Genomic DNA, 57,671 nt, shown 5'->3' with positions numbered 1-57,671 from the left:
GGTAGTGTTTGTATGGATATGTTAATGGTTAATGTAACCGAAATTGATTGTAAAGAAGGAGATTCAGTTATTATTTTTGGCGAAAACCCAACAGTAACGGAGATTGCAAATGCTTTAAAAACAATTCCGTATGAAATTCTAACCAGTATTTCGCAACGTGTAAAAAGGGTATTTTTCAGATAGTTTGCTGTAACTTTAAAGAAAATTACGTATTTTCGATATCTATTAATTACATATAAAACGAACAATTATGGGATTTTTTTCAGAATTTAAGGAATTTGCGACCAAAGGCAACGTAATTGACTTGGCTGTCGGTGTTATTATTGGAGCTGCTTTTAATAAAATAGTAGGTTCATTAATTGACAATGTAATAACGCCTTTAATATTGAAACCCGCTCTGGATGCTGCACATTTATCTTCTATAGAAGAGCTTACGGCTTTTGGAGGTGTAAAGTATGGTGTTTTTATTGCAGCAGTAATTAACTTTATAATTGTTGCATTTGTTTTATTTCTAATTATTAAAGGAATTAATAGTATTAAAAAGAAAGATGTTCCACCACCACCGCCAGCCGGACCAACACAAGAAGAACTTCTTATTCAAATTAGAGATTTATTAAAAAATAAACAATAAGATATATACCGCTACACTAAGTCTAACTTAACCGCTTCTTAATTGAGGCGGTTTTTTTTATTTTTGTTTAATTTGTAACATTTTGTTATTTTTTGTGAAGCGCCTTGTTTTGACTTTTATTATGTATACTTTTGCATTATAAATTAGATTTAATTCATACTAAAAATATAAAAATGAGAATAGCGGTTGTAGGTGCCACTGGTATGGTTGGCGAAGTAATGCTTAAAGTGTTGGCAGAAAGAAATTTTCCTGTTACAGAATTAATTCCTGTTGCATCTGAAAAATCAATAGGAAAAGAAATTGAATATAAAGGAACTAAATATAAAGTTGTAGGAATGCAAACGGCAGTTGATATGAAAGCTGATATTGCTGTTTTTTCTGCAGGAGGTGATACATCATTAGAATGGGCTCCAAAATTTGCTGCTGCCGGAACAACCGTTATCGACAACTCATCGGCATGGAGAATGGATCCGACTAAAAAATTAATCGTTCCGGAAATCAATGCAGATACTTTGACAAGTGCAGATAAAATTATTGCAAATCCAAACTGCTCTACTATTCAAATGGTTTTGGCATTGGCACCTTTGCATAAAAAATACAACATTAAAAGAATCATTGTTTCTACTTACCAATCAATCACCGGAACGGGTGTAAAAGCAGTTAGACAATTAGAAAATGAATACGCAGGAGTTCAGGGAGAAATGGCATACAAATACCCGATCCATAGAAATGCGATTCCACATTGTGATAGTTTCGAAGAGAACGGATACACTAAAGAAGAAATGAAATTAGTGCGTGAGACTCAAAAAATTCTTGGTGATAATACCATCAGAGTTACGGCTACTGCAGTTCGTGTACCAGTTGTAGGCGGACATAGCGAAGCGGTAAATGTTGAGTTTACAAATGATTTTGATGTAAACGAAGTTCGCGAAATTTTACACAATACTGATGGAGTAGTGGTTCAGGATAATTTGGACACATTTACTTATCCAATGCCATTGTATGCAGAAGGTAAAAATGATGTATTTGTGGGTAGAATTCGTCGTGACGAAAGTCAGGAAAATACTTTAAACATGTGGATTGTTGCTGATAACTTAAGAAAAGGTGCTGCAACAAACACAATTCAAATTGCTGAATATTTAATTCAGGCAGGTTTGGTATAATTCGAGATTAAAGAAAATTGTTATAAAGGAAAGACCGTAATTGCAGCAATGTGATTACGGTTTTTTTATTGAGAAATCCAGTTGCGTTTCTTTGGCAAACCCGTCAGGTTAATTAACGAATAGATATAAAAAAAGCGAGAACCTAAATTCTCGCTTTTTTATTATTTTAATATTGCAGCGTAATATAGTTCCAAATAAAAATTCCAAATTCCATAGATCGAATGTTCTATTGGAATTTGGAATTTAAAATATTGTAATTTATTTTTTAATATTCAGGTGCCAGTTCTAATTCCAGACCTTCTAATTGCTCCGTAATTGGAATCTGACAACCTAAACGGCTATTAGATTTAACATAAAACGCTTCCGAAAGCATGGCTTCTTCCTCATCTCCCATTTCAGGTAATGCAACATCATTTAGAACGTAACACTGGCAAGAAGCACACATGGCCATTCCTCCGCAGGTTCCCTCAACAGGAAGTTCGTATGCCTTGCATAACTCCATTATATTCATTGCCATATCAGTTGGAGCTTGTAACTCGTGTATAACTCCTTCTCGATCTTTAATCTTTATTAATACATCCATTTTTAATGTTGGAATTTTTCTGATTTAGGATTTAATAACGTGAAAAAATCCTTTTTGTTTATTTTAACTGCCTGGTTTTGTACTAAACGCGTATTCTTTTTTGTTTCCTTCTTTTTGGCGCATTTTTACACCCAGAATATAACCGTTTTTTTCTAATAAAGTTACAACAGCTATCACTGAGTAATAATCTCTATCAGCCTGGAAAATTAGCGTTCCTTCATAAGTTGAGTTTACAACACCTTGTTTATCGGTGCTAACAGAAACTTTTCTTGGGTGTGAAAATTCTGCAGAGCTGTAAGTTGCTTTATTGGCAAATTTAGCTTTTCCATCGCAGAAATCATATAAAAAATCGTAATTACCAATTCTTAAAGTTCCTTCTTCTTCATTTGAATTTGTCGAGAACACAATTTTTCCTGAATAGGTAAAATCAGACCATTCTTCTGCTTCGTTCAGATAAGCTTTGTCAACAACGAGTGTTGTTACATTTTGTTGAGCATAACTCGCTGAAACAAAAAACATTAATAAAAGTAGAGCGTAGAAATTCTTCATATATTTCGGTTTAAGGGGTTACGTCACAAATTTAAGTTAAAAATGTAACAATACCTTACTGAAATATCTTAAAACTTTAGATACTTTTTTGATAAAATCGCAAAAACACGCTTTTTTTTGAATGTTTTTTGAGTTTTTCGAAATCAAAATCATTAAAGGTCAAATATTCTTGTTAAATCAGAATTTTCTTAGTGACCCTTAAAATTTTATTTATTACATGATATTTACCACAGTTTCTATTTGTGGAGCATATTTTTTTATAGTGGTTTCAACGCCCGCTTTTAGCGTCATTTGATTTACGCTACAGCTAATGCACGCTCCTTCCAGACGAACTTTAACATGTTTGTCATCGTCTATAGAAATAAGTGTAATGTCTCCTCCGTCAGAATTTAAAAAAGGTCTGATTTCGTCAAGAGCCAATAATACGTTGCTTGTTAATTCTTCTGTTGTCATAATATTTATGTGTCAATTAGAGCGAATTAGATAATTAGATAATGTGTCCAATTAGAAAATTTTAAATCCTCCAAATATCATTATCTAATTATCTAATTTTCTCATTATAATTATTTTTTTACTGCTGAACAACCTGCCATAGTTGTAATTTTAATAGCTTCGGTAGCAGGTAAGCTTTCATTTCTGTTTACCGTTTCCTGTACAACATTACGGGTAATTTCTTCAAAAATAGTTTCAATTACTGATGCTGTTTGTAAAGCCGCCGGACGACCATAATCTCCCGCTTCACGAATTGATTGTACAATTGGCACTTCTCCTAAGAAAGGAACATCTAAATCTTCTGCAAGGTTTTTAGCTCCTTCCTGACCAAAAATATAATATTTATTGTCAGGCAATTCTTCCGGTGTAAAGTAAGCCATATTTTCTATAATTCCCAAAACAGGAACATTAATATTGTCCTGCATAAACATGGCAACTCCTTTTTTAGCATCGGCAAGAGCCACCGCTTGTGGTGTACTTACAACAACTGCTCCTGTAATTGGCAATGACTGCATGATCGAAAGATGAATATCTCCTGTTCCCGGAGGTAAATCGATTAACATGAAATCTAATTCTCCCCAATCTGCATCAAAAATCATTTGGTTTAATGCTTTTGCTGCCATTGGTCCTCTCCAGATTACAGCCTGGCTTGGAGCTGTAAAAAATCCGATAGAAAGTATTTTGATCTCATAACTTTCAATAGGTTTCATTTTAGATTTTCCATCAACCATAATCGAAGTCGGTTTTTCGTTTTCGACATCAAACATAATAGGCATAGATGGCCCGTAAATATCCGCATCAAGAACTCCAACTGAAAATCCCATTTTTGCTAATGTTACCGCTAAATTTGCTGTAACAGTAGATTTTCCAACTCCACCTTTACCAGAGGCAACGGCAATTATATTTTTGATTCCCGGAATGGCACGACCTTTAATTTCGTTTTTCTCGGGAGTTTCTACTTTAATGTTTACTTTAATTTTTGCTTCTGGAGATACCAATTCAAGAATTGTTTTTTTGATATCGTCTTCAGCTCTTTTTTTAATGTGCATTGCCGGAGTATGTAATACTAAATCGACTACAACTTCGTCACCAAAAGTTAATACATTGGCAACAGCTCCACTTTCAACCATATTTTTTCCTTCTCCAGCTACGGTAATTGTTTCCAAAGCTTTAAGAATTTCTTTTCTGTCTAATTTCATTTTATTGTCGTGTTTGTATGGACTGAAATTAATTTAAATACTGTTTTTATTTAAACTCATTTCAGACTGCAAAGATAAATGATTCTGTTCGGATTTTGGCTTTTTTGTATTGGATTTGTTGATATAGAGATTATTCAAACCAATACAATCGAATTTTTTATTTTCGGTTTTGAATTGTAAGAAAAAAGAAGATCATAATTTAAATTATTTTCTACTGGATTATAAAATGTGAATTTTCGTATAATTTTGTAGTTTGCGGTAAAATGCTCTTCAATTTTATTTTGTATCTTTGAGTACCCTAAATTTTTTGATTTTCTACTATTATAAAAGATAGACGGAAGCTTATTTTATGGTATTTTATAGTTTTCGCTGTTTTTTAAATAAGATTTTTTTCTAAAATTTAAAAAGATAAAACAATGCGAAATTCTACCTTCTTATTTTTATTTATCGTAGTGGGGTTTTTATTTTCTTCTTCCGGTTTTGCTAATAATGAAAAACCGAATCTGCCTCATAAATTGCCTTTAATCGGGAATACTTTGCTTCCTAAAAAATCACTTACAAGATTCAATGTTGATAGTGTTTCTATTATGCAATTTTTCAAAACCTATTCTAAGTTAAAAAAATACCAGAAAGATGTTTTAGAACTCTATAAAAAAAGAGAATACAATACAATTTGGTACGATGACAAAAGAGTTAGCGAATTCGGACATTTGCTGTATGAAAAAGTCGATTTATTGAAAGAGCAGGGAATCGAGAAAAAGATGCCTTATAAAGATGAAATCGATGAGATTTTTAATGAAAATGTTACCGATAAACCTTCTCAAATCAATACCGAATTACTATTAACAAGCATGTATGTGTTTTACGCGAGTAATGTTTATTCTGGCGAAGATGCGGCAACCCTGAAAAAAATAGGATGGTACTTGCCAACCAAAAACATTTCGTATTCCAGAATATTAGACTCTCTTATTGTTGATCCTGCGCGACTTAATCAGGACGAACATCTTTTATTTGGTCAATATTATAAACTTCAGGATGTATTGAAAAAATACAGAACTATCGAAAAGAATAACTTATGGAATAAAATTGACATCGATAGTGCCACTTACAAAGAACTTAAACCAATGGATAGCTCAGCAATGGTAGGACAAATCAGGACACGTTTGTTTGTTGTGGGAGATTTAAAACAAGACTCTAAAAGAAATGTTTATGATGAAGAAATGATGGCAGGCATATTAAATTATAAAAAAAGATATGGACTTAAATTAAATTACACATTAACGAGAGAGCATATCGATCAAATGAATGAACCTGTTTCGAATAGAATTCGAACTATTATGCTCAATATGGAACGCTGTCGATGGATACCAACAAAATTGGCCAAAGCAAATGAATATATAATGGTTAATATTCCGTCGTTTAGGCTGTTTTATGTCAAAAATGGCAAATACGAAATAGTGTCTGATGTTTTTGTGGGTACCAGAATGACAGAAACGGTTATTTTTAGCGGAATGATGGACAGAATAGTTTTTAGCCCATATTGGAATGTCCCGCAGAGTATAATAGATAACGAATTAAAACTCAAAATTGCGGGCGATAAAAACTATCTGGAAGAAAATAATATGGAGTGGAATGGAGGTCGCGTGCGACAAAAACCAGGACCTAAAAATTCTTTGGGATTAGTAAAATTTATGTTCCCGAATCCCAATGATATTTATTTGCACGATACGCCTGCGAAGAGTTTGTTTGAATTTGAGAAACGAACCTTTAGTCATGGATGTATAAACGTAAAAGAAGCAAAACCATTAGCATTGGCAATTTTAAAAGACAATCCTGACTGGCCGGTTGAAAAAATAGACAAAGCAATGAGCGGAGAAAAAGAAACGCCTTGTGTTCTTAAAAACAAAATTCCAATTTATATCGGATATTTTACCGCATGGGTAAATGATGAAACCGGCGAAATTAGTTTTTTTGCAGATGTTTACGATAGAGACAAACAACTTGATAAACTATTATATTCTGATGTTGTAATGAAATAGATCAATATTCATTTTTAAGAAGAATAAAAAATACCCGTTAGATTTATAAAATCTAACGGGTATTTAAAAAAAATGGTCTACAAGTTCTTATTCATATTTTAAATACTTTAAAATATCTATTTTAGTTACCTGATACGCTTTTGCCGAAACAATTAATAAGGTCAGAACCAATAATGATATAAACGCAATAGTAAACGGGACTACCGAAACTCCAATTCTGAAAGCAAAATTCTCCAGCCATTTTTGCAATAAAATATAAGCCGGAACGACGCCAATCGCAAAACCAATTAAGCAAAAAATAACATATTGTTTTGATAATTCTTTCAATAAAGCATCTGTTTCTGCACCCAAAGTTTTTCTGATAGCGATTTCCTTCAATCGTCTTTCCATAGAAAAAGAGGCCAAAGCAAACAATCCAAAAATGGCAATAATGATTACAACAAGATTTAAAATAAAAAACAAATCCTTCTGTTTAACTTGTTCCTGATAGGTTTTAGCAAATCCTTTATTGACAAATTCATAATCAAAAGGATAATCAGGATTTACATTTTTCTCCCAATAGGTTTTTAGTTTTGCCAAAGTTTCGGTTAAATTATTTGGAGAAACTTTTAAATAAACATTATTAAAATTATTCCATTGTAAAGTTTTAAGATTGATAAAAACCATAGGAGGAACTTTATCCTGAAGTCCTGTAATATGAAAATCTTTGACAACACCCACGATTTTAAATTTCATATTTTCCTCATCACTGTCTTTTCCCCAGCCAGATGTTATAATCGTATTTATTGGATTTTTAAGATTTAAAGTTTTAACCAATGTTTCATTCATTAGCATATTACTAACAGTATCTGATGCAAACTTCGGTGACAAATCGCGACCCTGAACAATTTTAATCTTCATCATTTCAAGAAAACCAAAATCCATTTCAACATTTCTTGGCTGTACATGAATACCATTGTGCGTAAACCCGGAACTCGAATTGGTACTGTTACCAAAAGTTCCTGCAAAAGTAGAAATTTCCTGAACTCCTGAAATCTTCTTAATTTCTTGTTTCATGGTCAGATATTGACTTGTTCTTTTTATGCGTTCCGGAGTATTAAAAGGAACCCTAATTACCTGATCGCCACTAAAACCAAGATCTTTATTCATCATATAATTTACCTGTGAGTTTACAATGAATGCACCAATGATAAAAAAGGCAGCAATTCCGAATTGAAAAATCAACATCGAATTTCGAATCCAGATTCCGCTTTTACTTCTTGAGAAATTCCCTTTTAAAACCTTTAAAGTTTCAAAATTTGAGATATAAACAGCAGGAAATATACCGGCAAGAACGATTACTAATCCAAATATAAAAATAAGCTGCAGGTAAAATTCACTGCCATTCATAGTCAAAGTTTTCTTTAAAAAGACATTATAATAAGGCAGGGAAAGTTCAACAATGGCCAAAGCGAAGAGTATGCCCAAAATTACAATTATGGCAGTTTCAAAAATAAACTGGGTAACAATCTGGCTTTTTGTAGCGCCTACAATTTTGCGGACTCCAACTTCCTTAGCGCGTTTTATAGCCGAAGCTGTTGCCAGATTAATATAGTTTACTAATGATAAAACCAAAATCAAAATTGAAAGCCCAACCATGATATAAAGCAATTGTAAATTACCTTTTCCTTCAGGAAAATTAATTCCTTGCGAAGATTTTGTTCCGTGTAAACGCGCCGTTTTTAACTGATCGATTATAACAGTTGTTTCGCCATTTTCCTTAACGTATTGTGCTACCGTCTGACCACTTTCTTTGGCATCTTTTACTGTTCTGTTGACAAAATTTACATTTTGCATTTTCTTTACAAGTGCATTAGGATCAGTGCCTTTTTTGGCTTTAATCATAAGGCCATAATTGAAATTTCCCCAGCTTGTTTTATCACCTTCACGCTTAACACCGCCAAAAACGTAATTTGGTTCTATAGAAGATGGTCTAATCAAATGATAAACCGATTTTACAGTATAAACCTTATTGTTATATGACAGTGATTTACCAATTGGGTCCTGATCATTAAAAAGTAATTTTGCAGTTTCCTCAGATATGGCAACGCTGCTGTCTTCTTTAAGTATATTAGTTTTGGCTCCTTTTACAATCGGAAACGGAAAAACATCAAAAAAACCATTGTCAGACATCGTGATTTTTTCAGCCATTATCTTTTTATTCTGATATTTTATTGGAGCATTGTCATACCATGTATTATTAAAGAAACAAACAGATTCAATTTCAGGAATGGTAGCTTTGCAGGTTTCTCCAAAAGGTATTGAATTAGATGCCCATGTATTTCCGGTGCCGCCAATTTTGTTTAGAACCTGATAAGAATTTTCTTTTTCAGGATTCCATTGGTCGTAGGCGTTTTCATTATTCCAATATAAAATGGCAAAAATTACTCCCGCAATCCCAATGCTTAATCCCAAAACATTTAAAAACGAAAACAATTTGTTTTGCCTTAAATGATATATAAATATTTTAAACCAGTTAAAAATCATAGTTTATTATTTTAGAAACGGTTAGTTAGATAATTGACAATACTTTGCAAACAAATCCCACCAGAATTACGATTGCAGTTACAATAAATTTGATCATTTTATATTTATTTAGCGTCCATAAAAACATCAACATTTCTCTGGTTTAGTTTTTCAGAGAATATTACACCATCTTTCATATGAATTGTTTTCTGCGAAAACGAAGCATCATAATCAGAGTGTGTTACCATCAAAATTGTGGCACCTTTAGCATGCAAATCTGTTAAAAGTTCCATTACCTCATTACCATTTTTACTGTCCAGATTTCCTGTAGGTTCATCGGCAAGAATAATTTTCGGATCGTTTACCAAAGCTCTTGCAACCGCAACACGTTGTTGCTGTCCTCCCGAAAGCTGTTGCGGATAATGTTTTAATCGGTGTGAAATATTCAGTTTTTCAGCAATCGCTTCAATTTTTTGTTTTCTGTCAGATGCTTTTACGTTATTGTAAAGCAAAGGCAATTCAATATTGTCATAAACAGAAAGTTCATCGATTAGATTAAAATTCTGGAAAATGAATCCGATATTTTCTTTTCGAACATTAGCTCTTCCTTTTTCTTTTAAACCAACCATTTCCTGGTCTAATAGTTTATAACTTCCGTCAGTAGCACTGTCAAGAAGCCCAATGATATTTAATAAAGTAGATTTTCCACACCCGGAAGGCCCCATGATAGTTAAAAAATCTCCTTTTTTAATTTCTAAAGAAATCCCGCTTAAAGCAGAAGTTTCTACTTCTTCAGTTCTAAAAACTTTGGTTAAATTTTGAATGGTTATCATATTTTTTAAGGTTTTAATGTTATTGTTTTTTGATTGATGATTGAAACGTATTATTAATTGTTAGTTGTGAATTATTAATTATGAACTGTGCCTGTGCCTGAAAACTATTGCTGCGAATTACTAATCGACAATTCTTCAATATCTTTATAATCAGAATACGATGAAGTAATCACAGATTCGCCTTCTTTTAATCCTTCCAGAATTTCATAATACGAAGGATTTTCTCTTCCTAATTTTATATTTCTTCTTTCCGCTTTATTTCCTTTTACAACAAAAATCCATTTTCCGGCGGTTTCCTGATTAAAACTTCCTTTAGGAACAACCAACGTTTTATTTTTCTCCGATAAAATCAACTTCACGCCAAAACTAAGTCCGTCCTGCAAAGTGATGTTTTCTTTTGATGTAAAAGCCAGTTCTACAGTAAAATGCCCGCTTTTTACTTCCGGAATTACTTTAGTAACCAAAACTTCAAGTATTTTTCCTTTAAATTCTACCTGTCCTTTTAAGCCTTCTCTTAATTTTTCCAAATAAAATTCATCTACTTCGGCTATCAGTTTATAACCTTGTTTAGAGTCGATTTTTCCGATGCTTTCTCCCGCCTGAAATGTTTTTCCCAAAACTGGTTCAAATGACGTTAATCGGCCAGATTCCGGAGCAGTAATCAAAAAATTCTTTTTGTTATTTCTCAAAATATCCAGACTCATTTCCATTGTCTGAATAGAACGGTTGATTTGAGAAATTTGCAATTGATTCGATTGTTTTTCTTTTTGAATACTTTGCTGAATCGTTTTTTTGCGTTCTTCCTGAAAACGTAAACTTTCTTTAAAAGTATTCCAGTCATTTTTCGAAATCACATCTTTAGCAAACAATTTCGAGTTCATGTCGTACAATCTTTTGGCGTCATTATAATCGTGTTCGATCAAAACCCAGTCTTTGGTTAAGTTCAGTTCCTGATTTCTAATGTTCAGTTTTCCGGTATTCAAGTTGTTGATTTGCTCGATAATAGCCGTTTCCTGAGTCAGATAATTCAGTTCTGTATTCGGATTATACAAACGAGCCAGCGATTGCCCTTTAGTTACCATGGCACCATTTTCTACAAAAATCTCTTTTACAGAACCACCTTCTGTAACGTTTACAAGCATTACATTCAAAGGTTCTACTTTGGCCTGAAAAACCACAAAATCTTCAAAAAATTCTTTTTCAATTTTTTGAACCGTAAGTTCTTCTGCTTTTACATTTAAACTTCTTTTAGTGCTAAAAGAAAAAAAGACGATCACAGCCAAAACTAAAAAAACAGCAATTGCTATTGTCAGATACCTAAATTTTCTATTTTTACGAGGAATTACCTTGTCCATTTTTTAAATAATTTACTGATAATCAATAGGTAAATATTGTGCCACAAAAAGTATTATTTGTAAAGCATTGATTTTAAAGAGGCTTTAAAAAACAATCAAAAAAAGAGTGTTCGATAATGAACAGTTGACCGTTCAAAATCGGACAAAAAAGACAACATGCGAAAAAAACAAGCCCAAATATTAGTCGTTGACGATCAGGAAGAAATTCTTTTTTCGGCAAAAATGATTCTCAAAAAACATTTTGAAACCATTTTTACAGCGAATAGTCCCAAAAAGATTATTTCTATTTTAAATGAAAATGAAATAAACGTGGTTTTGTTAGACATGAATTACCGAATTGGTTTTGAAGACGGGCGCGAAGGAATTCATTGGCTAAAAGAAATAAAAACACTTTCGCCGCAAACCATTGTGATTTTAATGACTGCTTTTGGTAAAATTGATACCGCAGTTGAAGGTATAAAAATTGGCGCTTTTGATTATGTTTTAAAACCGTGGCACAACGAAAAATTACTCGAAACTATTGATAAGGCTGTCGCCGAAAGCAGAAAGAATACCAAGAAGACAATAATTGAAAAAGCAGAAAAACGTTATTTTACCGGAACTTCCATCAAAATAAAACAAGCTTATTCCATGGCAGAAAAAGTAGCCAGAACAGAGGCTAATGTTTTGATTTTGGGAGAAAACGGAACAGGAAAATATGTTTTTTCGGAGTTTATTCATCAAAATTCAGAACGAAAAAATCAGCCTTTTGTGCATGTAGATTTGGGTTCTTTGAGTGATAATTTATTCGAAAGCGAACTTTTTGGTTATGCCAAAGGCGCATTTACAGATGCCAAAACGGATACACCCGGAAGATTTGAAACCGCGCAAAACGGAACTATTTTTCTGGATGAAATAGGAAATATTCCGTTGCATTTGCAATCAAAACTATTGCATGTTTTACAAACCAAAACCTTCACACGTTTGGGCGAAAGCAAAGCCAGACCGTTGAATGTTCGCATTATTGCAGCAACAAACAGCGATATTAAAGCTGAGGTAAAAAATAAAACCTTTCGAGAAGATTTGTTGTATCGAATTAATACAATGGAAATTCATTTGCCGTCATTGCGTGAGCGAAAAGATGATATTGTACCAATGGCAGATTTTATCTTAGAGCAAATTGCTGAAAAATACAATCAAACCGATTGGCATTTTGAGGATAATGTTGCGCCATATTTAGAAAAATATCCGTGGAAAGGAAATATCCGCGAAATGGAAAATAAGATCGAACGCGCTTTGATTTTGGCCGAAAACAACACGATTTCTGTGCAGGATCTGGATATTCTTGATTTTGAAGAAATTCAGGAAAACGACGAAAATCCGTTGTCAGAAATGGAAAAAACCGCCATCGAAAAAGCATTATTCAAACACCACGGAAATATCAGCAAAACCGCCGAAGAACTAGGTTTATCAAGAGCCGCTTTGTATCGAAGAATTGAGAAATACGATTTAAAAAACACATAATAGTTTTTTGCCACAGATTAAAGGATTGAAATGATTTTTAAAATTTGTTTTTCACGCAGATTTTGCAGATTTAAGCAGATTTTTTATTAGAAATTATTTTTAATCATTTATCTGTGGCAATAAAAAGAAAATTACAGGCTAATAGTTGCTGTTTTAATCTAATTTAATCTGCTTAAATCTGCAAAATCTGCGTGAAACAAAAATCATTTTAATCCTTTAATCTGTGGCAACAAAAAATAAAATATGAAAAATTGGAAGTTTTATAACGCCTTGTTTGTGAGAATCTTATTTGTTATGATTCTCTTTTTCATTTGCATTTTTCTGATTTATAAAATGTTTTATTACAATGCTATTTTGGTTGGACTTTTTGCCGTAGTAATGCTTTTTGAAATGTATTTTTATGTCAAAAATCAATTGCTTTTTTACGACAGAACATTGCTCTCGATGCTTCAAAACGATTTTTCGACCAATTTTCCGGAAGAAAATAAAAACGAAAATTTTAAAAGTATGTATCTTTTATATGAAAGTTTAAAAGTGCAGCAACAGGAACAAACATCAAAAGAAATTGTTTACCAATCGATTTTAAATAATATAGAAACAGGCGTTTTAATTCTCGAAAAAGACAATGAAGAGTGGAATATTTTTTTGATGAACGATTGTTTTTCAGATTTATTCAAAGTTCCAAAAGTGAGTCATTGGAAATACCTTAAAAATTATCTGCCATCGCTTTGCAGCGAAATTGAAAAAACAGAATTTTCAGAACTAAAATCGGCGATTTCGATTAAAATTGAAGAACAGGATGTGCAGACTTTTATTTTGCAAACCTCTCTTACAAAAACCTATAACAAAGAATATTTCATCATTTTATTGGATAGTATTCAGCGTGTAATTGAAAAAAAGGAAAAAGAAGCCTGGATCAATTTGATGAAAATTATTTCGCACGAATTAATGAATTCCTTAACGCCAATTCGTGCGCTTTCGCAGAATTTACTCCAAATTGTAGATCAGGAGAAACTGGAAGAAGATGATTTTGACGACATTAAAAGCAGTATTTCGACCATAATAAACCGAAGCGATCATTTACAGGTTTTTGTAGAAAACTATCGTAAATTGGCCATGCTGCCAACGCCAACAAAAGCAATGACGCCAATAAATGCTCTTTTTGGCGATTGTTTGCGAATCATGAATCCGATTTTAAAAGCAGAAAATATCGAATTGGTAAATGATATCAACAGTTCGCGTTCGATTTTAATTGATAAAAACCAAATGGAACAAGTTATTATCAATTTGATTACGAATAGTATTTATGCATTGAAAGAAAAACAGGAAAAGAAAATGTTTCTGTCAAGTTATACAGAAAACAACCGTTTTTTTATCACAATCTCAGACAACGGAAAAGGAATCGATTCTGAAATTCGGGATAAAGTATTCTTGCCATTTTTCACCACCAGAAAAGACGGCGCCGGAATTGGTTTAACGCTTTCTAAAAACATTATAGAAGCTCATGGCGGCTATTTAAGCTACCAAACAGACGAAGATAAAACTAGTTTTGTTATTTGCCTGATTTGATGATTTCTGCCATCCGTTTTCCTGCAAGGTTTTCAAAACCTTGTAGGTATATTGTCGTAAAGTATTTTTTGTTTAGATTAAAGCTGATTTAAAAGTCAAACCTACAAGGTTTTGGAAACCTTGCAGGAAATCCTAAAATGAGATCATATCACTTATATGGTGAAAATTAATATTCCACTTCGGGAGTCCAAAAATGCTTCTCAAAATCTATAATTTGATTATCGACGACTTCAACGCCTTCGTTTTCCAAAAGCTGCTGCATTAAATTGGTTCCTTGAAAATGATGTTTTCCCGTAAGAAGCCCTTTTCTGTTGACAACGCGGTGTGCAGGAACATCGTCCATATTATGGCAGGCGTTCATGGCCCAGCCGACCATTCGGGCAGAGCGTGCGGTTCCTAAAGCTTTCGCAATAGCGCCATAAGAAGTAACCTTTCCGTACGGAATTTGTCTTGCAATCGCATAAACTTTTTCAAAAAAATTATCCTCAGCCATAAGTTTAAATTATTTACCATTAAGACATTAAGTTTCATTAAGTCGAAACTTGAATTTTATCTAAAAGGTAATTAAGAAAGTGAAGTTACAAAGCGAAACTTAATTTTTCTTAATCTCTTAATGGTTCAATTTTTATAAAACCTAAATTTTTAATCTGTAGTTATCCGAAATAGTAATTCAGAATATTAAAAAGCGTTACAACGGCAATTAAACCTGTAATGCTTCCAATAATAGTATTCATGTTGCGCATTAGATAATCTGTTTTCTTTTCGATTCTGCCAAAGAAAGCAACATAGCTGTAAAGAGCTGCGAAAGACCCTATAACAGATCCTAAAACAAAAGTAAAAATAATGTTGTTTTCAAACACAAAAAGATGGTAGGAAGCCAAAGTAACGCTCACCACAACGTAATAGGGAATCGGAAAAAAATTCAACCCCGAAAGTAACATTCCTAAAAAGAAACGGCTTTTTTTGCTGCTTTTTTTAATCTTCGATTTCTTTTTGGTTTTTGGTTCTTTGGCAAGAAATAAAAAGTAAATCGTTAAAAAAGCAAAAATTACAAAACCAACCTCGCGTAATAAAGTTACAACATCTGGTCGGTTGTCAATTACCTGTGCAAATAAAACCGCAACAAAAACCTGAAAAAATATGACTAAAACAGCACCAATAACAAACCACAAGGCATTCTTTTTTCCTTCTTTCAAATTTATTTTGGCTGCCGTCATGTTAATCAAACCAGGCGGGATAATTCCAATGAAAGCGGCAATAAAACCTGAAAGTAATGGAGTAAGTAAGGCCATTCAGTTGTTTAATGTGTTCGTAAATTTGTTTTCAAAATTAAATTAATCTTTAATTTTGAAGCGAATATACGTAATTGCCTTATTAATTTCTAAATATTGTTTTTCATAAAATGTTTGAAAAGCAGTAACTTCTTCCGGACTTCCTTCATTTTTATACACATTATGATTTGCATATAAAACTTCATGTCCTTCTCCGTGAAGCAATCCCAGCGTATAACCGTGCATAAATTCGCTGTCGGTTTTAAGGTTTACAACACCGTCTTTTTTAAGGATTTTTTTATACAATTTCAAAAATTCAGAATTCGTCATTCTGTGTTTTGTTCTCTTGTATTTAATTTGCGGATCCGGAAAAGTAATCCAGATTTCGTCAACTTCATTATCAGCAAAAATATGATTGATCAATTCGATTTGAGTTCGAACAAAAGCAACATTATGTAGGCCGTTTTCAACAGCGGTTTTTGCACCTCTCCAGAAACGCGCGCCTTTGATGTCAATTCCGATAAAATTTTTGTTTGGATATCTTTCTGCTAAACCAACAGAATATTCTCCTTTTCCACATCCTAATTCTAAAACTAAAGGATTGTCATTTTTAAAGAAATCAGAATTCCATTTTCCTTTTAAAGGCATTAAATCGCCTACAACTTCTTCTCTTGTTGGTTGAAAAACGTTTTCAAATGTTTCGTTTTCCCTGAATCTTTTTAGTTTATTTTTACTTCCCACTTTTACAAAAATTTTCGGCAAAATTAAGGAATATAAACGAATGAAAATAGCCGAATTAACTTTAAAAATTTTTAGCCACGAATTCACGAATTTTTATTTACAGCATGAGCAAATTAAAATTCGTGAATTCGTGGCGAATAAAATATGATTACCCGTAATGCGCTTCCGTAATTGGTTTCAATTTTGGATCGAGTGTTTCATCGTGTTGAGATAAATCCAATCCAATATGTTCGTTTTCTTCTGAAACTCGAAGAGGAATAATGAAATTGGTCACTTTAAACAAGAAATAAGCACCAAAGAAAGTAAATATCGAAACCAAAACTAAAGCCATCATATGATGTGCAAATACGTTCCAGCCACCGTGAAGTAAACTTGCATCTTCGCCGTGAGCGAAAATCGCAGTTAAGATCATTCCCATAATTCCGCCAACACCGTGACAGGCAAAAACGTCAAGCGTATCATCAAATCTTTTAGATAAACGACAATTTACAACTGAGTTTGAAACCAAAGCTGTGACGAATCCGAAAAACATACTTTCCGGAACAGATACAAAACCTGCAGCGGGCGTTATGGCAACCAGACCAACAACAGCACCAATACAAGCGCCAAGAGCTGAAACTTTTCTGCCGTTCATTCGATCAAAGAAAACCCACGTTAACATGGCTGCAGCCGATGAAGTTGTGGTTGTAGCAAAAGCCATTGCGGCTGTTCCATTCGCGGCAAGCGCAGATCCGGCGTTGAAACCAAACCATCCAAACCATAACATTCCGGTTCCTAATAATACAAACGGAATATTTGTTGGTATATGATCGCTATTTTTTCTTTTTCCTAAAACCAGAACTCCTGCCAAAGCAGCAAAACCAGAACTCATATGTACAACGGTTCCTCCGGCGAAATCTTTTACGCCAAAATAACTTCCTAAAACGCCTGTTGGATACCAAACAGAGTGGCACAAAGGCGCGTATATAAAAATCGTGAATAAACTAATGAATAGTAAATAAGAGATAAATCGAACACGTTCTGCAAACGAACCCGTAATAATGGCCGGAGCAATTATCGCAAATTTCATTTGGAACAATGCAAATAACATAAACGGAATCGTGTTTGCCAATTGTTTATGAGGCAAAACGCCCACATAATCCATAAAAGCAAAAGTTGTCGGGTTTCCGAAGAAACTATAAAAGTGATCTCCGGAGCCAAAACCAACCGGTTCTCCAAAAGCCAGACTAAAAGCAACTACAACCCATAAAAGCGTAACAACGCCCAAACAAATAAAACTTTGCAACATGGTCGAAATCACATTTTTTCGGCCTACCATTCCGCCATAAAAAAAAGATAATCCCGGCGTCATAATTAAAACCAGACAACACGAAGTTAACATCCAGGCAACATCGGCAGGAACTATATGATCTGTTGTTCCAAATTCTGATGCTACATAGCTATTTTCGGTAACTGTTGGCCAAAATGCACCTGTAATACAAACAATACTTATAATAATAAAGGAGATGACCCAGCGTTTTTCTATTTTCATTTTTCAAATACTTTATTGAACCCTATTTTTTTTGGGGTCAAAGTTAAAAAAAAATCAATATTTAGATTTTCAGGGCTCAAAAAATAGAGGCTTGACTTTTATTTTAGTTGATTTTGTAAAATTCGATCTCTTTTTTTGAGACAATCTTATTTTGAACTTCTAATTTACAACTAAAATTGTCAATTATATTATAATTAATTTGATATTGAGTTTTGTAAAACGCTAGAAAAGTTAGGATTATAATAAGAAAGACTAAAAATGTTTATTTTTTCTTAAGCTTGTCAATTAAAACATCTTCAACCGGAGATTTTATTTTGGTTACAGCATCAACTTCATCATTCGGAATTGTCATGGATAAAACGTAATGTTGAATTTTCCATTCTTTCCCCACTTTTACTAAAACACCAGATCCGCGACAGATTTTCATTTGCGTATTTAGCAATTCATCAAACCAGGCAATTTTTCCCGATTTATCAAAAAAGATATGACGTTCTAAAGCCGAAAAATTCCACGTTGTTCCTTTATCGAAAAATGGTTTTGCCCAAACCTGAAATTCTTTTTTTGTCCAGTTTTCTGTAGCATCAGTTCCGATATAAATGGCGTCATCGCTTAAAGCAGAAAAATAAGCGTCGAATTTTACATCGGCAGCAGCTTTGTGCCAGGCGTCTAGTGTTTGATTGATTTTGTCTTTTTCAACGTTTTGCGCATTTGCAAAAGCGGTAACGAATAATAGAACCAGGATTGATTTTTTCATGTAAAGTTTGTTTTGGTTAAAGTTAGCAAATATTATAATAATCTCGCAAAGTTGCGGAGGCGCAAAGTTTTTTGCTGCAAATTATTTCACGCAGATTTTAAAAAGATTTAAGCAGATATGCGGAGATTTTTTTTCAAGTGATTTAATAAAAAAAAATCTGCTCAAATCTGCATAATCTGCGTGAAACAAAAACTTTGCGCTTCTGCGACTTTGCGAGATTAAAACACAAAACACAAACTTAAATTATCTTATATAACTTATATGGTGAAACGTCAAAAACCACTATATTTGAGGGCTTTTAAAATCTACAATCATGAATTCAAAAATACTTATCAGTTCATTAGTTCTTACTTCAATACTTTTTACTTCTTGCAAAAAAGAATTAGAACCTCAGGAAAATACACCAACATCAGAATTGGTAAAATTAGGATTGATGAAGGATACAACAAAAGTAAATTCGGTTGTTCAAAACCCGGTTCAAACGAATCCGAATACCGTTTTGAGTTCTAATGCCGGACTAAATCCTGCACACGGACAGCCCGGACATCGATGTGATATTGCGGTTGGCGCGCCATTAAATTCGGCTCCAACGCAAGGGCAAACGGCAACGGCTCAGCCAACGCAAACCGTTCAGGTAAACCCGACTCAGCAACAAAAGATGGTTACGACTACAACAACAACTGCAGCTCCTGTGAAAGTAGGAAAGGGAATGAACCCGTCGCACGGGCAACCCGGACACAGATGTGATATTCCGGTTGGATCACCTTTAAATTCTCCGGTTGCAGCAAAACAAACGACAACAAATACAGCGCAAAGCGGAAGCACTTCGCAAAGTTTTACCGTTACACCGCCAGCAAATAATAATGTTCCGGCTTTATTAAGCACCGAAACGCCAACTGTAGCCGAAGGAATGAATCCGGCTCACGGGCAACCCGGACACCGTTGCGATATCGCTGTGGGAGCGCCGTTACCGAAATCTTAAAAGAAGGTGCAAAGGTTCAAAGCGACAAAGGGACAAAGGCGCAGAAAACTTAGCACCTTTGTCCCTTTGAACCTTTGTTCCTATTTTTTAATGCGCTTTCATTTTTTCAAAAGTAGTAGTCAATGATTTTTTTGCTTTTGCCAAAGCGCCACTAAAGGCTTTTTCTATAGTATCAGCGTGTTCTGTAACCGTTAGTGGCTGTAATTTTGCAGTACGCACTTCGATTACACATTTTTTATCGTTAAGGCTGAATTTCTCTCCGTTTTCATCTCCGAAATGTACTTCAACGCGGGTTATTTTTTCTTCAAAACGAGTTAAACCTTTTTCTAATTCTTCAGAAAAATAAGCGGCTAATCTTTCGTGTCCTTCAATGTTTTTGTCGGTATTGATTTGAATCTTCATATTGGTTTATATTTAATGATTATTCTCAAAGCTATTTTATTTAGGTTGAAAAGCCAAGTGAGTTAATAAAACATTATGAATTTTTTTTGCGAAAAATTGATCGTATTTTTTGTTAGCCTTGGCAGATGTCGAAATGTTATTATGTAACGCAGATTTAACGGATTCACTTTGTGAAAACGCGGATAAAAACAGATTTTTTTATTTGTGTTTTTTCCGCCTGCTTGAATTGGAAGTTTCACAATATTGTCAGGCTGAGCGTCCTCGATCCCGAAGTTTCGGGACGGGAGAAGCCCACGCAACAATAAGCAAACAAACTAAGAATTAACTTTTTCAATCAATGCAGAAACCCCACGTTTTTTGGTATCTTTGCAGTCCTAAACTTTAAGATTATGAACTTGACAAAACTTTTGCCCGTGCGGTATGCTGGCGGTATTGGAAACAACTGCAACGCTCTTAAAGGCGTAGGACAGCTAACCCGTTCGGGTTTTATATTTCCCTAAACTTTAAGATTATGAGTGTAAACTCCCTTTCAAAAGAAACAGAATTACGGTTAAACGAATTTTTCAACCAAGCGACTGACCCCAAAAGTTTCGCAAAAGCAATTCGAAGAGTAAATTATCTTCTTGCCATGTCTCTAATGCGTGAATGCGAAACCCTGCAAATCGATATGAAATCAGTTGAAGAAGGTTATTTTTGGCTCAATGAATTAGCCGAGATTTTAAATCCTTATTTGGATGTTGAATAATTAAAAATTTTGATATTTAATGGAAAAGCCACTGTAGAAGTGGCTTTTTTTATTTTGTAATTTGTCTTTCGTGTATTGCTTTTTCAATTTCAAGAATACACAAATCTAAATTCTTTTTAATATCATTACTCCAAAAACGAAGAATCTTCCAGTTTTGAGATTCTAGATAGGTATTGACTTCTATATCTCGTTGCATATTTCGTTCTATTTTTTTGATCCAATACTCCGAATTGGTTTGAGGCTTTCTTTTGGTCTCCCAATCTTTTCCATGAAAAAATTCGCCATCAACAAAAATGGCAATTTTAAGTATTGTAAAAGTTAAATCTGGGCAGCCAAAAATTTTTCGATTGTTTTTTCTATAACGGTATCCAAGATGCCATAAAGCTTTTGCCAAAGTAATTTCTTCCTTGGTATCTTTGCTGCGGATAGCACTCATAACTTTGGAACGTTGTTGTGGTGTAAAACAATCCATAGGTTTAATTATTAAAGATTTAAATTTAATAATTAGTGGTATTTTATGGATTATATGTTATTTAATAAAAGTTGTATTATTTTACTATGAATGAGTTAATTAATGTTTGCTTTTTAATATTTGTTTAGATTAAAATAAATATAAAGAAATTATTAATGTAGGTATATTAACCAATAAAAAGGTGATTTGTAGAAAGAGTATGTGGGGCAGAAACTAAATTTATGTCAAATTTTAGTGATGGCTCAATTCTAGAACTTGCATTATGAATTCGAAAAGAAATTTGCCAACCTTCATTTAAGGTAACTAAGAGTGTGGTTTTGGAATTATCTTGATATACAACTTCAATTAATCGATTTGGTAATTTCAATCGTGGCATTTTTGCTTTTGGTTTTATATCCTTAAATGGTAAGTTTAGTGTACCATGTAAATTATAAGCTTGTATCTCAACTTTATTTTTGCCTTTAATAACCTTGTAAAAATCTTGATTTCCAATTAGATATTTGACTAATCTTTCCGCAACAATTCCAGGATTTTCAGTATCTAATCGTAATAATTCAGTCTTGAAAGCATTTAAAACAGGTATGTAAACAGATGTGTGATAATCACCTAAAGTATCCCATGTTTGTGTTGCTTTGCTTGCTGTCCTCAAAACTGCTAAATTGCTAAAAATAGGTTTAATTTCTTCAAAATAATCAGATGAACAAGGAAAACCTAGCCATTTTTCTCCAAAATTAATGTCATTGGATAGACGAGAATGTTTGACTGCTCTATGATTATTTTTTGCTGAAATCCCTATTTCCCAATTTTGTAATGATCTAATCATTAAAACATCACGAACATCTCCACTTTGACCGGCTTTATCAGCAACAATTTCCAGTTGTAAAATATCTTCTGAATTAATTCCATTTGATAAGCGAGGTTCAATATCAAGAAGAAAATTAACAGAAAAACTAGCGACCAATTGATAATGGCTTTGTTCTTTTTCATCAAAATTTAAAAAGCATTTAAGCGCGGTTTTAAATGGCTCATTTTCGATAATTGTAACAGAAGTCAGAACTTTCAAGCGCTCAGAAAATTCATTTAATAAAGCATATTCAAAAGCTTTACCATTAATTGTTTGTGTCGATGTTTTTATCATTATGCGGACATGTTTTTAATTATTTCGTTCATTTTTTCAAGTACAACATTTCCATTTATCTCATTTTCAATATTTTTTGAATTAGCTTTTTTTGTGTTTTTTAATTCTTGTAGATCAGAATGTATTTTTTGAGCTAAAACTTTCCCCATTCTTACAGGAACCGCATTTCCAATCATTTTATAGCCAGCTACAACATTATTATATTCAAAAGAAAACGAATCAGGAAAAGTTTGAATTCTAGCGCATTCTCGAATACTTAATCTTCTGTATAAATGTTCTTTACCTTTTACAAATTCTCGAATATTTTGTTCAATAAAATTCATTTTTGGAGCTTGTGGATGAAGTGGTGCATGTCGTCCCCCTGCTTGAATAGTGAATGAAACTTCATCCCAAGAACGAACTCTGTTTCTTGACATAAACATTGATGAAAAACCTCCAATCATATATTCATGATTTAAAATTTTGCAATCGCTACCATTTGTGTAATTTCCTAACTTTGCAGGCAATACGTTATCTTTCAAATCGCCGATGGCTTTTTCGAGTGTAATTTTGTTTTCAAGTGTAGTTGGTCTTGGGAATGTAAATTTCATTCCTAAATCTTTTCTATACCCAATAAAAAATACACGTTTTCGATCTTGTGGTACACCGTAATCGGAAACATTTAACATTTGAAATGTCAAATCATAGCCGATGTCAGTAAACATTTGCTTTATATTCTCTAGGGCATCTTTATGTGTAGTTAATAGCATTCCTGATACGTTTTCGGCTAAGAAAAACTTAGGTTTTTTATCAGCTAAAATTCTCATAAATTCATAAAAAAGTTGACCTCTTTTATCTGAAATGCCTCTCTTTGATCCGGCTTCTGACCAACTTTGGCAAGGTGGTCCACCAATTATTCCGTCACAATCTGGAACTTCACTAGAAGGAATGTCAACAATACTTCTTTTATCTAAAAATGTTTTTGTGTGGTTTTTTTCATAAGTTGCCCAAATTTCCTTGTCGTATTCATTCGCCCATATAACATCAAAACCTGCTTTTTCAAAACCTAAATCAAGCCCTCCAGCTCCTGCAAAAAATGACACTACTTTCATCCAATTTAAACATTATAATTATGATTACAAACTTACAATTTTAATGAACATGATTGCCTTCAATTTATAAAATTGATACAAAACGGAACAATTAATATAGTGTAAATCTTATAATATTTTTTTGTTTTCATTATTAATCAGATTGTAATATTGCCTACTTATCCTTCCCCTTCTTCCCCCACTTAATTTTCATTTTTCCATCATCATCCACCGCAACCAAATGCAGGACAATTCCGCGATCACGAACAGCGTCGCGTTCTTCCTGACTGGCAAGTTTGGCGTCGTTTTTAGAGTTTCGGAGTGGGATGGTAAGGGCGAGATTGGTGCCTCGACCAAAGGAATAAATTCCGTTAATGTCTAAGTTTAGCACATTAGAACTGATTAGGAGGTTGTTAATATCGATTTGCTCGCCGCGCATGTTGAGGTTTCCGGATAAATCGCTGAAGGTTATGTTCTGAACATCGCGAAACGGAAAAGCAAATTTGCCTACTTTTACAATCGGTTCAAAATTGAGTAAAGCGCCCTGAGTCACCTTAAAATCGAGTTTTCCATGCATCGAGTTGGTCAATAATTCGCCCCGGCTGTTGATAAAACCGTTTACATTGGCGTGACTGCTCAATCTGCCTTTTATGTTTTTTGGACTAAAAGAGGTGATTCCGAAATTGTTGAACGACCTTAAAAAATTGGCAATATCAACACGATTTACCTGCGCGTTGGAGACAAAATTATAGTTCTTGCCATTGGGCGAAATTGTAGTATTAAAAGTAATGCTTCCGCCGGAAGTTTGCAGTGAACCATTTTTAATTACAAGGCGCGAATCGATCATCTGGATTTCGGCTTTTGTGTTTGTGGCGGTCAGTTTATTGTAGTTTATTTTATCAGCTTTGATGTTGATGTCTACCACGCATTTTTCAATGGCGTTTCGCAATTGGTCAGACATGGTGGCTTTTTTGGCCGTGACTTTCTTTTTTTGAGAACTCGCCAAAACACCTAAAAATTGTTTGAGATCGATATTTGGACAATAAATATCCCAGTTTACAATCATTTTTTCGGGAGCGTCGTAATATAAATTCAGGAAATTATCGATTTTGCCTTCCAGATAAATGATGTTTTTATTGTGTTTGTAAGCGATTTTTTTAATCAATAATGCTTTTTCTGTAAAGTCGAGTTTAACGTTTACTTTTTCTGCGTGAAGATTCTTCGGAATAAAATGAAAGGAAACATCTTTTACGTTTACATTGCCAATAAATCGCGGTTTTGTAATGTATAAATCGACAATATCAAACTGAAATTTTAAGTTAGCCGAAGCGTGACCTTCAGTAAAATGAATCCATTTTTCGGTATTTTCTTCGTTGAGGTTCTCAATATCGAAATCAGAATTTACGATTCCGGTTGCCAATGGTTTTTCTAAATTATTAATCACAGCCTGCGGAATTGTAAGCGGAATATTTTTGTATTTACCCGAAAATCGGGTTAAAATAACGGCCGAATTGGCGTCGTTAAAACCGTCTTTTGGCTTAAAATTATTGGTAAAAATGCCTTTAAAACCACAATCGGTAATTAATCCATCGGGAATACTGAGTTCGTTGTTTTTTACTTCTGCCTGAACCACAATTTTGGGGTCGCCTTCCTGATTAAAATCGCCTTGAATGTCGCAATTCACATCGATTTCTTCTTTCAAATCAAATCGGTTCAACTTCGAACTAATGTTTGCCGATAATAAATTGGATGCATTTTGCCATAAAATCGTAGTCGTAATATTGATTCCGAAAAGCGCTTTTCCTTCGGTAAGATTAAAAAAAGCAATAATATCAAAAGAGTCAGTTCCGATTTTTAGGTTTTTGGTCACAACATCAATTTTTTCTTTTTCATCAGAATACGAAACATTAAAAGTGCCTTCGAGAATTTTTTGTTTCGCAAAACTGCCGTGAACGGTATTAAAAGCCAGACTTTCAATATTGGTTCTCAGGTAAACATCGGTTTGCCAGTCGTCTCCGTTAAAATCAACTTTCGATTTTAAACTTTCGATTTCAAAATCAAATAATTTATGCCCGACGTGATTGTCTAAAGTAAAATGAACGTCGTTGAGGTCAATTTGATCAATGCTGGTTTCGGTATCAGATTTATCTTCTGCCGATTTTTTCTTCTTGGGTTTAAAAATATTGGCGTTCGAATATCCGTTTTCGGCTTTATAAACATAAATATCGGCGTCGTTGATGAGCATTTTATGAATATTGATTTCGTTTTGCAATAAACTCCAAACATTTAAACGAACTTCGATTTCTTTGGCTTTCAATAAAGTATGTTTGTGGATATTCCATTGATTGTCTTTGATTTCTACATCTTTTAAGGCCAAAGTAAAATTCGGGAAACCGGTTAAGAATTTATATTGAAAATCGCCAACATGAAATTTCCCATTTATGTTTTCATTAATTTTTGTGTTGATTTTAGCAATGATTTCGGTTTTATTCTGATTAAAATAAAACGATAATGCGCCCGATGCAATAATCACAAACGCAATGCATCCTAAAATAAAATAACCAAATCGTTTGGCATATATCTTAAAATGAGAAGATTGTAAAAAGCTTTTTATGTGGTGTAAAATTGCTTTCATATAAATGAAGTTTCAGGAACATTAAAGATAGCATAAAAACTGACGTTATTTTTAAAATACGTCATTCTGTAGTTTAAGTTAAATCTCACAATTTTAAAACATGGGATTAATATAATAAATGACAATGCATTTATAATGAAAACTAATTTGGTAATGGTGTTTGAATGGTTTTTAATTTTTAAATTTGTACTCTAGTTTGATACTTAAGTTAATCAGACGATAAATTTAAAAACGATAGATATTATGGCATTAGCAATAACAGATGCTACTTTTGACGAAGTAGTTTTAAAATCAGATAAACCAGTAATGGTTGACTTTTGGGCAGCATGGTGCGGTCCTTGTAGAATGGTTGGTCCAATCATTGACCAAATCAGTGAAGAATATGCAGGTAAAGTAGTGGTTGGTAAAGTAGATGTAGATGCTAACCAGGAATTTGCTGCAAAATATGGTGTGCGTAACATACCTACCGTTTTGGTTTTTCATAACGGTGAAGTAGTAGGTAAACAAGTAGGAGTTGCTCCGAAACAAACTTACTCTGATAGTTTAGACGCTTTGTTGTAATCGTAAGATTATGATTTATATAAAAGAGGTTTGACGAAAGTCAAGCCTTTTTTATTGGAATAAAGTTTTTTTGTCACGAATTTCACAAATTATTTATTTTAATTGTGCTTAAATTTTTCACGCAGATTTTAAAAGATTTAAGCAGATTTACACAGATTTATATATGAGTAATATCAAAATTAAATCTGCTTAAATCTGCCAAATCTGCGTGAAAAAATCTTTTAAATTCGTTGCAAAAATTTGATTATTTTAATTCGTGAAAATTCGTGTAATTAGTGGCAAACTTTTAAGACAAAAGTAGTCCCGAATTCAGGTTTTGAGCTGACTTCTATTTTGCAGTTTATGGCTGTAGCCAAATCCCGAATCAAATGCAATCCCAAGCCAGATTTTATTCCGATGACTTGTGAATCGTCGTAAAGCGCTTTGAATTGTTCCTGAGTTCCGCCCGCGCCATTATCTGTAATCGAAAGATAAGTTTGGTTGTTTTCCTGCCAGGCTTTCCAGATTATTTTCCCGTTGGAGGTTTTTGCTAATGCTTTTATGGCATTTCCGGTTAGGTTTCTAATAATGGTTTTTAGGTAATTTTCATCGGTATTTATAATACTATTATCCGGATTTTCGAATAAAAGCTGAATGTTTTCTACACTTGCAAAATGCTTTTTTGTTTCTTCGAATAAAGCGGCAACTTCTATTTTTTGAAGATGAGGTTTAAAGCTTTCCATTTGTCCTTTGCTCCACAATAAAATATCTTCCATGGATGACAACAGATTTTCGGCTCCGGAAATCACTTTGGTCTGCATTCGTAAAGCGGTAGCTTCGTCAATTAATTCCGGACTTTCTTTTTGAAGATGTAAAAAGTGAATCAAATTCGAAACCGGACTTCGTAAATCATGATTCAAAATGCCAAAAAAGCGCGCCTTGATTTTATTGGCTTCGTCGAGTTCCTTATTTAAAAGCTGTAATTTCTGGTTGGTTTTCTTTCTATTTTGGTTTTGTAGAAAAAGCAACAATCCGATAATTCCAACCAAAATCATTCCTGAAATTAAATAGATACGCTGTTTTTTAGCATCGGCAATCTGAATGTTTTTAATGGTATTTTGAGCCGAAAGATTTTTAATTTCCTGTCCTTTGGTTTTGTTTTGATAACGAGCTTCGGCGTTGGCAATATTCTGTTTAGCCGATTCCTGCATCATTTCGTTATTATATTTGCTGTAGATTTCGTTGTATTGGTAGGCTTTTTGCCAAAGTCCAAGTGCAGCGTAACTTTGAGATAATTTTTTATTGATCATAACATATGATTCCTTATCATAAGTCAAAGCATTTTTTGAGGCTGATTTCAGGATTTCGATTGCTTTTTTGTAATCCCGTTTTTCATATAGAACCCTTCCCAAAGCGGTATTGGCTTCCATAATTATATCATCGTCATTTGATTTTTTGCCCAATAAAACTGCTTTTTTAGCATAATTATGGGCTGTATTTAGCTGGTGTTTATCTACGTAATATTCAGACATGCTTCGGTTTGCAAAACTTAAATTGAGAAATAAAGAGTCTTTTTCTGAAGGATAGCTGTAAATTAATTTGTAATATTTTTGAATGCTGTCTATTTTTTTTTCGGCTACAAAACACTGAATATAATAATTGCTGCAAAAAGCCATTATATACGGAGACGTTTTTATATAAGGTTTAGAATATTTTAAATATTCAATTGCCTTATTAAATTGTTTCATTTTGATATAGGCACTTGCAATCTGGCAGTAAGAAACTCCAATATTCTCGTCGTTTGCAACGCTTTTTGGGATTTGTTTTTTGTAAATTATCGCTTTTAACTGATATCCAATAAACGTTTCGTATTGAGCATAATCTAAATAATATTCTCCCAGACTTCCATATAAAACGGCTTTTGTGTAAACGCTTTTTGTGGTGTCAACTACATTTTTGATATAGAGTACCAAAGATTTTCTTTTTGTGGTATCATTTAATGCATAATAGATGTAATTAAGCCGCATTAAAGCAGAAGTTTCGTTCTTGAGATGCCTTGCTTTTTTAGCATATTTCCAGGCTAATTCATAGTTAACCAGTGCTTCCTGATATTGGTTGTTATTGAATTCATAAGCCATTCCTCTAAAAAAATAGAATTTACTTAAATAAGCCGGATGGTTTTGAGAGAGATTAATGCCTTTTTGTGTACTGGATATAACTTTAGAATATTCATCTAAATTCAAGATATCGCGCGTGTAATTTAATTGTGCCTGCAGCTTTTCGGGAATAGTTTTATAGCGGGATAAATTGGGTTCTTGTTGTGCCAAAACAGAAAAAGTGATAAAACAGAAAAATAAAATCCCTATTCGTTTCATGCCAAAAGGTTTAGATTGTCTTTATAGCTTCTGCCAACAGGAATTGTAATGTTATTATTAAGAAGAATTTCAGAAGAATTTATTTTTTGGATAAACTGTTTCTGAACCGCAAAACTTCTGTGAATTCTAATAAAAGACTGAAAATGATTTTCTTTCAGAAGATTTCCGATACTCGATAAAACGCAGTGTCTTTTTTTATCGGTAATAATTAAGGTATAATCTTTTAATGCTTCGAGATATAAAATTTCATGAAGCTTTACTTTCGTTTGTTCGTGACCTTCCTTAATATAAATGGTATCGCCGCCAATACTTGCTTCAAAAAGAGACGCTTTGAGTTTGATTTCTATAAATTCTTCAATGCGGCTTACAGTTTGTGCAAAGCGATCCAGTTTTAAAGGTTTTACGATAAAGTCGAGCGTTTCAATTTCAAAACTTTCAACGGCATGTTCGGGATGTGCGGTGATAAAAATACAAACCGGAATTTCGAGTGCTTTTTTTCGAAACTCAATGCCGCTTAAACCCGGCATATCAATATCCAGAAACAAAATATCGATTTTTTCTTTTTCGATAATCGAAAGTGCCTCTTCTGCAGATTCAAAAACACCTAAAATATCCAGAACGGGAAATTTCTTGGCAAACGAAATTACCGTTAGCCTGTCAATTTCGTCGTCATCGATAATAATACAAGTGTATTTGTTGGTCATTTAAGTTGATTTTACGTCGTCTGTCTATTTAAAATGTCGTCTGTCTATTAGCTGTTTTCAGGCCTGTTTTAATCACGCAAATTTGTCCTGTAAATAATTCATCAGCCAAAAATAAACAAATTTGTTACTCGGCTGACTTTTACAAAAATAATGTTATTGACCTAAATAAGAACTATTTAATGAATTTTTTAAAACCAAATTATTATGAGAATTTTTAAAACCATTTTTACTCTTTTATTACTTGCCCTTTTTACAATTTCATGCAGCAGTGATGACGGAACCGACGGAATTAATGGAGTTGATGGACAACCCGGAGCAACGGGCGCAACCGGAACGGCAAATGTTATTTACAGCGCTTGGTTAACTGCCCCAACTGCAGTTGCAGAAACGGTAGACGGTACTTCGGGAATGTCTACAAGTCTTGTTGTTCCTGAATTAACAGATGATATTCTTTCAAAAGGAACTGTATTGGTTTATGTGTCTTTTGGATCTGGTACATTTTCATTGCCTTACACATCCACAGCAGGAGGATTTGTAAATACAATTACAGCTGTTTCTACGCTAAAGAAAATCAAACTTTTCAGATTTAGACATGATCAGGGAGGAACTGTAAATATTCCAACATCACTTAGTTGGCGTTATATTTTGATTCCCGGAGGTGTTGCAGCTGCGACATCAAAAATGGCAAAAGTGGATTATTCTAAAATGAGTTATGAAGAAGTTTGCGCGCATTTTAATATTCAGCAATAACCAAAAAGGCATCATTTAGCTTTTAAACCAATAAAACCAATTCAATACAATTTTTAAAATACTATTATTATGAAAACTTTAAAAACCATTTTAACTCTTTTTACAATCTCAATTTTTGCAGTTTCATGCAGCAGTGATAATGATAAACCAGATCCGGTTATGTATGATTCCGAAAATCCGCTTGAGGCTTATATGTCGACCTCAGGATTTTATCAGAAAGCAGCAGATCAAAAAAATGCAGGAATTTATGAATACGGTTTCAGCTTTAAACCAACTGTAACCGGAAAAATCAATGCTATTATTGTGAAAATTCCGGATGTGAATTCAACGTTGAGAGTGACTTTGTGGGATGCAGCGACTAAAACAGTGATCAAATCTGAAATGGTAAATGTAGCTACCGCCAATGTTACAGTCGAAAAAACGATTACACCAATCTCGCTTACCAAAGACAAAGAGTACTTTTTTACGGTAAACAGCGATGACTGGATCAACAGAACAAAAGCCGACGGATCTGCAGCAACTTATCCTATCGTAGCCGGAAATATTACCATTACAGGTTATGCATATATCTCAAGCACGGCCGCAGAAACACTTTTTCCAACCAATGCGCGTAATACTTATTATGCTGGAGATATGACATTTAAATTTCAGCAAACAGAATAATTTTGGAATAGTTTGATTTAGTAAATTTTGAAAAGGCTTGGCGTTAGTCGGGCTTTTTTTTGCCACGAATTCACGAATTTTTTTATTTGATCTTTATAATGAAAAATAATTCGTGAATTCATGGCGATTTTTTGAAACAGATTAAAAGAAAACCTTCTAAACCCAAACCTTTTTTTTATTTTTAACGAATCTTATATTCCTTTAAAAATGAAAATCTTCTATAACTTTCTTTGCATTTTTACGATTGTAACAATTGGTTTTTCTCAAAAACAAAAAGAAGGCGTTCATTTAGAAAATGGCGTTTCAGAACAATTGGCTATTTTTAGAAAACATCAAATCTCTGATGTTTCTTATGATTTATTATTCGAAATTCCATATCAAAAAAATGAAGATATTAAATCGGAAATGAAGCTGCATTTGACTTTATCAGATATAAGCCAGCCTTTGTATTTAGATTTTAAAGAAAAAACGCAGAACATAAAATCAATTGAAGCAAACGGAAAAAATATTCCCATTTTACATGAAAAAGGGCACATTATTATTCCTGCTGAAAGTTTGATTTTAGGAAAAAATAAAATTGCAATTTCATTCATCGCCGGTAATTTATCATTAAACCGAAACGATGATTATTTATATACTTTACTGGTTCCGGATCGTGCAAGTACGTTGTTTCCGTGTTTAGATCAGCCGGATATTAAGGCGACTTATAATATGGCTTTACAAGTTCCAAAAGATTGGTCAGTTTTGGCGGGGGCCGATGTAAAAAACAAATCTGAAAAAGGTGATTTTGTCAATTACACTTTTAATGAATCAGATAAAATGAGTACTTATTTGTTCTCCTTTGTTGCCGGGAAATTCAAAAGTGTTACTCAAAAACGGGGTAATCGAGAAATGACAATGCTGTATCGCGAAAACAATCCCGAAAAACTTCAGACAAGTACCGATACTATTTTTAAATTACACCAACAATCTTTAGAATTCTTAGAAAAATATACTAATTATCCGTTTCCGTTTCAGAAGTTGGATTTTGCTTCGATTCCTGAATTTCAATATGGTGGAATGGAGCATGTTGGAGCTATTCAGTACAAAGAATCGGCTTTGTTTTTGGATAATACCGCGACTGACGAATTAAAATTAAGCCGTGCTAAATTAATCGCTCACGAAACTTCGCACATGTGGTTTGGCGATTTAGTGACCATGAAATGGTTTGATGATGTGTGGATGAAAGAAGTGTTTGCGAATTTTATGGCAGACAAAATCATGAATCCGATTTTCCCGAAAATCAATCATAATCTGCAATTTTTTACAACGCATTATTCCGGGGCTTTCGCCGAAGATCGTTCTTTGGGCACACATCCGATAAGACAACATTTAGACAATTTGAAAGACGCCGGATCGCTTTACGGAAGCATTATTTACAACAAAGCGCCAATAATGATGCGTCAATTAGAAGCTACAATGGGCAAGGAAGCTTTCCAGAAAGGAATTGAAAAATACATTAAAAAATACGCCAATGACAATGCTGACTGGAATAATCTTGTAGAAATTCTGGATGCTGAAACACCACTCGATATGAAAAAATGGAGTGAAGTTTGGGTGAATAAATCAGGAAGAGCGATTTTTTCGGATAAAATAGAATATGATGCTAAAAACCGAATCAAAAAGGTTGAAATCAATCAACAAGCCGAAGATAAATCTAACAATATCTGGCCTCAGGTTTTTCAAATAGGATTGGTTTATGCTGATAATGTACAAGTAATTGATGTTGCTGTAAAGGATAAAAAAACGATTTTAAAAGAAGCAATTGGGCTTGAAAAGCCGTTGAGTATTATTTACAATTATAATGGTTTTGGTTACGGTGTTTTTCCGCTTGACGGGAATAATTTAAACTCTATTTCAAGCTTAAACGATGAGGTTGCAAGAGCATCGAGTTATAGTAATCTTTATGAAAATACCTTAACGGGAAATATTGCACCAACTAAAGCTTTTGATTGTTTTTTAAAAGGAATTCAAACTGAAGAAAATGAATTAGTTTTAAAAATACTGACAAATAATGCAAGTAGTATTTTTTGGAGATTTCTAACTGAAAAACAACAAAACGCCAGTCAAAAACAATTTGAAGATTTAGTTTACAATCGTTTACAGACAAATTTAACGGGGAATATTAAAAAGACTTTGTTTAATTTATTTAGCTCAATTGCGTATTCAGATCCGGCGAAAGCCAAATTATATCAGATTTGGAATAAGGAAGTTGTAATATCAAATTTGAAATTAAACGAAGACGATTACACCAATATCGCTATGAATTTGGCTATCTTTAAACATGAAAAAGCAGACGAAATTTTGAATAAAGCGAAAGCAGCAATCACAAATCCGGACAGGCAAAAGCGATTTGAGTTTTTATTACCTTCATTATCAAAAGAAGAATCTGTTCGTGATGCTTTTATTCAATCATTAAAAGAAGAGAAAAACAGAGAAAAAGAATCGTGGGTTTCATCTGCTTTAGGAAATGTTTTTCATCCGCTGCGTCAGGAAAGCGCTCAAAAACATTTGAGATTTTGTTTAGATTTGACCGATGAAATTCAGCGAACCGGAGATATATTTTTTCCGAAAGACTGGCTGAGCGGAACAATTGGTCGTTATTCTTCGAAATATGCTTTTGATGAAGTGCAGCAATTCTTAAAAGAAAACCCTAATTTTAGTCCGATATTAAAACGAAAATTATTTCAGGCGACAGACGCTTTGTATCGCGCCCAAAATATTAAAAAAGAAACCGAATGAAAATTGAAACGGAAATAGAGAAAGTCTCGAGTTTTCAGCATCTCGAAATGCTGGCAAATCAGGTTGTGGAAGGTTTTATATCCGGAATGCATAAAAGCCCGTTTCATGGATTTTCTGCCGAATTTGCCGAGCATAAAGTCTATAATGCCGGAGAAAGCACTAAACACATCGACTGGAAATTATTTGCCAAAACAGATCGTTTGTACACCAAACGTTTTGAGGAAGAAACCAATATGCGCTGTCATATTATTGTCGATAATTCGTCGTCGATGCATTATCCGGAACTAAAATCGAATCAGCCTTTTTATGAAAAGAAGATTGGTTTTGCCGTTTTGGCGTCAGCAGTTTTGATGAATATTTTAAAGAAACAGCGCGATGCGGTTGGTTTAAGTGTTTTCTCAGATAATTACGAATATTATGCTCCCGAAAAAGGAAGTGATCGCCATCATAGAATGCTGCTCAATAAATTAGAGCAATTATTAGAACAGCCAAAAGTCAAAAAAACCACCGATACGATTACGTATTTGCATCAAATTGCAGAGAAAATGCATCGTCGTTCGATGATTATTTTGTTTACAGATATGTTTCAGTCTGAAGATGATGAGAAATTGTTTAACGCTTTGCAGCATTTAAAACACAACAAACACAGAGTGATTTTGTTTCATGTTGTTGATAATGCAACAGAGCTAAAATTTGATTTTGACAATACACCAAGAAAGTTCATTGATCTGGAATCTGGCGAAGAAGTATCTATTTTTGCCGATAATGTAAAAGCAGAATATGAAAAAAGGGCAGAAAGTTATTTTAAAGAACTCGCTTTAACCTGCGCGAAGAACCAAATTAAGTACGTTCCGGTAAATGTGGGCGACAATTTTGAAAAAATATTGACTACATATTTAGTTGAAAAACAAAACTTTGGCTAAGGAATTAAAAATATATTTAATTTTTTTTATCAAAACACTTGCAGAAATGAAATTCTGTACTATCTTTGCAACCGCAATAACGCAGAGGTTTGGTAGTTCAGTTGGTTAGAATACATGCCTGTCACGCATGGGGTCGCGGGTTCGAGTCCCGTCCAGACCGCAATATTGGGAAAAGCCTTTCTTAACGGAAAGGCTTTTTTGCCCAAATACGGTATCTAAGATTAGTTGTGTTGTTTTGCTACGAATTTGTAACTCGTAGCTGGTTTAGTAGTTAGACCAATGAAAAGCTTTCCACTTTTGTGGATGGCTTTTTTGATTTACAGTACTTTTGGTTTTACCGCAAAGAGCACAATCCCGAAGGCTCTGGATACGCAAAGGTTCGCAAAGTTTATTCATAGCTTTGCGAACCTTTGCGCTTATAATGATTTATTGAATTGGATTTAAACATAGCCTGTGGTTTTAACCACGGGGATATGGATTGTGATCATGATTGTGACCTCGTGGTTGAAACCACGGGCTATGTTTAGCAAGGTGATGAGTATTTTTGTATGAAAAATCTTTGTCAAAGTTCGGAAATTTAACAAAGATCTGCGTATTTAATTGGAATTTGGTCCCGAGGCTTCGGGATAAAATATTGGATTTTAACCTTTTAAAATTTTATCAATTTTTATTCGTAAAAACCCTTGCAGAATCAAAGATCTATTGTATTTTTGCACTCACAATAACGCAGTTGGTTTGGTAGTTCAGTTGGTTAGAATACATGCCTGTCACGCATGGGGTCGCGGGTTCGAGTCCCGTCCAGACCGCAAATATTGGGAGAAGCCTTTCTTAACGGAAGGCTTTTTTATTTTAGAAAGTTTTCTAAAAATAAATTCCAAATAGAAAATTCCAAATTCCAATTAAATACCGATATCATTGGAATTTGGAGTTTTTTTGCTTTTATATTTTTGTATTTCAAATATAGCCCAAGGTTTCAACCTTGGGAGACGTGTTGAGATTATTTATATTGAAGCAAATGCATTGCGCTCCAATGGTTGAAACCATTGGCTATGATTTTGATAAAGCTTTGCGTCCCGAGGTGTCGGGATTGCGCTTTTGCCTTGCGTGCTGTGGTAAATCTTTACAATCCAAGATTGGAATTTGGAATTTAAATTTCCCTATATTTATGTATCCCAAGCGAACTTTGCGTTTTTACTTTGCGAACTTACAATCCAGCTTTGGAATTTGGAATTTTAAAATATTGGAATTTAAATTTCGCTAGAAAGATATTCAATGGAACAATCAACTTTTAAAGTAGACAAGTATTACATCAAAAAAGTAGATGCCGATAAAAAGAGCATTTATTGTCATCATGATTTGATGGGAGAATTGTTGGTTCCGACACACAAACACGATAAAGCACAAATGCTGTATGCTGAAGGCGATGTTGTTTTTGTAACTACAGAAACCAAAACGTATTTTTTGCCGGCACGACATTTTATCTGGATTCCGGCTAATGTAGCACACAGCATTCATCCAAAATCTGAAAATGTGATGATGCGAAATCTGTATTTTCCGGTTGAAAAAAATGAAGATGAATTTTATCAAAACGAAGGTATTTATCCGGTGAATAATTTACTGCTTCAAATGATGCTTTTTACCAATCAATGGAACGGTGATTTGAAAAAAGGTTCTCCAAATTTTGTGATTGCGAAAGCGATAAAAGCGATTCTTCCTCAAATATGCCTGACCAATTTACCACTTGAATTGCCTTTGCCAAAAGACCCGCGTTTGGGTAAAATCCTGAGACATATTGAAAATAATCTCGGAGAAACAATTCTGTTTGCCGATGTGGCGCATGAATTTGGGTATAGCGAACGCTCTTTGTATCGCTTGTTTCAAAAAGATCTTAAAATGTCTTTCATTCAATATTATACTATTCGCAGAATTTTGAAAGCGATTGAACTTTTGCTTGACAGAAAACTTTCGGTTAAAGAAGTGGCGCAGGAAGTTGGTTATAGCAGCGTTCCTACATTTAGTAATACTTTCTTTAAAATCCTCGGTCAACGACCTTCTGATTACTTAAGCGGAGAAAATATTTTAAAAAGCAGATAAAATTTATTTCACGCAGATCTGGCAGATTTTAGCAGATTTAAAAAAGATTTATTTTCCAATCATCTGTCAAATCTGCTTCAATCTTTTTAAAATCTGCGTGAAATAAAAATATATTCACGCAGATTACGCAGATTCGGCAGATTTATTATTTAATTATAATTTATCTGCCAAATCTGCGTGAGAAAATCTTCAAACGATTTCGTGTGTAATATTTTGAATTTCAATATTTTAAAATAATCATTTCGGATTCAAAAAAATTAACATTTGTCCGAAATGAATATGTTATTGACTTTTTGGAATTATCAGTCACGAGAAAAATGCAGGAACTTTGCAGTATCAAAATATTTATATATTCATGTTCCTTAAAATAACAAATTCTACAGAAGATTGTTTTCTCAAAATCGTGTTGCTATTTCTAATTGTATTGACATTTAATAGTTTACAGGCTCAGGAAATTCATGCCGTTTCGTTAAATGAAGCGTTGAAACTGGCGAAAGAAAACAATAAAAAAATCCTTAGATCTCAATTAGAGACTACGCTTTCTGAGCAAAATATCAAAGAAAGAAAAGAACTTCGTTTGCCGGATATCGAATTAAACGGCGAATATTCCAGAATTACCAATATTACCGAATTTAAAGGCAACGGTTTTTTGAATGGTAAAGAAGTAACAAAGGCAATTCCTGAAATTTATCAGGTTAATTCAAGCTTTAAGATGCCAATTTATGCTGGAAATAAAATCAATAATGCCATCAAAATTGCCAATCAGGAAAGTGAAATTGCCAAAATAAAAACGGAAAAAACCGAAAATGATGTTGAGCTTGAAGTGGTGGCGAATTATCTGGCGATTTATAAAATGATGGAACTTCAGAAAATTTTTGAAGAAAACATTAAAGAAGAAAGAAGCCGATTAAAAGAAGTGCAATCATTGCAAAAACACGGAACAATAACCAAAAACGAAGTTATTAGAGCCGAATTACAACTTTCGGACCGTGAATTGAATTCGCTTACAAACTCCAAAAACATAAAAATCGCGCTTCACGATTTAAAAACGTTGATCCAGCTTCCGGAAACAGAAGAAATTACCATCGATACAACAGCGAATATGGATGAATTGAATGGCTTAGATCCGTATGATTTTTATTTGGAAAAAGCTTTCCAAAATGAAGAGATGCGAATGGCGAGCCAGGAATTAAACATCAAAAAAACAGAACTAAAGTTAGTTAAAGGAAATTATCTGCCAACGGTAAACTTCTTTGGAAATTATGGTTTTTATTATCCAAATTACAAATTCTTCCCGCCAAACCCGTATTTGTACACTTTAGGGCAAATTGGTATCGAAGCGCATTTTGATATTTCGGCCTTGTATAAAAACAAAACCAAAGTACAACAAGCCAGTACAGAAATCGAATGGCAGAAAATGCAGTCTGAAATTATAAAAGATGAAATTCAGGATAAGCTGTTTAAGGAACATACACAATATCAGGAAATCCTTGAAAAATTTGTGGTTGTGGATAAAGCTTTGGATTTGGCGAATGAAAATTACCGAATCGTAAAACTGAAATACCTAAACCAATTGGTTTTAATAACTGAAATGGTTGATGCCGATAATGCGTTGCTTCAGGCGAAATACAATAAAATTTCTACACGACTTGATGCGATTCTCAAACATTACGAATTGCTTCACACGGCTGGGATTATGCCTCAGAGTTATGAGTTTTGAGAAGAAAGAAGTTAGAAGAAAGAGGCAAGAGAATAGAATATAGAGAATAGAAAATAGACAACAAAAGATATAGAGTTTATGGTTAAGATAAAGAATGAAACTAGAAGAAACAGAACGTTTCATATCATAATAACAATTATTGCGTGTACGCTTATAATAAGTGGTGTTATTTTAGGAATTTGGTTTTATGTGTTCAATAGCAACCACGAAGAAACCAATGATGCGCAGATCGAGCAATATGTGACGCCAATTATGTCGCGAATTACGGGTTATGTGCAGGAAGTTCGTTTTGAAGAAAATCAGTTTGTGCACAAAGGCGATACTTTGGTTGTGATTGATAATCGAGAATACAAATCAAAACTGAATGTGGCTCTTGCCGATGTTCAAAGTGCGAAACAAAGCAGTGTTGTGGCTCAAAAAAATGTGGCGACTACGGCAATTTCAACAGTTATTGGCGAATCGCAATTGGCGGCGGCAAAAACTAATCTTTGGAAAACAAAATTAGAATACGAGCGTTATCAGGCTTTGGTAAAAGAAGAAGCGGCAACGTCTCAACAATTAGAGAAAGTAAAAGCAGATTACGAATCGGCGCAGGCTCATTATAAAGAAATGCAGGACCGAATTCAGTCTTCTAATTTAAGCACTTCGCAGGCACAGGCCAATGTTCCTACGGCGCAAACTATTATAGAATCGAAACAAGCTTTGGCAGATAATGCGGCGTTGTTTCTTTCGTATACCATAATTACGGCGCCTTATGATGGCTGGGTAGGGAAAAGAATCCTTCAACCGGGACAAATGGTCAAAGAAGGGCAATCGCTGCTTTCTATAGTAAGTAAAGAAAAATGGATTACGGCCAATTTTAAAGAAACACAATTGCAGTATTTAACCGTTGGTCAGGAAGTAAAAATTCAGGCCGATGCTGTAAATAATAAAGAATTTACGGGAGTTATTAAATCATTGTCTCCGGCAAGCGGTGCGAGATTTTCGTTATTGCCTCCGGATAATGCAACAGGAAACTTTGTAAAAATCGAACAAAGAATTCCGGTTCGAATTCAGTTGAAAGAAACCGATAAACAAGCCGATTTTTTAAGAGCCGGAATGAACATCACGGTTATCGCAGAACACCAATAAAATGGAAGATAAAAGTATTTTTAAATCCTGGGTTCCAAAATGGGCAATCATTATTATTTTGTTTGTCTGTTTGCTGCATTCCATGATTTTATTGGGAGTTTATACTTCAAACGTAACGTACGCAGCGAGTTTTCTGGATATTGAACCCGAAGATTTGCAGTTTGCGATGTGCGTAACTTACGGAACTTTGCTGGCCACGATTTTAATAGAAAGCCGATTTTCGAGTTTTTTCCCCGCAAAAAATTACCTGATGGCAGTGTATTCCTTAATCGGAATTACGATTGTTTCATCGGCGTATATTACTAATTTTTATGTCTTTTTATTACTGCGCGTTCTCGAGGGAATTTTAATGGCGCTTCCGGTAATTACGATCAGACAATTATTGATTGAACAGTTTCATTCTAAAAACGCCATAATAATTGGTTTTTCCTTTTATTACGGTTCGTTATTATTGTCAACGCCGTTTATTATGAATATTGCCGTTTGGTTTCTGGATCATTACGATTGGAAATACATGCTGTATGTTTCGGGCGGACTTCAGGTTTTGAATGTTTTTTTGATCCTGGTTACTTTTCGCGGACACAGAATTACAAAGAAAATTCCGCTGTACCAAATCGACTGGATGAGTTATATTTTGGTTCTGACGGCCATTCTCTGCGGTGCTTACTTTTTTGTTTATGCCGAAAAAAAATATTGGTTCGAGTCTTCTCAAATGGTTTTAATGCTAATGATTGCCTTGATTACGGGAGGGTTATTCATTTTTAAAGAACTTTTGGTAAAAAGACCAACCTTTAATTTCGAAGTTTTTAAATATGCCAATTTGCGTATCGGGTTTTTATTGTTTTTCCTGTTTTACATTAGCAGAGCAACGCTGAGTTTATGTCATTCGGCGATGTTTTCGATTTGGAATTGGGATCCGTCGCGTGTTGCGGGCGTGCAATACATAAACGGATTAGGAAATGTAATTGGCTTAATTCTGGCCGCTTATTTCCTGATGAAATCGGTTTCTACCAAAATTATTTTCATCATTGGTTTTTCGCTGATTGCGTTGTTTCACTTTTGGTTTACGTTTCTTTTTGTGCCAGATGTAGCTTTATCAGATATTATAATTCCGTATGTTTTACAAGGCATTGGTGTTGGGTTTTTATTTGTTCCTTTAATATTATTTACCACATCTTCAGTTCCGGCAAAAATGGCGGTTTCTTCCGGGATTGTTGGTGTTTCAGGACGTTTTTGGGGAAGTACAATCGGGTTTTGCGTGATGCAGAATGCCATGGCATTTTTAAATAAAAAACACTTTTTAAAATTAAGTCAGTTTGTGACCGGCGAAAATCCCGAAGCGCAGGAAACCATAGCCAAAACAGCACAGAGTTTTATGGCAAAAGGATATTCAGCTGATGATTCTAATACATTGGCGTTAAAAAAACTTTTTAGCACCGTTGCCAAACAATCGACTTTATTGGCCGATATGGAAATTTATACCATTGTAGGTTATGGTTTGGTGGTTTTGATTATTCTGATTGCGTGCAATCAGCATTTAAGACAAACGATGACTTTGGTTAAGAGTAAGATTTGGATTGGCTAGAACGCAAATTCCAATTTTTTTTAAATTCCAAATTCCAAAACTGAAATAAATTTAATTTATAAAGTAGAAGATTTTTTCACGCAGATTTTGCAGATTTAAGCAGATTTTTTTTTCAATAAATTATAATAATTATCTGCGCATATCTGCTTAAATCTTTTTAAAATCTGCGTGAAACAAAAACTTCGCGACTCTCCGTGAAAACCTCCGTGAATCTCTGTGGAATAACACTTTATTAAACTATCTTGCGAACCGTTAAAAAACAAAATATACAATGAAACAGCAATGTGTAATTTTTGATATGGATGGGGTTATTTGTCACACGAATCCGCATCATGTAAAGGCTTTCGAGGCATTTTTTAATAAATATCAAATTCCGTATACAAACGAAGAGTTTGAAGAACATATGTACGGAAAACATAATGGTTATATAATGACGCATTTCTTCAAACGTTCTATTGCCGGAGAAGAACTTACCTTATTGGAAGACGAAAAAGAAGCTATGTTTCGTGAAGTTTATAAAGACAAAGTCGAAACGATTCCGCATTATTTGGAGTTTTTAAACGAATTGAAATCTCGTGGTTTTAAAACGGCTGTTGCAACTTCGGCACCGCGTGCTAATCTTGATTTGATTATAAGCACATTAAAAATAGGCGATAAAATGGATTCTATGATGTCTAGCGAAGATGTGAAAGCTCATAAACCAAATCCTGAAGTTTATCTGGAATCTGCCAAACGTGTTGGTGTTTCTCCATCTGATTGTATTGTTTTCGAAGATTCTTTCTCCGGAATTACTGCGGGATTAAATGCAGGAATGAAAGTGGTTGGCGTTTTGAGTACGCATACAAAAGAACAGCTTCCGCCATGTAGTTTTTATATAAATGATTATAGCGAAGTTAATGTTGATAAAGTTTTAGAATTATTGAATAGCTAAAATTTTAAACCATATAAGAGATATAAGTTCATTTAAAATATGAGAAACCTTTGTCAAAGTTTTAACCTTTGACAAAGGTTTTTTTTGCGCTAAGTGAATTGCCTCCTGCTTTAGCTGGAGGTTTTTATATGTTTTGAGAGAAAAAAGGCTTTAGCCGAAATTTGATTCTGTATAAGAAAAATTAAAATAAAATTGGACTCATATATGGGTTCAATTGAAAAGTAAATCTCATGATTTTTGTAATATAAAAATTGAAATTATGGGTGAAAACAGCTTTTCAAAAGAAACAGAAACCAGATTAATAGAATTTTTCAGAAAAACAATCGATTCTGAAGATATGGCAAAGACAATTCGACAAGTAAATTATGTTCTTTCACTTTGCGCCATGAGAGGATGCGAAACCGTAGAAACCGAATTCAACAATCTCGAAGATAATTTTTATTGGCTCAATAAATTAGCCGAAGTTTTAGATCCTTATTTGGATGGTCAATAAGATGATGTTTGCGCTAAACCCGACAGGTTTTCAAAACCTGTCGGGTTTGACAATATTGGGTTTACGTTACGTTTCAAGGGATTTCAATCCATCAATCGCGATCAAATTCGTCTAATTTGTCATTCTGAGGAACGAAGAATCGCACAAGTAATTCGACAAAGATTGACGATATTCTATGCGGAGTTTCTAGTGCGATTCTTCGTTCCTCGGAATCACAAATATTTTGGTTAATTACTTTATTTTAAACCGGATAATTTTATTCAATTTCATAATTTGGTTCTATTTCCTCAAAAATGGATTTGTATTTAAATATAATTTGAGCTATAGGGCTTAATTGTTTAAAATTTTTGCCTGCTATTTGTTTGATAACTCCAAATCTTTTCATTTCAGTAATCTTACTAGAGGACATGGTTCCTCCATTTTCAAGATGATTTGCAACATCTAAAAATTGCTCCCATTTATTTGCTTTTTTTAGTTCTGTAACTTTGTCTATAATTATAGTTGGGAATTTATTTGGTGAATCCCAAAAAGACATATTTTTCTCGTCAAAAAACAAATTCCAATACTCTTGTAAGTTATCTAAAAAAGTTTCTAATTCATTTTTTTGATTTGCTGTTTCAACTTCCAATTGTTGAACTTTTATTATCGATTTTTCTAATTCATTTTGTGCGATTTCAAGTTTTCGTTCAGAAGAGTTAGATTTTCTAGTTAGCGCTGAAACAGATGCCATTGTATTTACTAATTCTATATCTTTCGTTTTGATTTGTTCAATTTGTTCGTCATAATTTTTTGACAATAGTCTCACATTTTTTCGTTGCTCTTCGTACTTTTCAGCATATTCATCTCTTTCAGAAACGGTCTCATCGTGAGTTGATTTTAAGACAACATTTTTATTAATGATTTTGCCAGTTAAAAAAGGCATTATCCTAAACTCTATTGCCATAGATAATGATCTTGTAACGATTACAATTAGGTAGCCTAGTAAAGAAATAGCCGAAGCATAAACAATATCATTAATAACGTTTTCCATTGTTAACTCGTGCTCTGCAAGATTTCTTATTAATGAAACTTTTGCATTTCTGGAATAGTTAGGATCAAAATTGAATAATGAATACCAAAGTTCCCAATGATGAATAATTAAAATTAATATAAGTGTTCCGAAAAATGGATTACTTAATTTGTCTTTAATGTTTTGAAAAAAGGAGTTTAAATAATCCATTATATGAAATTATAAAATATGGTTAGTGGTTTACGTGCTTTCAATTAAATTATAAAAAACACGTTAATCGGTTCCCAAAATTAAAAATAGAAAAGGAAGCTGAGGGATTATAGTAAATTGTTTATCAACAACTTTAACAACAAAAAGCAAAAACATCCCAAAACCAAAAAAGCTTCTGATTTCTCAGAAGCTTTTTTCAGTGCGGATAATAGGACTCGAACCTACACGCCTTGCGGCACCAGATCCTAAGTCTGGCATGTCTACCAATTTCACCATATCCGCTCAATTGTGGGTGCAAAGATAATCATAACTTCTAAATTTCAAAGCATTTTTTGAAAAAAAATATTAATTCTCTTTTTTGTATTTTTGAATTTCTATAAAAATAATTTAAATGGAAAATATTAAGTCGTACGTTCAACAACATAAAGATCGGTTTATCAACGAATTGATCGAATTATTAAAAATTCCGTCGGTAAGTGCCGACACTGCATATTCACAAGATGTTATCGATACTGCCGAGGCTGTAAAAGAAAGTTTATCAAAAGCAGGCTGCGATTTAGTCGAAATTTGCGATACTCCGGGCTATCCAATTATTTATGGAGAGAAAATAATCGACCCAAATTTACCAACAGTTCTTGTTTACGGTCATTATGATGTTCAACCGCCAGATCCAATCGAATTATGGACATCGCCACCTTTTGAGCCGGTTATTAAAAAAACAGAAATTCACCCAGAAGGTGCCATTTTTGCACGTGGTGCCTGCGACGACAAAGGACAAATGTACATGCACGTAAAAGCCTTAGAATATATGGTGCAAAGCAATACGTTGCCTTGTAACGTAAAATTCATGATCGAAGGTGAAGAAGAAGTAGGTTCTGCAAGTTTGGCCTGGTTTGTAGAGCGCAATCAGGAAAAACTGAAAAACGACGTTATTTTAATTTCAGATACCGGAATGATTTCTAACCAACAACCATCTATCACGACAGGTTTACGCGGTTTGAGTTATGTTGAGGTTGAGGTTACGGGACCAAACCGTGATTTGCATTCAGGTTTATACGGTGGAGCAGTGGCGAACCCAATTAATGTTTTGGCAAAAATGATCGCCTCACTTCACGACGAAGACAATCATATTACAATTCCGGGCTTCTACGACAAAGTTCAGGAATTATCAACAGAAGAAAGAGCCGAAATGGCAAAAGCGCCTTTTAGCTTAGAAAAATATAAAAATGCCTTAAACCTAAACGATGTTTACGGCGAAAAAGGATATGTAACCAACGAACGCAACTCGATTCGTCCAACATTAGACGTAAACGGAATCTGGGGCGGATATCAGGGCGAAGGAGCAAAAACAGTTATTGCGAGCAAAGCTTTCGCTAAAATCTCGATGCGTTTGGTTCCAAACCAGGATTGGCATGAAATCACAGAACTTTTTACTAAACATTTTACAAGCATTGCGCCGGCCGGAGTTACCGTAAAAGTGACGCCGCATCACGGAGGCCAGGGTTATGTAACGCCAATTGACAGTATTGGATATCAGGCGGCAAACAAAGCATACACAGAAACGTTTGGAGTTCCTGCAATTCCGGTTCGTTCGGGAGGAAGTATCCCGATTGTGGCTTTGTTCGAAAAAGAACTAAAAAGCAAAACCATTCTTATGGGCTTTGGTTTAGATTCAGATGCGATTCACTCGCCAAACGAACATTTCGGAATCTTTAATTACCTAAAAGGAATTGAGACTATTCCGTTGTTTTACAAGTATTTTGTGGAATTAAGTAAGTAAGAGTTTGCCACGAAGGCACTAAGACGCAAAGTTTTTTAAGTTTCTAATCTTTGTCAAAGTTTAAAACTTTGACAAAGATTTCCCAATATTAAATCCGTTCAGCAATGAGCGGATTTTTTTGTTTCCACAACTTTGGAATTTGGAATTTTTAGAATTGGAATTTCTTTTTTTTGGCGTTCCCTTCGGTCGGGCTATCCGCTATATCTTTTTTGTGGCAGAAAAAGCCACAAAAAAGGATACCGCTCCTATCCCTAACGCGCAAAGAGAGGCTCAAAGGTCCAGAGGCTCAAAGCTACAAAGGTTTTTAGCATCAAAATTGAATAGCCCCTAGCTTTAGATAGGGGTTTATTTATAGAAAGTAATTGGCTTTAGCCGAAATTTTTTAGTTCCTAAAACATAATTATTTGGCTAAAGCCATTTTTTTGCATTTATTATAAACCCGGCTAAAGCTGGGGCAATTCAAAAAAACTAGCCGATTTCCATCTGTGTTCCTTTGTACCTCTGCAACTTTGTTTCTTTTTTCTTGCATATTAAAAATTAATCTCTACATTTGTAGAACAAAGACTATAACTGTAGAGTTAAATATTCAAATGAAACAATTTCTAATCGTACTGTTTTTTGGAATGATGCTTTCAAATTGCAAAAGCAAGCCAATTAATCAAAAGATTGACAAGAAAAAAGAAGGTGTTTGGATTGATGATTATACACAAGACAGTATTCAATACAAATCATTTGAATATTACAAACACGATAAACCCGTAAAAAAATGGAAATCTTACATAAACGGGAAAATCTACAAAACAGAAAAATACAAAAACGGAGTTTGCACCGTAAAATATTATTATGAAAACGGAAAAGTGCAATCTAAAGGAAAAACAAAATTAGAATCTAATACAGTAGAAACACATTGGTTCTATTTTGGAGATTGGAAATTCTATTCAGATAAAGGAAAACTAACCGAAATTAAAAAATACAATAACGGTGAATTAATTTCGGAAGTAAAAATACAATAACCACTAATCGATTTAAAGCTATGAAAAAACTAATTGCTTTCTTTTTTATTACTATGAATATTGGATTGATGCAGTCTCAAACCTATAAAGAATTTGTTGCAAAAGGGGATGATTGTTATAAAGCGAAAGATTATAAAGGATCTGTTGTTTATTATGAAAAGGCATTTAAAATCGAACACAAATCCTCTTCAGATTTATATAATGGTGCGTGCGCTGCAGCTTTAAGCAATGATAATGATAAAGCTTTTAAGTGGCTGGGTTTAGCAATTGATAATGGTTATGAAAACATTGCCCACATAAAAACAGATAATGATTTAAAAGCTTTGCATGATAAAAAAGAGTGGAAAGTGACAATTGATAAACTTCAGAAGAGAATGGATATTCTGAGTGCTAATTACGATAAACCGCTGCAAAAAGAACTTTTGGAGATTTATGCAGAGGATCAGGGTATTCGTGGAGATTTTATGAAAATTTATAAAGACCCTAATTCGGATAAAAAGAAAATCGACAGCATTGGCAAATTAATGAGAAAAAAAGACAGCATTAATCTCATTAAGGTCATAAAGATTTTAGATGAAAAAGGCTGGGTTGGAAAAGATGTTGTTGGAGCACAGGCCAATCAAACGTTGTTTTTGGTTATACAACATTCTGATTTAAAATATCAGCAAAAATATTTGCCAATGATGCGAGAGGCTGTTAAGAAAGGTAATGCAAATCCGGGAAACCTGGCATACCTGGAAGATAGAGTAGCCTTAAGAGAAGGAAGAAGACAAATTTATGGAAGCCAGTCTTCGAAAAATAAAACGACTAATAAATTATACATATCGCCGATGATAGATCCGGATAATGTAGATAAGAGGCGTGCTGAAGTTGGGCTTGGTACTATGGCTGAATATGCGGCAAAAATGAATATTGAATGGAATTTAGAAGCTTATAAAAAGGAATTGCCTGAAACTGAAAAACTTGAAAACATTAAATAATGACACAACTATCAAACTCAGAAGAACAATTAATGGAGCATCTTTGGAAGCTTGAAAAAGCTTTTATGAAAGATTTACTCGAAGCGTATCCGGAACCAAAACCGGCAACAACAACCGTTGCAACGCTTTTAAAACGAATGATCGATAAGAAATTTGTAGCGTATAACGAATTCGGTAATTCACGGGAATATTATCCGTTGGTTAAAAAAACAGCTTATTTCTCCAAACATGTAAACGGCTTAATTAGCAATTTCTTTAATAATTCAGCATCGCAATTTGCTTCTTTTTTTACGACAGAAACCAATTTATCAACTTTAGAATTAGAAGAACTCAAAAAAATAATCGATTCGCAAATTCAAAAAAAGAAAAAATGATAAACTATCTTTTAAAATCAGGAATGCTGCTTTTGGTTTTTTATGCAGTATATAAATTATGGCTGGAAAACGAAAAAATGTTTCGTTTTAATCGTGCTTATTTGTTGTTGAGTCTGGCTTTTAGTTTTGTAATTCCGCTACAATTAATTTCTATTAAACCTTTGTTGGGGAATACATTAAGTATAATTCAATTAGATGGAGTTGTAATTAGAACCAGTAATGTAGTTTTAAATAAAGATAACTCAGCACAAATTATAACTTCTGTTTTAAGTATAATTTATCTCATTGTTGCATGTCTATTTATGTTTCGGTTTATAGTGAATTTGTATTCGTTTTATAAAAAAAATAAAGGCAATAACAGACAAGTACTAGATAATGTAAAAGTGGTTTTAATAGAAGAACCTACATTGCCGCATTCATTTTGGAACTCAGTTTTTATCAATAAAGAAGAATTTGAAACCGGTAAAATTCCATTAGAATTAATAGCGCACGAAAAAGCACATTTAAAACAAAAACATACTTTGGATATTCTTTTTATAGAAGTTTTGCAAATTGTTTTTTGGTTTAACCCGCTTATAATTTTATTCAAAAAAGCAATAAAACTGAATCATGAATTTTTAGCTGATGAAGAGGTTAATGCTCAATTTGAGTCTGTTACAAGGTATCAAAAGCTGTTATTAAATTTTGCTTCCAATAAAAATTCGATAGCATTAGCCAGTAACCTTAATTATTTAATAACTAAAAAACGCCTTATTATGATGACCAAAAAAGAATCCCGATTTAAAATGACGTTTAAAGTATTGATTGTAAGTATTGTTTGTGTATTATCATTGTTTGTTTTCAGTTCAGAAACTATTGCGCAGAAGGTCAGAGACAAATCAGATTATGATAAAATGATAGTGAAAGACAGCAACGATTGTATGGATAAACAACCTGAATATCCAGGAGGAATTGAAGAATTTTATAAACTTGTAGGCATGAATTTTAAAATACCTGCAGCAGTTTCAAAGCAGAAATTAGAAGGTAAAGCCATAATTGAATTTATGGTAGAAAGAGATGGAAGTTTATCTGAATTTAAAATCGTAAAAGATTTGGGTTATGGTATAGGAAATGAAGCAATTCGTGCCATAAAACTTTCTCCTAAATGGATTCCGGGAACTAAAGATGGAAAGCCAGCGCGTGTTTTGTACACTATGCCAATAACAGTGCAGACAGAGAAATAGTTTTTTAGGAAGGTTCAAAGGTTCAAAGGTGCAGAGCGACAAAGTTTTTAGCTATTTCATGAAACCTTTGAACCTTTGTTGCTATGGACCTTTGCGTCTTTAACAAAAAAAATCCGCTTTCTTGAAAAGGAAGCGGATCAATTAAAAACTAAAAAAAAATTCTCAAAAAAAAACTAAGCCATCACTAAAATAGATCAGGATTATAGCCGAAATAAGGCATGGTTTGTTCGTTAAAAATAACGCCATACTCTTCTAATTCTTTTAAAATAGGCAAATACACTTCTTTATTTATAGGAAGCTGTACGCCTGGAGTTCTAATTTTTCCATTCAAAATTAATAAAGTTGCCATTGCTACAGGCAATCCAACGGTTTTTGCCATTGCCGTATAGGTTTGATCGTCTCCAATACAAACCATTTTTGAATCGATTTGTTTTTTCTTTCCATTTAATTCATAACCGAATTTATGGTACATCACAATCATATCTTTATCATCTGGTTCAAGTGCCCAGCTGTCTGAAAGTATTTTTTCTAATATTTGAGCCGGAGTTGCATTGGGCAGATTCACTTTTTTGTCAGGATTAAATAAATCCAATTCCAAAAGTTTGTCCCACATAATATCGTCCTGATCGATTTTTAAAATTAATCGTGTTTTAATTTCAACAGAATCTGTTGGATGATACGGTAAAAAAGAGTTTGTAAACTGACGATAACTCATGCTTTCAGAATCTTCCATGATGTAACTATCATCCGTCATGCCCAATTGTACAAACATATTCCAGGCTTTCGAAAAACCAACTCTTCGGATGGTTCCTCTGTATAAAGTCAGAATGTCATCCAAACCATAAATTGATCTGTATTTTAGAGAATCCCGATTGGAATAAGCCTCAAATTTTCCGTAACCTTCGACTTCCAGAAATTCAGTTCTGCGGAATAATGTTCCGTACGGAATGTATTTATAAGTGCCTTCCTGAACAAATTTGGCCGCACCGCCTTGTCCGGCTAAAACGACATTTCTTGGTGCCCAGGTAAATTTATAATTCCAAAGATTGTTGTCAGATTCCGGAGCAACTAAACCGCCGCAAAAAGATTCAAAAAGCAGCATTTTACCACCTTTTGCTCTAATTTCGTCAATAACTTTCATGGCACTCATGTGATCGATTCCAGGATCAAGACCAATTTCGTTCATGAAAATTAAATTATTTTTTATCGCTTCTTCGTTTAATGCTTGCATGGCATCGCTAATGTATGATGCTGTTACAAGGTGTTTTTTAAATTCTAAACAATCTTTTGCAATTTCAATATGTAAATGAGCCGGCAACATCGAAATAACAATTGACGCTTTTTCTATGGCCGCTTTTCTTTGTTCGGTATCAAAAATATTTAAAGCAATTGGAGTTGCATTGGGATGATTTTGTGTCTTTTTTTCGGCCAAAGCCAAAGATAAATCAGCTACAACCAAATGTAGATTTCCACTTTCTGATTTTGATAACAAATACCGTATCAATGAAGAGGCTGACCTTCCGGCTCCAAAAATTAAAATGCTTCTCATATTTTATATTTATAACACAAATATATTAAATTGTTATAAATATAACAATCAAATTAATTCAAAAAAATGAAATCTTTTTTATTTCAGATAAAATACTAAAGAATTCTTTTTCGTGAAAACATTTTCAGAAAGTAGAAAAGCTTTTCCAATAGTTTGAAGTATTTTTGTATTTAAATTGAAAGTATAGAAAAATATGAAAAGAAAAATTATCCTTACTGGTGCTTTTATAGGAATGTTAGCTATTATTTTAGGGGCTTTTGGAGCGCATTTGCTTAAGAAATATTTATCTGTTGAGCAATTGGTAACTTTCGAAACCGGAGTTCGCTATCAAATGTATCACGCTTTCTTTTTATTTTTTCTTTCTACAAGAAAAGAACTTTCTCAAAAAACGATAAAAACCATCTATAATTTAGCCGTTGCCGGTGTAATTTTATTTAGCGGATCTATCTATTTATTAGCTACAAAAAATCTTACAGTTTTCGATTCTAAAATTATCGTATTCGCAACACCTTTGGGTGGATTTTTATTAATTCTTGCTTGGTTGGGATTATTTGTTAGTATTTTGAGGCAAAAATCATAAAATACCGAATAAAAAATTCTATCTAAAAATTAATCTTTAATTTTGTCTCATAAATAACATAAAACATTACTTATGTGAGTTTTTATTGCTTTTTATTAATATTGATAAAAAATATAACAATTCATATCTTTAGGCTAACTGCTTAAAGTTCAAAGTAAAATATGTTTGTGCAATAAAAAAATAATATACACAACTACAAATTTATGGACACTAACACACTTTTCACGCAATCGATTTCGCTTTCTGAATTAGGAATTGAAAATGCCAAGGTTCACTATCAATTATCTGCAGACGAATTGCATGCAATTACAGTGCAATCAGGACAAGGTGTTGAGAACTCTACAGGAGCGCTGGCAATTAATACGGGTGAATTTACAGGGCGGTCTCCGCAAGATCGTTTTATCGTAAAAGACAGCATAACAGAAGATAAGGTTTGGTGGGGAAATGTAAATATTCCGTTTTCATCAGAAGCTTTTGAAAAATTATATAATAAGGTAACTCAATTTTTATCGAATAAAGAAGTATTTGTTCGTGATGCATACGTTTGTGCAGATCCAAATTACAGATTGAATGTTCGTGTGGTTACAGAAACAGCCTGGTCTAATTTGTTTTGTTACAATATGTTTTTAAGACCAGAAGATTCTGAATTAGCCAACTTTACACCAGAATGGACAGTAATTTGCGCACCAAGTTTTATGGCGGATCCTGCTGTAGATGGGACACGTCAGTCGAATTTTGCTATTTTAGATTTTACTAAAAAAGTAGCCTTAATTGGAGGAACGGGTTATACTGGAGAAATGAAAAAAGGAATTTTTTCTGCTTTGAACTTCATTTTACCGGTTTTCGAAAATACATTGCCAATGCACTGCAGCGCCAATGTTGGAGAAGATGGAGATACTGCTATTTTCTTTGGTTTATCCGGAACAGGAAAAACTACTTTATCTGCAGATCCGGATCGTAAATTAATTGGTGATGACGAACACGGCTGGACGGCTGAAAATACTGTTTTCAACTTTGAAGGTGGTTGTTATGCGAAAGTAATTAACTTATCTGAAGAAAATGAACCGGATATTTTTAGAGCGATCAAAAAAGGAGCTCTTTTAGAAAATGTGGTTTTTAAAGCTGGAACAAACGAAGTAGATTATGATGATGTTTCTATCACTCAAAATACGCGTGTAAGTTATCCAATAACACATATTGACAATATTCAACCGGGATCTATTGGACATAATCCTAAAAATATATTTTTCTTAACGGCAGATTCTTTCGGAATTTTGCCTCCAATCTCAAAATTGACTCCAGGTCAGGCCGCTTACCATTTTATCTCTGGATATACTGCAAAAGTTGCCGGAACCGAAGCGGGAGTTACAGAACCACAACCTAACTTTTCAGCATGTTTTGGAGCACCATTTATGCCTTTGCACCCAACTCGTTATGCTGAAATGCTGACTAAAAAAATGAAAGATGCAGATGTAAAAGTTTGGTTAATCAACACTGGTTGGACAGGTGGTGCATATGGAACAGGAACGCGTATGAAACTAAAATACACCCGCGCCATGATTACAGCTGCATTAAAAGGAGAACTTGATAATGTAGCGTTTGAAAATCACGCAGTATTTGGAATTGCAAAACCACAATCTTGCCCGAATGTTCCAAGTGAAATTTTAAATCCTAGAAATACTTGGGAAGATCCTGAGTTATACGATAAAAAAGCAATCGAATTGGCTCAAAAATTTAAAGCGAATTTTGCCAAATTTGAAGAGTTTGCCAACGCTGAAATTTTAGCGGGTGCGCCTAAAACAGAATAAGGAAGATTACTAATTCAAATTAAAAAAGCTGTTCAGTGATGAACAGCTTTTTTGTTTGTTTCAGGTTTCAAGTTTCAGGTTTCGGGCTTTGGGTTTGGTTTTGTTTGTCAGGCTGAGCGGAGTCGAAGCCTACGCAAAGCACTTCGACTTCGCTATGTTACGAATTGAAATGTGATTTAGTTTGCGGCTTTTCGTTGCGGGGCTTCTCCCGAAGCCTCGGGACGCTCAGCCTGACAACTCGGAGGTTTAAGTCTCCGTTTTTAAATCACAGTAAAGAACCTGAAACCTGAAACCTGAAACCTGAAACCTGAAACTTGAAACAAAAAAACTTATTTCTTCCCGTCGATACGTTTCTGAATCAAATCCCATGCATAATAATGAAACGTCATTCCGTTGCTCATGGCTACGAAAAGTCCGTTTTTGTATTTTCCTCCTAAGTTTATACTGGTCACATCGGCACCATCACATTCTATAGTTGATGTAGGGATTTCTGCTAATAGAGGATATTCGTTTGGGTTTCCTTTTGCACCTTCTCTTGGGTAAACCATAAAGGTATTCGCCTGTTGGTTAGAGACTAAAATATATCCTGTAGAATCTGTTTTTTTGTAAATCGCGATTCCTTCGTTGTCTGCTTTAAAACCTGTTTTTCCAAAAAGAACCAATTCTTTATTATCATTTAAAGCAGGATCAGCGTTGTATTTTCTGATACCGAATTGTTCGTCGCAATACAAAACAGTTCCTAATTCGTTATCAACAGCAATGGCTTCGATTTCTTTTTTTCCGCTGTAAGCGCCGAATTTTCTAACCACTTTTGCTGTTGCAAATTTTCCAGCGCCAGAAAGTTCATATTGCCATAAATAACTTCCTGAAGGTCCTGATTTTCTTCCCACAATGGCAAAGATTTTCTTGTCGCTTGGGCGTGTGTACAACGCAATTCCCATTGGGTCACGCAATTCTTCACCTTCAAAAACAGCAATTCCGCCATTGTCAATTGGATTTAAATCAGGTAAACTAAAAATTCTTATTTTATTGCTTTCACGTTCTGTTGTAACGGCAACGTCTACTTTTTTTCCATCGATTAGTAAACCGTAAGCAATATCAACATTGTTTGGACGTTTTAAAGTGATTGATTTTTTAAGGATTTTTCCATTCAAATCAAAAGCATACAAACCGCCGTCTGTATCTTTATCTGTTCCCACGATTATGCTTTTTGAAGCGTCTGTTGGGTGAATCCAGATTGAAGGATCATCTGTGTCGTGCGGCAATGCTTCGGTAACAGCTGTTGGTTTTACAGCATTTGCGGCAACGGGTGCTAATTTATCGTCTTTACAGGCTATTAATAAAGTGCTTAAAAGGAAAAAAGCGAGTATAGATTTATGTTTCATTATGATTTTCATTTAATAAAATTAGACAGAACCGTTAAGTCCTGTCTAATTTAAGAATTTTATAAATTGATTATTACAAGTCAAACTTCAAACCGAAATTATATCTCGCCTGATAGAATTCTGCTTGTTTAGTATGCGCTTCTACACCTTGGTAGTAACGTAATGGTTGGTTGGTTAAATTGTTGGCTTCGGCAAAGATGCGAAGGTGCGACGTAATTTTATAAGAAGCATTTGCATCTAAGAAAAATTGTTTGTCATAATAACTGTCTTTGTATGATTCTGAACCTAATTCATCTAAATAATCAGAAGTGAAATTGGTTGAAATTCTGGCAGAAAAACGTTTGTTTTCCCAAGATAATGATCCGTTAAACATATGTGGCGTTGTACCCGGAAGACTAATGTCGTTTCTTTCATTTCCGTCTTCATCGGCAATTCCTTTTGCTTTTGATTTGGTGTAAGTATAATTCAAATAAATACCAAAACCTTTCAAAAATTTCCCCGGCAAGAAATCTAACTGACGTTGAAAAGCAACTTCAAATCCGTAAACATCAACTACATCTCCGTTTCTTGACTGTACAAACGACCAGTTTTCGCCAGCCGGAATTGGGTTTGCCTGATTAGGAAAATCTGCAGCAAATTTTGCATCAGTATATTGATTGTCACTATAATTGTAGATGAAATCATTTAATCTTTTGTAGAAAACACCTCCAGAAATTAATCCAACCGATTTGAAATAATTCTCGGCCATGAAATCATAATTGTAGGAGTACGTTGCATCAAGATCCGGATTTCCCGCAGTAATTTCTTTATCAGCAGCAATATTGTTTACATAAGGCGCAAGTGCATAATAGTTTGGTCTGGCCAAAGCTGTAGTTGCAGCCGCTCTTAAAACTAAATCTTTCGTGGCATTATATTGAAATGAAATACTTGGCAATACATTGGTATAAGCATTTGTAGTATTGATTTTGCTCTCTAATTCTTCCTCATCCAAAACACGATTTCCAGTGTAATCGATGTGCGTATTCTCTACACGAACACCTAACACCATGGAAAGTTTATCGTTAAAATCCTGATCCCATCTTACATAAGCTGCATAAATGTTTTCTTTAGCATTATAATTTACCGCTAAAAATTCTGCAGGATCTGCTTCTTTATCAAATAATGCTGAATTATTCAAATCAAGACTTCCTAAGAAACTTGCCGAAGCAAAAGTTCCCGGAACATATTTACTTCCCGGATTGAAGTTTTTCCCATCATAAAAACTGGTTGGAACTTCAGATAATAAATCCATTCCACCGTTTACGGGTTCATAAGAAAAGAAGTTGTTGTTTCTTTCTTTTTCTTTCATTCTCAAACGAAGTCCTGTTCTTATTCTTCCCTTTTCTGCAGCAATAATAGAGAATGGAAAACGGATGTTTACTTTTGCACCAAATTCACTTTCGCTGGTTTCATCTGTGTTTTCTGTAACCGAATTAAATTCGAATTGATCAACCGCTTCTCCGGTTGGTGTAACCAAAGGAAATCTCAAATCAGATAAATCCTGAGACATTTCCAAACCTGTCTGGCGGTATTCAATATAACGCTCTCCCGGGCGATATTCTCTGGCTTTTGCGTAATTTGCAGACCAGTCTAAATCTAATTTTGAGTTGATTAAATGCTCTCCGCGAATAGAATAATTCTGAACTCTTTGGTCTTCTAATCTTCTGTTTTTGTTTCTGCTGCTGTCCACTCCACCTTTTGTCTGGCGTTTTACACGACCTTCAAAACCAGTAATAGTTTCACCATCGTAAATGGCTTCAATATCATCGTAAGTTGTTCTAAAACGGTTTTCTCTGTCGTCTCTCCAGTTATAAATAGCATTGGCAAAAATGGTATTGTTTTCATCAAATTTATAATCCAAAGCCACAGAACCGCTGCGACGAATACGCTGAACATCATATTTTCTAATTTCAGAAGCCTGAACAAATTCATTTCCAAAATCATCCTTTACCCATTCGTTCTCCACATCATCAGAGCCATAATTTACATTATTGTATGATCCGCTAAAAACAGCTCCTAATTTATTATCAAAAAAACGATTTCCGTAAACTAAACCTGCTGTATAAGTAGCGTGTTCGCGAATTGGCATAAAACCTCCCGCAAGCGTTGCTGAAATTCTTTCGCCATTTGGAGTTGCTCTTGTAACTAAATTTACAGAACCTCCAATCGCATCAGCATCCATGTCTGAAGTTAGCGTTTTGTTTACTTCAATAGTCGAAATCATATCAGACGGAATTAAATCCATTTGTACGTTTCTGTTGTCTCCTTCTGCAGATGGAATTCTATCACCATTTAAAGTCACAGAGTTCAGGGACGGAGCCAAACCTCTGATAATAATATTACGTGCTTCACCCTGATCATTTTGCATCGTGATACCCGGAACACGTTTTAAAGCATCACCAACGTTGGCATCCGGAAAACGACCCACCTGATCTGATGAAATTACGTTTCCAATATTTTTGCTGTTTTTTTGTTGATTTAATGCTTTGGCCTGACCTTTTAAGATGTCTCCAACAACAACCTCATTCAACTCTGTTCCTGAAGTTTTAAGTGCAAAATCAAGAACGTTGTTTTTGCCTTGTTCAACCGTAATTTCGTGTGTTATTGGTGTATATCCAATATATTTTACGGTAACCTGATATGTTCCAATATTGATATTAAGCAATTCAAATCGGCCGTTGTAATCTGAAACCGTGTATTTGTTGTCACCAACAATTTGAATCATGGCTCCTGGCAAAGGTAATTTGTCATCGGCGTCTAAAACCTTTCCGGATATTATGGCCTTTTGAGCATAACCTGATAAGGTTAATAAAAAGAATGTTACTACTAAATAAAAATTTTTCATTGTGTTTGGTTTGTTTTGCTGCGA

The 57,671-nt window shown here is 34.0% G+C and carries 48 protein-coding genes, 3 tRNA genes and 1 pseudogene (1 of these 52 only partly in view); 28 read left to right on the top strand and 24 right to left on the bottom strand.

The features are described from left to right. The 3 genes from AC4FQ3_RS08640 to AC4FQ3_RS08630 form a co-directional block, all read left to right on the top strand. On the top strand, positions 1-183 hold the 3' end of the coding sequence (locus AC4FQ3_RS08640) for a bifunctional UDP-N-acetylmuramoyl-tripeptide:D-alanyl-D-alanine ligase/alanine racemase (protein ID WP_491181594.1). It extends 2,286 nt beyond the left edge of the window; only the last 183 of its 2,469 coding nucleotides appear in the window; the start codon falls outside the window, past its left edge; the stop codon is at positions 181-183. 67 nt (positions 184-250) lie between these two features. Continuing rightward, positions 251-631, top strand: coding sequence for a large conductance mechanosensitive channel protein MscL (gene mscL / locus AC4FQ3_RS08635; protein ID WP_042563327.1), 381 nt, complete (start codon positions 251-253; stop codon positions 629-631). Positions 632-804: 173 nt separating this feature from the next. After that, entirely contained in the window at positions 805-1,794 is a 990-nt protein-coding gene (locus tag AC4FQ3_RS08630) for an aspartate-semialdehyde dehydrogenase (RefSeq protein ID WP_073395027.1), read from the top strand. Positions 1,795-2,059: 265 nt separating this feature from the next. Here the strand turns inward: AC4FQ3_RS08630 and AC4FQ3_RS08625 are convergent, their stop codons facing one another. The 4 genes from AC4FQ3_RS08625 to AC4FQ3_RS08610 all read right to left on the bottom strand — a co-directional run bounded on the left by AC4FQ3_RS08625 (position 2,060) and on the right by AC4FQ3_RS08610 (position 4,617). After that, entirely contained in the window at positions 2,060-2,377 is a 318-nt protein-coding gene (locus AC4FQ3_RS08625; protein ID WP_042563328.1) for a 2Fe-2S iron-sulfur cluster-binding family protein, read from the bottom strand. Positions 2,378-2,440: 63 nt separating this feature from the next. Further along, complete coding sequence (locus AC4FQ3_RS08620; protein ID WP_042563329.1) at positions 2,441-2,926, bottom strand: hypothetical protein; 486 nt, start codon at positions 2,924-2,926, stop codon at positions 2,441-2,443. A 213-nt stretch (positions 2,927-3,139) separates the two neighbouring features. Next, complete coding sequence (locus AC4FQ3_RS08615; RefSeq protein ID WP_026982674.1) at positions 3,140-3,379, bottom strand: NifU family protein; 240 nt, start codon at positions 3,377-3,379, stop codon at positions 3,140-3,142. Between the two features lie 110 nt (positions 3,380-3,489). Continuing rightward, positions 3,490-4,617: an Mrp/NBP35 family ATP-binding protein gene (locus tag AC4FQ3_RS08610; RefSeq protein ID WP_042563330.1), complete on the bottom strand. Its 1,128-nt coding sequence runs from the start codon at positions 4,615-4,617 to the stop codon at positions 3,490-3,492. Between the two features lie 416 nt (positions 4,618-5,033). Between AC4FQ3_RS08610 and AC4FQ3_RS08605 the strand changes: the two genes are divergently transcribed. Further along, positions 5,034-6,656 carry a L,D-transpeptidase family protein gene (locus tag AC4FQ3_RS08605; protein ID WP_073394701.1) on the top strand — a complete coding sequence of 541 codons (1,623 nt, stop codon included), beginning with the start codon at positions 5,034-5,036 and terminating at the stop codon, positions 6,654-6,656. 87 nt (positions 6,657-6,743) lie between these two features. On the opposite strand, the gene AC4FQ3_RS08600 is transcribed toward AC4FQ3_RS08605, so the two are convergent. The 3 genes from AC4FQ3_RS08600 to AC4FQ3_RS08590 form a co-directional block, all read right to left on the bottom strand. Next, positions 6,744-9,182 carry an ABC transporter permease gene (locus AC4FQ3_RS08600; protein ID WP_491181593.1) on the bottom strand — a complete coding sequence of 813 codons (2,439 nt, stop codon included), beginning with the start codon at positions 9,180-9,182 and terminating at the stop codon, positions 6,744-6,746. A gap of 104 nt (positions 9,183-9,286) precedes the next feature. Then, positions 9,287-9,994 carry an ABC transporter ATP-binding protein gene (locus AC4FQ3_RS08595; protein ID WP_073394706.1) on the bottom strand — a complete coding sequence of 236 codons (708 nt, stop codon included), beginning with the start codon at positions 9,992-9,994 and terminating at the stop codon, positions 9,287-9,289. A gap of 104 nt (positions 9,995-10,098) precedes the next feature. Then, entirely contained in the window at positions 10,099-11,349 is a 1,251-nt protein-coding gene (locus AC4FQ3_RS08590) for an efflux RND transporter periplasmic adaptor subunit (protein ID WP_073394708.1), read from the bottom strand. A gap of 156 nt (positions 11,350-11,505) precedes the next feature. Between AC4FQ3_RS08590 and AC4FQ3_RS08585 the strand changes: the two genes are divergently transcribed. Both AC4FQ3_RS08585 and AC4FQ3_RS08580 read left to right on the top strand, forming a co-directional pair. Continuing rightward, complete coding sequence (locus tag AC4FQ3_RS08585) at positions 11,506-12,852, top strand: sigma-54-dependent transcriptional regulator (RefSeq protein ID WP_491181592.1); 1,347 nt, start codon at positions 11,506-11,508, stop codon at positions 12,850-12,852. 243 nt (positions 12,853-13,095) lie between these two features. Then, positions 13,096-14,421 (top strand): sensor histidine kinase, encoded by a 1,326-nt coding sequence (locus tag AC4FQ3_RS08580; RefSeq protein WP_491181591.1) that lies wholly within the window; start codon positions 13,096-13,098, stop codon positions 14,419-14,421. 166 nt (positions 14,422-14,587) lie between these two features. On the opposite strand, the gene AC4FQ3_RS08575 is transcribed toward AC4FQ3_RS08580, so the two are convergent. From AC4FQ3_RS08575 to AC4FQ3_RS08555, 5 genes are all read right to left on the bottom strand, one after another. Continuing rightward, positions 14,588-14,914, bottom strand: coding sequence for an MGMT family protein (locus tag AC4FQ3_RS08575; protein WP_491181590.1), 327 nt, complete (start codon positions 14,912-14,914; stop codon positions 14,588-14,590). Between the two features lie 160 nt (positions 14,915-15,074). Then, on the bottom strand, positions 15,075-15,713 hold the full coding sequence (locus AC4FQ3_RS08570) for a LysE family transporter (protein ID WP_491181589.1): 639 nt from the start codon (positions 15,711-15,713) through the stop codon (positions 15,075-15,077). A gap of 42 nt (positions 15,714-15,755) precedes the next feature. Continuing rightward, complete coding sequence (gene trmB, locus AC4FQ3_RS08565) at positions 15,756-16,433, bottom strand: tRNA (guanosine(46)-N7)-methyltransferase TrmB (protein ID WP_029271659.1); 678 nt, start codon at positions 16,431-16,433, stop codon at positions 15,756-15,758. Positions 16,434-16,581: 148 nt separating this feature from the next. Then, positions 16,582-17,964, bottom strand: a complete 1,383-nt coding sequence (locus AC4FQ3_RS08560; protein WP_042563339.1) for an ammonium transporter — start codon at positions 17,962-17,964, stop codon at positions 16,582-16,584. Positions 17,965-18,226: 262 nt separating this feature from the next. Then, positions 18,227-18,718 carry a nuclear transport factor 2 family protein gene (locus AC4FQ3_RS08555; protein WP_491181588.1) on the bottom strand — a complete coding sequence of 164 codons (492 nt, stop codon included), beginning with the start codon at positions 18,716-18,718 and terminating at the stop codon, positions 18,227-18,229. Positions 18,719-19,031: 313 nt separating this feature from the next. Here AC4FQ3_RS08555 and AC4FQ3_RS08550 point away from each other — a divergent pair, with 313 nt between their 5' ends. Further along, complete coding sequence (locus AC4FQ3_RS08550; RefSeq protein ID WP_491181587.1) at positions 19,032-19,700, top strand: hypothetical protein; 669 nt, start codon at positions 19,032-19,034, stop codon at positions 19,698-19,700. An 87-nt stretch (positions 19,701-19,787) separates the two neighbouring features. On the opposite strand, the gene AC4FQ3_RS08545 is transcribed toward AC4FQ3_RS08550, so the two are convergent. Continuing rightward, a complete protein-coding gene (locus AC4FQ3_RS08545; RefSeq protein ID WP_491181586.1) occupies positions 19,788-20,102 on the bottom strand; it encodes an HPF/RaiA family ribosome-associated protein in 315 nt (104 codons plus the stop codon). A gap of 511 nt (positions 20,103-20,613) precedes the next feature. Between AC4FQ3_RS08545 and AC4FQ3_RS08540 the strand changes: the two genes are divergently transcribed. Then, positions 20,614-20,847, top strand: a complete 234-nt coding sequence (locus tag AC4FQ3_RS08540) for a hypothetical protein (RefSeq protein ID WP_491181585.1) — start codon at positions 20,614-20,616, stop codon at positions 20,845-20,847. A gap of 49 nt (positions 20,848-20,896) precedes the next feature. Here the strand turns inward: AC4FQ3_RS08540 and AC4FQ3_RS08535 are convergent, their stop codons facing one another. The 4 genes from AC4FQ3_RS08535 to AC4FQ3_RS08520 form a co-directional block, all read right to left on the bottom strand. Then, a complete protein-coding gene (locus AC4FQ3_RS08535; protein ID WP_491181584.1) occupies positions 20,897-21,319 on the bottom strand; it encodes a very short patch repair endonuclease in 423 nt (140 codons plus the stop codon). A 166-nt stretch (positions 21,320-21,485) separates the two neighbouring features. Continuing rightward, positions 21,486-22,457 (bottom strand): HaeIII family restriction endonuclease, encoded by a 972-nt coding sequence (locus AC4FQ3_RS08530; protein WP_491181583.1) that lies wholly within the window; start codon positions 22,455-22,457, stop codon positions 21,486-21,488. Beyond that, positions 22,457-23,548 (bottom strand): DNA cytosine methyltransferase, encoded by a 1,092-nt coding sequence (locus tag AC4FQ3_RS08525; RefSeq protein ID WP_073394726.1) that lies wholly within the window; start codon positions 23,546-23,548, stop codon positions 22,457-22,459. The genes AC4FQ3_RS08530 and AC4FQ3_RS08525 overlap by 1 nt, the downstream gene beginning before the upstream one ends. Before the next feature lie 154 nt (positions 23,549-23,702). After that, positions 23,703-26,162: an AsmA family protein gene (locus tag AC4FQ3_RS08520; RefSeq protein WP_491181582.1), complete on the bottom strand. Its 2,460-nt coding sequence runs from the start codon at positions 26,160-26,162 to the stop codon at positions 23,703-23,705. 243 nt (positions 26,163-26,405) lie between these two features. On the opposite strand from AC4FQ3_RS08520, the gene trxA reads away from it, so the two are divergent. Continuing rightward, positions 26,406-26,723: a thioredoxin gene (gene trxA, locus AC4FQ3_RS08515; RefSeq protein ID WP_042563349.1), complete on the top strand. Its 318-nt coding sequence runs from the start codon at positions 26,406-26,408 to the stop codon at positions 26,721-26,723. A 272-nt stretch (positions 26,724-26,995) separates the two neighbouring features. Here trxA and AC4FQ3_RS08510 read toward each other — a convergent pair whose 3' ends face one another. Both AC4FQ3_RS08510 and AC4FQ3_RS08505 read right to left on the bottom strand, forming a co-directional pair. Continuing rightward, positions 26,996-29,077 (bottom strand): ATP-binding protein, encoded by a 2,082-nt coding sequence (locus AC4FQ3_RS08510; protein ID WP_491181581.1) that lies wholly within the window; start codon positions 29,075-29,077, stop codon positions 26,996-26,998. Continuing rightward, positions 29,074-29,781: a LytR/AlgR family response regulator transcription factor gene (locus tag AC4FQ3_RS08505; protein ID WP_491181580.1), complete on the bottom strand. Its 708-nt coding sequence runs from the start codon at positions 29,779-29,781 to the stop codon at positions 29,074-29,076. Before AC4FQ3_RS08505 ends, AC4FQ3_RS08510 begins: the two co-directional genes overlap by 4 nt. A gap of 204 nt (positions 29,782-29,985) precedes the next feature. Here AC4FQ3_RS08505 and AC4FQ3_RS08500 point away from each other — a divergent pair, with 204 nt between their 5' ends. The 12 genes and pseudogenes from AC4FQ3_RS08500 (at position 29,986) to AC4FQ3_RS08445 (ending at position 42,852) form a co-directional block, all read left to right on the top strand. Then, positions 29,986-30,531, top strand: coding sequence for a hypothetical protein (locus AC4FQ3_RS08500; protein ID WP_491181579.1), 546 nt, complete (start codon positions 29,986-29,988; stop codon positions 30,529-30,531). A 69-nt stretch (positions 30,532-30,600) separates the two neighbouring features. Continuing rightward, on the top strand, positions 30,601-31,194 hold the full coding sequence (locus AC4FQ3_RS08495; RefSeq protein WP_491181578.1) for a hypothetical protein: 594 nt from the start codon (positions 30,601-30,603) through the stop codon (positions 31,192-31,194). Between the two features lie 207 nt (positions 31,195-31,401). After that, positions 31,402-33,975 carry a M1 family aminopeptidase gene (locus tag AC4FQ3_RS08490; protein ID WP_491181577.1) on the top strand — a complete coding sequence of 858 codons (2,574 nt, stop codon included), beginning with the start codon at positions 31,402-31,404 and terminating at the stop codon, positions 33,973-33,975. Then, positions 33,972-34,898: a DUF58 domain-containing protein gene (locus tag AC4FQ3_RS08485; RefSeq protein WP_042563353.1), complete on the top strand. Its 927-nt coding sequence runs from the start codon at positions 33,972-33,974 to the stop codon at positions 34,896-34,898. Before AC4FQ3_RS08490 ends, AC4FQ3_RS08485 begins: the two co-directional genes overlap by 4 nt. An 86-nt stretch (positions 34,899-34,984) precedes the next feature. Next, positions 34,985-35,058, top strand: a tRNA-Asp gene (locus AC4FQ3_RS08480). Positions 35,059-35,630: 572 nt separating this feature from the next. After that, positions 35,631-35,704 (top strand) — tRNA-Asp (locus tag AC4FQ3_RS08475). Positions 35,705-36,170: 466 nt separating this feature from the next. Further along, entirely contained in the window at positions 36,171-36,992 is an 822-nt protein-coding gene (locus AC4FQ3_RS08470; protein ID WP_491181576.1) for an AraC family transcriptional regulator, read from the top strand. Between the two features lie 403 nt (positions 36,993-37,395). Next, entirely contained in the window at positions 37,396-38,712 is a 1,317-nt protein-coding gene (locus AC4FQ3_RS08465; RefSeq protein WP_491181575.1) for a TolC family protein, read from the top strand. A gap of 78 nt (positions 38,713-38,790) precedes the next feature. Beyond that, the gene (locus AC4FQ3_RS08460) at positions 38,791-39,843 is read left to right on the top strand and encodes an HlyD family secretion protein (RefSeq protein ID WP_491181574.1); all 1,053 of its coding nucleotides are present in this window, start codon (positions 38,791-38,793) and stop codon (positions 39,841-39,843) included. A 1-nt stretch (position 39,844) separates the two neighbouring features. Then, a complete protein-coding gene (locus AC4FQ3_RS08455) occupies positions 39,845-41,428 on the top strand; it encodes an MFS transporter (RefSeq protein ID WP_073394734.1) in 1,584 nt (527 codons plus the stop codon). A gap of 271 nt (positions 41,429-41,699) precedes the next feature. After that, positions 41,700-42,227: pseudogene (locus tag AC4FQ3_RS08450) on the top strand (HAD family hydrolase); the annotation flags it as partial. A 391-nt stretch (positions 42,228-42,618) separates the two neighbouring features. Beyond that, a complete protein-coding gene (locus tag AC4FQ3_RS08445) occupies positions 42,619-42,852 on the top strand; it encodes a hypothetical protein (protein WP_491181573.1) in 234 nt (77 codons plus the stop codon). A gap of 256 nt (positions 42,853-43,108) precedes the next feature. Here the strand turns inward: AC4FQ3_RS08445 and AC4FQ3_RS08440 are convergent, their stop codons facing one another. After that, positions 43,109-43,882, bottom strand: coding sequence for a hypothetical protein (locus tag AC4FQ3_RS08440; RefSeq protein WP_491181572.1), 774 nt, complete (start codon positions 43,880-43,882; stop codon positions 43,109-43,111). Between the two features lie 389 nt (positions 43,883-44,271). Next, a tRNA-Leu gene (locus AC4FQ3_RS08435) sits at positions 44,272-44,353 on the bottom strand. 109 nt (positions 44,354-44,462) lie between these two features. Between AC4FQ3_RS08435 and AC4FQ3_RS08430 the strand changes: the two genes are divergently transcribed. From AC4FQ3_RS08430 to AC4FQ3_RS08410, 5 genes are all read left to right on the top strand, one after another. Beyond that, positions 44,463-45,851 carry a dipeptidase gene (locus AC4FQ3_RS08430; protein WP_491181571.1) on the top strand — a complete coding sequence of 463 codons (1,389 nt, stop codon included), beginning with the start codon at positions 44,463-44,465 and terminating at the stop codon, positions 45,849-45,851. A 590-nt stretch (positions 45,852-46,441) separates the two neighbouring features. After that, positions 46,442-46,864 (top strand): toxin-antitoxin system YwqK family antitoxin, encoded by a 423-nt coding sequence (locus tag AC4FQ3_RS08425; protein ID WP_491181570.1) that lies wholly within the window; start codon positions 46,442-46,444, stop codon positions 46,862-46,864. Between the two features lie 20 nt (positions 46,865-46,884). Beyond that, positions 46,885-47,844: a DUF6624 domain-containing protein gene (locus tag AC4FQ3_RS08420; RefSeq protein ID WP_491181569.1), complete on the top strand. Its 960-nt coding sequence runs from the start codon at positions 46,885-46,887 to the stop codon at positions 47,842-47,844. After that, entirely contained in the window at positions 47,844-48,218 is a 375-nt protein-coding gene (locus AC4FQ3_RS08415) for a BlaI/MecI/CopY family transcriptional regulator (RefSeq protein WP_491181568.1), read from the top strand. Before AC4FQ3_RS08420 ends, AC4FQ3_RS08415 begins: the two co-directional genes overlap by 1 nt. Next, positions 48,215-49,441 carry a M56 family metallopeptidase gene (locus AC4FQ3_RS08410; protein ID WP_491181567.1) on the top strand — a complete coding sequence of 409 codons (1,227 nt, stop codon included), beginning with the start codon at positions 48,215-48,217 and terminating at the stop codon, positions 49,439-49,441. The genes AC4FQ3_RS08415 and AC4FQ3_RS08410 overlap by 4 nt, the downstream gene beginning before the upstream one ends. A 184-nt stretch (positions 49,442-49,625) precedes the next feature. Here AC4FQ3_RS08410 and AC4FQ3_RS08405 read toward each other — a convergent pair whose 3' ends face one another. Beyond that, positions 49,626-50,990, bottom strand: a complete 1,365-nt coding sequence (locus tag AC4FQ3_RS08405; RefSeq protein ID WP_491181566.1) for a saccharopine dehydrogenase family protein — start codon at positions 50,988-50,990, stop codon at positions 49,626-49,628. Between the two features lie 193 nt (positions 50,991-51,183). On the opposite strand from AC4FQ3_RS08405, the gene AC4FQ3_RS08400 reads away from it, so the two are divergent. Both AC4FQ3_RS08400 and pckA read left to right on the top strand, forming a co-directional pair. Continuing rightward, positions 51,184-51,570: a DUF423 domain-containing protein gene (locus tag AC4FQ3_RS08400; protein WP_042563365.1), complete on the top strand. Its 387-nt coding sequence runs from the start codon at positions 51,184-51,186 to the stop codon at positions 51,568-51,570. A gap of 203 nt (positions 51,571-51,773) precedes the next feature. Next, positions 51,774-53,378, top strand: coding sequence for a phosphoenolpyruvate carboxykinase (ATP) (pckA, locus tag AC4FQ3_RS08395; RefSeq protein ID WP_073394757.1), 1,605 nt, complete (start codon positions 51,774-51,776; stop codon positions 53,376-53,378). A gap of 329 nt (positions 53,379-53,707) precedes the next feature. Here the strand turns inward: pckA and AC4FQ3_RS08390 are convergent, their stop codons facing one another. Both AC4FQ3_RS08390 and AC4FQ3_RS08385 read right to left on the bottom strand, forming a co-directional pair. After that, entirely contained in the window at positions 53,708-54,763 is a 1,056-nt protein-coding gene (locus AC4FQ3_RS08390; protein WP_491181565.1) for a phytase, read from the bottom strand. A gap of 73 nt (positions 54,764-54,836) precedes the next feature. After that, entirely contained in the window at positions 54,837-57,647 is a 2,811-nt protein-coding gene (locus AC4FQ3_RS08385; protein ID WP_491181564.1) for a TonB-dependent receptor, read from the bottom strand. Positions 57,648-57,671 lie beyond the last annotated feature (24 nt).

It is taken from the genome of Flavobacterium sp. AK-345 (genome assembly GCF_058310175.1).
This window is presented reverse-complemented; position numbering and strand designations above follow the sequence as displayed.

Bases quoted from the DNA above. Each gene is read 5' to 3' on its own strand.
- mscL (WP_042563327.1), top strand. From the start codon at position 251: ATGGGATTTTTTTCAGAATTTAAGGAATTTGCGACCAAAGGCAACGTA.
- AC4FQ3_RS08630 (WP_073395027.1), top strand. From the start codon at position 805: ATGAGAATAGCGGTTGTAGGTGCCACTGGTATGGTTGGCGAAGTAATG.
- AC4FQ3_RS08625 (WP_042563328.1), bottom strand. From the start codon at position 2,377: ATGGATGTATTAATAAAGATTAAAGATCGAGAAGGAGTTATACACGAG.
- AC4FQ3_RS08620 (WP_042563329.1), bottom strand. From the start codon at position 2,926: ATGAAGAATTTCTACGCTCTACTTTTATTAATGTTTTTTGTTTCAGCG.
- AC4FQ3_RS08615 (WP_026982674.1), bottom strand. From the start codon at position 3,379: ATGACAACAGAAGAATTAACAAGCAACGTATTATTGGCTCTTGACGAA.
- AC4FQ3_RS08610 (WP_042563330.1), bottom strand. From the start codon at position 4,617: ATGAAATTAGACAGAAAAGAAATTCTTAAAGCTTTGGAAACAATTACC.
- AC4FQ3_RS08605 (WP_073394701.1), top strand. From the start codon at position 5,034: ATGCGAAATTCTACCTTCTTATTTTTATTTATCGTAGTGGGGTTTTTA.
- AC4FQ3_RS08600 (WP_491181593.1), bottom strand. From the start codon at position 9,182: ATGATTTTTAACTGGTTTAAAATATTTATATATCATTTAAGGCAAAAC.
- AC4FQ3_RS08595 (WP_073394706.1), bottom strand. From the start codon at position 9,994: ATGATAACCATTCAAAATTTAACCAAAGTTTTTAGAACTGAAGAAGTA.
- AC4FQ3_RS08590 (WP_073394708.1), bottom strand. From the start codon at position 11,349: ATGGACAAGGTAATTCCTCGTAAAAATAGAAAATTTAGGTATCTGACA.
- AC4FQ3_RS08585 (WP_491181592.1), top strand. From the start codon at position 11,506: ATGCGAAAAAAACAAGCCCAAATATTAGTCGTTGACGATCAGGAAGAA.
- AC4FQ3_RS08580 (WP_491181591.1), top strand. From the start codon at position 13,096: ATGAAAAATTGGAAGTTTTATAACGCCTTGTTTGTGAGAATCTTATTT.
- AC4FQ3_RS08575 (WP_491181590.1), bottom strand. From the start codon at position 14,914: ATGGCTGAGGATAATTTTTTTGAAAAAGTTTATGCGATTGCAAGACAA.
- AC4FQ3_RS08570 (WP_491181589.1), bottom strand. From the start codon at position 15,713: ATGGCCTTACTTACTCCATTACTTTCAGGTTTTATTGCCGCTTTCATT.
- AC4FQ3_RS08560 (WP_042563339.1), bottom strand. From the start codon at position 17,964: ATGAAAATAGAAAAACGCTGGGTCATCTCCTTTATTATTATAAGTATT.
- AC4FQ3_RS08555 (WP_491181588.1), bottom strand. From the start codon at position 18,718: ATGAAAAAATCAATCCTGGTTCTATTATTCGTTACCGCTTTTGCAAAT.
- AC4FQ3_RS08550 (WP_491181587.1), top strand. From the start codon at position 19,032: ATGAATTCAAAAATACTTATCAGTTCATTAGTTCTTACTTCAATACTT.
- AC4FQ3_RS08545 (WP_491181586.1), bottom strand. From the start codon at position 20,102: ATGAAGATTCAAATCAATACCGACAAAAACATTGAAGGACACGAAAGA.
- AC4FQ3_RS08540 (WP_491181585.1), top strand. From the start codon at position 20,614: ATGAGTGTAAACTCCCTTTCAAAAGAAACAGAATTACGGTTAAACGAA.
- AC4FQ3_RS08535 (WP_491181584.1), bottom strand. From the start codon at position 21,319: ATGGATTGTTTTACACCACAACAACGTTCCAAAGTTATGAGTGCTATC.
- AC4FQ3_RS08530 (WP_491181583.1), bottom strand. From the start codon at position 22,457: ATGATAAAAACATCGACACAAACAATTAATGGTAAAGCTTTTGAATAT.
- AC4FQ3_RS08525 (WP_073394726.1), bottom strand. From the start codon at position 23,548: ATGAAAGTAGTGTCATTTTTTGCAGGAGCTGGAGGGCTTGATTTAGGT.
- AC4FQ3_RS08520 (WP_491181582.1), bottom strand. From the start codon at position 26,162: ATGAAAGCAATTTTACACCACATAAAAAGCTTTTTACAATCTTCTCAT.
- trxA (WP_042563349.1), top strand. From the start codon at position 26,406: ATGGCATTAGCAATAACAGATGCTACTTTTGACGAAGTAGTTTTAAAA.
- AC4FQ3_RS08510 (WP_491181581.1), bottom strand. From the start codon at position 29,077: ATGAAACGAATAGGGATTTTATTTTTCTGTTTTATCACTTTTTCTGTT.
- AC4FQ3_RS08505 (WP_491181580.1), bottom strand. From the start codon at position 29,781: ATGACCAACAAATACACTTGTATTATTATCGATGACGACGAAATTGAC.
- AC4FQ3_RS08500 (WP_491181579.1), top strand. From the start codon at position 29,986: ATGAGAATTTTTAAAACCATTTTTACTCTTTTATTACTTGCCCTTTTT.
- AC4FQ3_RS08495 (WP_491181578.1), top strand. From the start codon at position 30,601: ATGAAAACTTTAAAAACCATTTTAACTCTTTTTACAATCTCAATTTTT.
- AC4FQ3_RS08490 (WP_491181577.1), top strand. From the start codon at position 31,402: ATGAAAATCTTCTATAACTTTCTTTGCATTTTTACGATTGTAACAATT.
- AC4FQ3_RS08485 (WP_042563353.1), top strand. From the start codon at position 33,972: ATGAAAATTGAAACGGAAATAGAGAAAGTCTCGAGTTTTCAGCATCTC.
- AC4FQ3_RS08470 (WP_491181576.1), top strand. From the start codon at position 36,171: ATGGAACAATCAACTTTTAAAGTAGACAAGTATTACATCAAAAAAGTA.
- AC4FQ3_RS08460 (WP_491181574.1), top strand. From the start codon at position 38,791: ATGGTTAAGATAAAGAATGAAACTAGAAGAAACAGAACGTTTCATATC.
- AC4FQ3_RS08455 (WP_073394734.1), top strand. From the start codon at position 39,845: ATGGAAGATAAAAGTATTTTTAAATCCTGGGTTCCAAAATGGGCAATC.
- AC4FQ3_RS08445 (WP_491181573.1), top strand. From the start codon at position 42,619: ATGGGTGAAAACAGCTTTTCAAAAGAAACAGAAACCAGATTAATAGAA.
- AC4FQ3_RS08440 (WP_491181572.1), bottom strand. From the start codon at position 43,882: ATGGAAAACGTTATTAATGATATTGTTTATGCTTCGGCTATTTCTTTA.
- AC4FQ3_RS08430 (WP_491181571.1), top strand. From the start codon at position 44,463: ATGGAAAATATTAAGTCGTACGTTCAACAACATAAAGATCGGTTTATC.
- AC4FQ3_RS08425 (WP_491181570.1), top strand. From the start codon at position 46,442: ATGAAACAATTTCTAATCGTACTGTTTTTTGGAATGATGCTTTCAAAT.
- AC4FQ3_RS08420 (WP_491181569.1), top strand. From the start codon at position 46,885: ATGAAAAAACTAATTGCTTTCTTTTTTATTACTATGAATATTGGATTG.
- AC4FQ3_RS08415 (WP_491181568.1), top strand. From the start codon at position 47,844: ATGACACAACTATCAAACTCAGAAGAACAATTAATGGAGCATCTTTGG.
- AC4FQ3_RS08410 (WP_491181567.1), top strand. From the start codon at position 48,215: ATGATAAACTATCTTTTAAAATCAGGAATGCTGCTTTTGGTTTTTTAT.
- AC4FQ3_RS08405 (WP_491181566.1), bottom strand. From the start codon at position 50,990: ATGAGAAGCATTTTAATTTTTGGAGCCGGAAGGTCAGCCTCTTCATTG.
- AC4FQ3_RS08400 (WP_042563365.1), top strand. From the start codon at position 51,184: ATGAAAAGAAAAATTATCCTTACTGGTGCTTTTATAGGAATGTTAGCT.
- pckA (WP_073394757.1), top strand. From the start codon at position 51,774: ATGGACACTAACACACTTTTCACGCAATCGATTTCGCTTTCTGAATTA.
- AC4FQ3_RS08390 (WP_491181565.1), bottom strand. From the start codon at position 54,763: ATGAAACATAAATCTATACTCGCTTTTTTCCTTTTAAGCACTTTATTA.
- AC4FQ3_RS08385 (WP_491181564.1), bottom strand. From the start codon at position 57,647: ATGAAAAATTTTTATTTAGTAGTAACATTCTTTTTATTAACCTTATCA.